Source organism: Roseinatronobacter domitianus (genome assembly GCF_023336755.1).
GTDB classification, from domain to species: Bacteria; Pseudomonadota; Alphaproteobacteria; order Rhodobacterales; family Rhodobacteraceae; genus Roseinatronobacter; species Roseinatronobacter domitianus.
The window spans coordinates 1-55,815 of the sequence record NZ_JALZWP010000010.1 but is presented as its reverse complement, the minus strand read 5'-3'; the positions used below and the strand labels follow the sequence as shown (position 1 = coordinate 55,815).

At 61.8% G+C, this 55,815-nt stretch carries 57 protein-coding genes, 1 tRNA gene and 1 pseudogene (1 of these 59 only partly in view); 23 read left to right on the top strand and 36 right to left on the bottom strand.

Features of this window, described 5'->3' with window-relative positions; genetic code table 11:
- A protein-coding gene (locus M3N55_RS11095; RefSeq protein WP_249058868.1) for a peptidoglycan -binding protein crosses the window boundary here: on the top strand, positions 1–1,417 show its 3' portion. Its footprint begins 671 nt before the window's first position; the window shows 1,417 of its 2,088 coding nt (coding positions 672–2,088); its start codon lies off the left edge, out of view; it ends in the stop codon at positions 1,415–1,417.
- A gap of 100 nt (positions 1,418–1,517) precedes the next feature.
- Here M3N55_RS11095 and M3N55_RS11090 read toward each other — a convergent pair whose 3' ends face one another.
- The gene (locus tag M3N55_RS11090; protein WP_249058865.1) at positions 1,518–2,585 is read right to left on the bottom strand and encodes a FliG C-terminal domain-containing protein; all 1,068 of its coding nucleotides are present in this window, start codon (positions 2,583–2,585) and stop codon (positions 1,518–1,520) included.
- A 336-nt stretch (positions 2,586–2,921) separates the two neighbouring features.
- Positions 2,922–4,226: an adenylosuccinate lyase gene (purB, locus tag M3N55_RS11085; protein ID WP_249058863.1), complete on the bottom strand. Its 1,305-nt coding sequence runs from the start codon at positions 4,224–4,226 to the stop codon at positions 2,922–2,924.
- A 226-nt stretch (positions 4,227–4,452) separates the two neighbouring features.
- Here purB and M3N55_RS11080 point away from each other — a divergent pair, with 226 nt between their 5' ends.
- The 4 genes from M3N55_RS11080 (at position 4,453) to M3N55_RS11065 (ending at position 8,587) form a co-directional block, all read left to right on the top strand.
- Positions 4,453–5,349: a glycosyltransferase family 2 protein gene (locus M3N55_RS11080; protein WP_249058861.1), complete on the top strand. Its 897-nt coding sequence runs from the start codon at positions 4,453–4,455 to the stop codon at positions 5,347–5,349.
- Complete coding sequence (locus tag M3N55_RS11075) at positions 5,342–6,109, top strand: polysaccharide deacetylase family protein (RefSeq protein ID WP_249058858.1); 768 nt, start codon at positions 5,342–5,344, stop codon at positions 6,107–6,109. The genes M3N55_RS11080 and M3N55_RS11075 overlap by 8 nt, the downstream gene beginning before the upstream one ends.
- A gap of 108 nt (positions 6,110–6,217) precedes the next feature.
- Positions 6,218–7,978, top strand: coding sequence for a SulP family inorganic anion transporter (locus M3N55_RS11070; protein WP_249058849.1), 1,761 nt, complete (start codon positions 6,218–6,220; stop codon positions 7,976–7,978).
- 75 nt (positions 7,979–8,053) lie between these two features.
- Positions 8,054–8,587: a cytochrome b gene (locus tag M3N55_RS11065; RefSeq protein ID WP_249058847.1), complete on the top strand. Its 534-nt coding sequence runs from the start codon at positions 8,054–8,056 to the stop codon at positions 8,585–8,587.
- A gap of 79 nt (positions 8,588–8,666) precedes the next feature.
- On the opposite strand, the gene M3N55_RS11060 is transcribed toward M3N55_RS11065, so the two are convergent.
- Entirely contained in the window at positions 8,667–8,900 is a 234-nt protein-coding gene (locus M3N55_RS11060; protein WP_249058845.1) for an acyl carrier protein, read from the bottom strand.
- A 125-nt stretch (positions 8,901–9,025) separates the two neighbouring features.
- A complete protein-coding gene (fabG, locus tag M3N55_RS11055) occupies positions 9,026–9,763 on the bottom strand; it encodes a 3-oxoacyl-[acyl-carrier-protein] reductase (RefSeq protein ID WP_249058842.1) in 738 nt (245 codons plus the stop codon).
- Between the two features lie 91 nt (positions 9,764–9,854).
- Here fabG and M3N55_RS11050 point away from each other — a divergent pair, with 91 nt between their 5' ends.
- A complete protein-coding gene (locus M3N55_RS11050; RefSeq protein WP_249058839.1) occupies positions 9,855–11,087 on the top strand; it encodes a glycerate kinase type-2 family protein in 1,233 nt (410 codons plus the stop codon).
- Between the two features lie 95 nt (positions 11,088–11,182).
- On the top strand, positions 11,183–12,742 hold the full coding sequence (gene guaA / locus M3N55_RS11045; RefSeq protein ID WP_249058830.1) for a glutamine-hydrolyzing GMP synthase: 1,560 nt from the start codon (positions 11,183–11,185) through the stop codon (positions 12,740–12,742).
- A gap of 12 nt (positions 12,743–12,754) precedes the next feature.
- Here guaA and M3N55_RS11040 read toward each other — a convergent pair whose 3' ends face one another.
- Positions 12,755–13,516 carry a glycosyl transferase family 90 gene (locus M3N55_RS11040; protein ID WP_249058828.1) on the bottom strand — a complete coding sequence of 254 codons (762 nt, stop codon included), beginning with the start codon at positions 13,514–13,516 and terminating at the stop codon, positions 12,755–12,757.
- 14 nt (positions 13,517–13,530) lie between these two features.
- Between M3N55_RS11040 and M3N55_RS11035 the strand changes: the two genes are divergently transcribed.
- From M3N55_RS11035 to M3N55_RS11010, 6 genes are all read left to right on the top strand, one after another.
- Positions 13,531–14,712, top strand: coding sequence for an ABC transporter substrate-binding protein (locus tag M3N55_RS11035; RefSeq protein WP_249058826.1), 1,182 nt, complete (start codon positions 13,531–13,533; stop codon positions 14,710–14,712).
- Positions 14,713–14,791: 79 nt separating this feature from the next.
- Entirely contained in the window at positions 14,792–15,577 is a 786-nt protein-coding gene (locus tag M3N55_RS11030; RefSeq protein WP_249059054.1) for an ABC transporter ATP-binding protein, read from the top strand.
- A gap of 69 nt (positions 15,578–15,646) precedes the next feature.
- Positions 15,647–16,357: an ABC transporter ATP-binding protein gene (locus M3N55_RS11025; protein ID WP_249058823.1), complete on the top strand. Its 711-nt coding sequence runs from the start codon at positions 15,647–15,649 to the stop codon at positions 16,355–16,357.
- A 5-nt stretch (positions 16,358–16,362) separates the two neighbouring features.
- A complete protein-coding gene (locus M3N55_RS11020) occupies positions 16,363–17,373 on the top strand; it encodes a branched-chain amino acid ABC transporter permease (RefSeq protein ID WP_249058821.1) in 1,011 nt (336 codons plus the stop codon).
- Positions 17,370–18,668: a branched-chain amino acid ABC transporter permease gene (locus M3N55_RS11015; RefSeq protein WP_249058809.1), complete on the top strand. Its 1,299-nt coding sequence runs from the start codon at positions 17,370–17,372 to the stop codon at positions 18,666–18,668. Before M3N55_RS11020 ends, M3N55_RS11015 begins: the two co-directional genes overlap by 4 nt.
- Positions 18,668–19,246 (top strand): nucleotidyltransferase family protein, encoded by a 579-nt coding sequence (locus tag M3N55_RS11010; RefSeq protein ID WP_249058806.1) that lies wholly within the window; start codon positions 18,668–18,670, stop codon positions 19,244–19,246. The genes M3N55_RS11015 and M3N55_RS11010 overlap by 1 nt, the downstream gene beginning before the upstream one ends.
- Here M3N55_RS11010 and M3N55_RS11005 read toward each other — a convergent pair.
- Positions 19,243–19,944: a glutathione S-transferase N-terminal domain-containing protein gene (locus M3N55_RS11005; RefSeq protein WP_249058802.1), complete on the bottom strand. Its 702-nt coding sequence runs from the start codon at positions 19,942–19,944 to the stop codon at positions 19,243–19,245. The genes M3N55_RS11010 and M3N55_RS11005 overlap by 4 nt on opposite strands.
- Before the next feature lie 158 nt (positions 19,945–20,102).
- On the opposite strand from M3N55_RS11005, the gene M3N55_RS11000 reads away from it, so the two are divergent.
- Together M3N55_RS11000 and M3N55_RS10995 are read left to right on the top strand one after the other, a co-directional pair.
- Positions 20,103–20,327: an AbrB/MazE/SpoVT family DNA-binding domain-containing protein gene (locus M3N55_RS11000; RefSeq protein WP_249058801.1), complete on the top strand. Its 225-nt coding sequence runs from the start codon at positions 20,103–20,105 to the stop codon at positions 20,325–20,327.
- Positions 20,324–20,710, top strand: coding sequence for a type II toxin-antitoxin system death-on-curing family toxin (locus M3N55_RS10995; RefSeq protein WP_249058798.1), 387 nt, complete (start codon positions 20,324–20,326; stop codon positions 20,708–20,710). The genes M3N55_RS11000 and M3N55_RS10995 overlap by 4 nt, the downstream gene beginning before the upstream one ends.
- A 41-nt stretch (positions 20,711–20,751) precedes the next feature.
- Here the strand turns inward: M3N55_RS10995 and M3N55_RS10990 are convergent, their stop codons facing one another.
- From M3N55_RS10990 to M3N55_RS10980, 3 genes are read right to left on the bottom strand one after another with little or no spacing between them, the layout of a single operon-like run.
- Positions 20,752–21,540 carry an FAD binding domain-containing protein gene (locus M3N55_RS10990; protein WP_249058796.1) on the bottom strand — a complete coding sequence of 263 codons (789 nt, stop codon included), beginning with the start codon at positions 21,538–21,540 and terminating at the stop codon, positions 20,752–20,754.
- A gap of 13 nt (positions 21,541–21,553) precedes the next feature.
- The gene (locus tag M3N55_RS10985) at positions 21,554–23,926 is read right to left on the bottom strand and encodes a xanthine dehydrogenase family protein molybdopterin-binding subunit (RefSeq protein WP_249058794.1); all 2,373 of its coding nucleotides are present in this window, start codon (positions 23,924–23,926) and stop codon (positions 21,554–21,556) included.
- Positions 23,927–23,954: 28 nt separating this feature from the next.
- Positions 23,955–24,440 carry a (2Fe-2S)-binding protein gene (locus M3N55_RS10980; protein ID WP_249058792.1) on the bottom strand — a complete coding sequence of 162 codons (486 nt, stop codon included), beginning with the start codon at positions 24,438–24,440 and terminating at the stop codon, positions 23,955–23,957.
- 147 nt (positions 24,441–24,587) lie between these two features.
- Here M3N55_RS10980 and M3N55_RS10975 point away from each other — a divergent pair, with 147 nt between their 5' ends.
- The gene (locus tag M3N55_RS10975) at positions 24,588–25,049 is read left to right on the top strand and encodes a universal stress protein (RefSeq protein WP_249058788.1); all 462 of its coding nucleotides are present in this window, start codon (positions 24,588–24,590) and stop codon (positions 25,047–25,049) included.
- 67 nt (positions 25,050–25,116) lie between these two features.
- The gene (locus M3N55_RS10970) at positions 25,117–25,959 is read left to right on the top strand and encodes a fumarylacetoacetate hydrolase family protein (protein WP_249058786.1); all 843 of its coding nucleotides are present in this window, start codon (positions 25,117–25,119) and stop codon (positions 25,957–25,959) included.
- A 22-nt stretch (positions 25,960–25,981) separates the two neighbouring features.
- Here the strand turns inward: M3N55_RS10970 and M3N55_RS10965 are convergent, their stop codons facing one another.
- The 4 genes from M3N55_RS10965 to M3N55_RS10950 form a co-directional block, all read right to left on the bottom strand.
- Positions 25,982–26,221, bottom strand: coding sequence for an HP1242/YdcH family protein (locus tag M3N55_RS10965; RefSeq protein ID WP_249058784.1), 240 nt, complete (start codon positions 26,219–26,221; stop codon positions 25,982–25,984).
- Between the two features lie 73 nt (positions 26,222–26,294).
- Positions 26,295–26,534: a GlsB/YeaQ/YmgE family stress response membrane protein gene (locus M3N55_RS10960; RefSeq protein ID WP_249058770.1), complete on the bottom strand. Its 240-nt coding sequence runs from the start codon at positions 26,532–26,534 to the stop codon at positions 26,295–26,297.
- A complete protein-coding gene (rlmN, locus tag M3N55_RS10955; protein WP_249058767.1) occupies positions 26,535–27,713 on the bottom strand; it encodes a dual-specificity RNA methyltransferase RlmN in 1,179 nt (392 codons plus the stop codon).
- A gap of 96 nt (positions 27,714–27,809) precedes the next feature.
- Entirely contained in the window at positions 27,810–28,349 is a 540-nt protein-coding gene (locus M3N55_RS10950; RefSeq protein ID WP_249058766.1) for an invasion associated locus B family protein, read from the bottom strand.
- A gap of 196 nt (positions 28,350–28,545) precedes the next feature.
- Here M3N55_RS10950 and M3N55_RS10945 point away from each other — a divergent pair, with 196 nt between their 5' ends.
- From M3N55_RS10945 to M3N55_RS10925, 5 genes are all read left to right on the top strand, one after another.
- Complete coding sequence (locus tag M3N55_RS10945) at positions 28,546–29,571, top strand: asparaginase (RefSeq protein ID WP_249058764.1); 1,026 nt, start codon at positions 28,546–28,548, stop codon at positions 29,569–29,571.
- Positions 29,572–29,660: 89 nt separating this feature from the next.
- Positions 29,661–29,891, top strand: coding sequence for a hypothetical protein (locus M3N55_RS10940; RefSeq protein WP_249058762.1), 231 nt, complete (start codon positions 29,661–29,663; stop codon positions 29,889–29,891).
- A gap of 69 nt (positions 29,892–29,960) precedes the next feature.
- Entirely contained in the window at positions 29,961–31,250 is a 1,290-nt protein-coding gene (locus tag M3N55_RS10935; protein ID WP_249058761.1) for an O-acetylhomoserine aminocarboxypropyltransferase/cysteine synthase family protein, read from the top strand.
- Between the two features lie 115 nt (positions 31,251–31,365).
- Positions 31,366–33,948: a hypothetical protein gene (locus M3N55_RS10930; RefSeq protein ID WP_249058759.1), complete on the top strand. Its 2,583-nt coding sequence runs from the start codon at positions 31,366–31,368 to the stop codon at positions 33,946–33,948.
- Positions 33,949–33,976: 28 nt separating this feature from the next.
- Complete coding sequence (locus tag M3N55_RS10925) at positions 33,977–34,573, top strand: inner membrane-spanning protein YciB (RefSeq protein ID WP_249058757.1); 597 nt, start codon at positions 33,977–33,979, stop codon at positions 34,571–34,573.
- Here M3N55_RS10925 and M3N55_RS10920 read toward each other — a convergent pair.
- The 18 genes from M3N55_RS10920 to M3N55_RS10835 form a co-directional block, all read right to left on the bottom strand.
- Complete coding sequence (locus tag M3N55_RS10920; RefSeq protein WP_249058754.1) at positions 34,570–35,682, bottom strand: NUDIX domain-containing protein; 1,113 nt, start codon at positions 35,680–35,682, stop codon at positions 34,570–34,572. The genes M3N55_RS10925 and M3N55_RS10920 overlap by 4 nt on opposite strands.
- On the bottom strand, positions 35,679–36,146 hold the full coding sequence (locus M3N55_RS10915; protein ID WP_249058751.1) for a TrgA family protein: 468 nt from the start codon (positions 36,144–36,146) through the stop codon (positions 35,679–35,681). Before M3N55_RS10915 ends, M3N55_RS10920 begins: the two co-directional genes overlap by 4 nt.
- 21 nt (positions 36,147–36,167) lie before the next feature.
- Positions 36,168–37,322: an endolytic transglycosylase MltG gene (gene mltG, locus M3N55_RS10910; RefSeq protein WP_249058741.1), complete on the bottom strand. Its 1,155-nt coding sequence runs from the start codon at positions 37,320–37,322 to the stop codon at positions 36,168–36,170.
- The gene (gene fabF, locus M3N55_RS10905; protein WP_249058740.1) at positions 37,322–38,584 is read right to left on the bottom strand and encodes a beta-ketoacyl-ACP synthase II; all 1,263 of its coding nucleotides are present in this window, start codon (positions 38,582–38,584) and stop codon (positions 37,322–37,324) included. Before fabF ends, mltG begins: the two co-directional genes overlap by 1 nt.
- A 196-nt stretch (positions 38,585–38,780) precedes the next feature.
- On the bottom strand, positions 38,781–40,469 hold the full coding sequence (gene ade, locus M3N55_RS10900) for an adenine deaminase (RefSeq protein WP_249058737.1): 1,689 nt from the start codon (positions 40,467–40,469) through the stop codon (positions 38,781–38,783).
- A gap of 53 nt (positions 40,470–40,522) precedes the next feature.
- Positions 40,523–41,167 (bottom strand): gamma-glutamyl kinase, encoded by a 645-nt coding sequence (locus M3N55_RS10895; RefSeq protein WP_249058735.1) that lies wholly within the window; start codon positions 41,165–41,167, stop codon positions 40,523–40,525.
- A 101-nt stretch (positions 41,168–41,268) separates the two neighbouring features.
- A complete protein-coding gene (locus M3N55_RS10890) occupies positions 41,269–43,176 on the bottom strand; it encodes a glycosyltransferase (RefSeq protein WP_249059051.1) in 1,908 nt (635 codons plus the stop codon).
- Positions 43,177–43,265: 89 nt separating this feature from the next.
- A complete protein-coding gene (recR, locus tag M3N55_RS10885) occupies positions 43,266–43,877 on the bottom strand; it encodes a recombination mediator RecR (protein WP_249058732.1) in 612 nt (203 codons plus the stop codon).
- Between the two features lie 6 nt (positions 43,878–43,883).
- The gene (locus tag M3N55_RS10880) at positions 43,884–44,228 is read right to left on the bottom strand and encodes a YbaB/EbfC family nucleoid-associated protein (protein ID WP_249058729.1); all 345 of its coding nucleotides are present in this window, start codon (positions 44,226–44,228) and stop codon (positions 43,884–43,886) included.
- A gap of 15 nt (positions 44,229–44,243) precedes the next feature.
- On the bottom strand, positions 44,244–45,977 hold the full coding sequence (locus M3N55_RS10875; RefSeq protein ID WP_249058726.1) for a DNA polymerase III subunit gamma/tau: 1,734 nt from the start codon (positions 45,975–45,977) through the stop codon (positions 44,244–44,246).
- Positions 45,978–46,037: 60 nt separating this feature from the next.
- Positions 46,038–46,883 carry a 3-oxoadipate enol-lactonase gene (gene pcaD, locus M3N55_RS10870; protein WP_249058723.1) on the bottom strand — a complete coding sequence of 282 codons (846 nt, stop codon included), beginning with the start codon at positions 46,881–46,883 and terminating at the stop codon, positions 46,038–46,040.
- Positions 46,864–47,871 carry a threonine ammonia-lyase gene (locus M3N55_RS10865; RefSeq protein WP_249058720.1) on the bottom strand — a complete coding sequence of 336 codons (1,008 nt, stop codon included), beginning with the start codon at positions 47,869–47,871 and terminating at the stop codon, positions 46,864–46,866. The genes pcaD and M3N55_RS10865 overlap by 20 nt, the downstream gene beginning before the upstream one ends.
- On the bottom strand, positions 47,850–48,668 hold the full coding sequence (locus M3N55_RS10860) for an alpha/beta fold hydrolase (protein ID WP_249058719.1): 819 nt from the start codon (positions 48,666–48,668) through the stop codon (positions 47,850–47,852). The genes M3N55_RS10865 and M3N55_RS10860 overlap by 22 nt, the downstream gene beginning before the upstream one ends.
- 1 nt (position 48,669) lies before the next feature.
- Positions 48,670–49,401 carry a haloacid dehalogenase type II gene (locus M3N55_RS10855; protein ID WP_346429267.1) on the bottom strand — a complete coding sequence of 244 codons (732 nt, stop codon included), beginning with the start codon at positions 49,399–49,401 and terminating at the stop codon, positions 48,670–48,672.
- A 66-nt stretch (positions 49,402–49,467) separates the two neighbouring features.
- Complete coding sequence (hisD, locus tag M3N55_RS10850; RefSeq protein WP_249058718.1) at positions 49,468–50,769, bottom strand: histidinol dehydrogenase; 1,302 nt, start codon at positions 50,767–50,769, stop codon at positions 49,468–49,470.
- Between the two features lie 8 nt (positions 50,770–50,777).
- Positions 50,778–51,257 carry a DUF2948 family protein gene (locus M3N55_RS10845; protein ID WP_249058716.1) on the bottom strand — a complete coding sequence of 160 codons (480 nt, stop codon included), beginning with the start codon at positions 51,255–51,257 and terminating at the stop codon, positions 50,778–50,780.
- Positions 51,254–52,522, bottom strand: coding sequence for a UDP-N-acetylglucosamine 1-carboxyvinyltransferase (gene murA, locus M3N55_RS10840; RefSeq protein WP_249058715.1), 1,269 nt, complete (start codon positions 52,520–52,522; stop codon positions 51,254–51,256). Before murA ends, M3N55_RS10845 begins: the two co-directional genes overlap by 4 nt.
- A gap of 15 nt (positions 52,523–52,537) precedes the next feature.
- The gene (locus M3N55_RS10835; RefSeq protein ID WP_249058713.1) at positions 52,538–52,705 is read right to left on the bottom strand and encodes a hypothetical protein; all 168 of its coding nucleotides are present in this window, start codon (positions 52,703–52,705) and stop codon (positions 52,538–52,540) included.
- Between the two features lie 85 nt (positions 52,706–52,790).
- On the opposite strand from M3N55_RS10835, the gene M3N55_RS10830 reads away from it, so the two are divergent.
- A tRNA-Thr gene (locus tag M3N55_RS10830) sits at positions 52,791–52,865 on the top strand.
- A 120-nt stretch (positions 52,866–52,985) separates the two neighbouring features.
- On the opposite strand, the gene M3N55_RS10825 is transcribed toward M3N55_RS10830, so the two are convergent.
- The 5 genes and pseudogenes from M3N55_RS10825 to M3N55_RS10805 form a co-directional block, all read right to left on the bottom strand.
- Positions 52,986–53,186, bottom strand: coding sequence for a hypothetical protein (locus M3N55_RS10825; RefSeq protein ID WP_249058711.1), 201 nt, complete (start codon positions 53,184–53,186; stop codon positions 52,986–52,988).
- Positions 53,170–53,484 (bottom strand): hypothetical protein, encoded by a 315-nt coding sequence (locus M3N55_RS10820; protein ID WP_249058710.1) that lies wholly within the window; start codon positions 53,482–53,484, stop codon positions 53,170–53,172. The genes M3N55_RS10825 and M3N55_RS10820 overlap by 17 nt, the downstream gene beginning before the upstream one ends.
- Positions 53,485–53,497: 13 nt before the next feature.
- Positions 53,498–53,953, bottom strand: a complete 456-nt coding sequence (locus tag M3N55_RS10815) for a phage terminase small subunit P27 family (RefSeq protein WP_249058708.1) — start codon at positions 53,951–53,953, stop codon at positions 53,498–53,500.
- A gap of 167 nt (positions 53,954–54,120) precedes the next feature.
- Entirely contained in the window at positions 54,121–55,374 is a 1,254-nt protein-coding gene (locus M3N55_RS10810; RefSeq protein WP_249058707.1) for a phage major capsid protein, read from the bottom strand.
- 308 nt (positions 55,375–55,682) lie between these two features.
- Positions 55,683–55,815, bottom strand: a pseudogene (locus M3N55_RS10805) (IS3 family transposase); the annotation flags it as partial.

The window sequence follows — 55,815 nt, the reverse complement described above, 5'->3', positions numbered from 1 at the left end:
ACAAAATGCAGAGGATGCGCGCACCAGCTTGACGGTGGAGCGCGCGCGTTTGCAGGATTTACTGGCGCAAACCTCTGAGAGCGAGGCCGAATTGCAGGCGCGTCTTGTGGCCACGCTTGACAGCCTTGCGCAGGCGGAAACCGAAGGCGCGGGCTTGCGCGCCGATCTGGACGCGGCTCAATCCGAGCTGTCGCTGGAAGAGGCCGCACGGATCGCCGCCTTGGCGCGCGCCGAGGATCTTGCGCGTGAGCTTGCCGCCAAAGAGAACAGGTTGAGCGAAGAAGAGGCGCTGCGCGTTGCGGCGCAAGCGCGGGCCGAAGCCTTGTCTGACGAACTGGAGGCCGGGCAAACGCAGATCAACACGCTTGAGGCAGAGTTGTCAGACGCGGAACGCGCACGTTTGGCAGAAGCGGCGGCGGCAGAGGCGTTGCGCGCGCGGCTGGCCGATGCCGAAGGCGCGTTGAACGAGGAAGAACGCACGCGGCTGGCCGAAGCCGCCGCCGCCGAGGCGCTGCGCGCCCGCCTGCAAGACGCCGATGCCGAGTTGACCGCCTTGACCTTGGCGCTGGAGCAAGAGCGCGCGCGGGCTGAAGAAACGCTGACGCTATTGGCCGCCGCGCGCCTTGCTCAAAGCGACCTGCAAGCCGATCTTGACCGCGAGATGACCGAGCGCGAGCGGGTCGGGGCACTTCTGGCGCTTGCACGCGATCGCGTGGCAGACCAAGACGCCGCAAGCACCGAAGATGCCCGCCGTCTGGAAGTGCTGAACCAGCAGGTCGCCGCCTTGCGCGGTCAGGTGGGCGGTTTGCAAGACCTGTTGGGTGAGGCCCGCGCCCGTGCCGATGCCAGCGACACCCAGATTGAAGCCCTTGGCGCAGAGTTGAACCTTGCGCTGGCGGAACTGGCCGCAGAGCAAAAGGCGCGCGCTGATCTGGAAGCAGCAGAACGCCGGCGGCTGGAGCGATTCCAATCGGAATTCTTCGGGCGGTTGCGTGACCTGCTGGAAGGGCGCGACGAAATACAAGTCGTGGGCGACCGTTTCGTGTTTTCATCCGAGGTGTTGTTCGAACTTGGATCTGCCGAACTGTCCGAAGCCGGGCAAGCCCAGATTGCCAATGTGGTGCGGATTCTGCGCGAAGTCTCTGACCGCATCCCCTCCGATATCGACTGGATATTGCGGGTCGATGGCCATACCGACAATCTGGCGCTGTCACCGGGCGCAGAATTTGCGGACAACTGGGAGCTAAGCCAGGCAAGGGCGCTCTCTGTCGTGCGTTTTATGACGGATCAGTTGGGTTTTCCACCTGAACGCCTGGCTGCAACGGGGTTTGGCGAATACCGACCTGTAAACCGCGCCAACACGCCCGAAGCGCGGGCGCAGAACCGCCGGATTGAGCTGAAACTGACGGAACGCTAGAGTGTGCCGCGCAAATTCGGGAACCGGTTTCACGCTTCCCAGTCGCGCGTTATCAATAGGTTAGAGCGTATCGCGTGACTGCAAATGAACGCGACACGTTCTAGGTCGCGCCAGCCGCCGATACCAGTTGCAGATCACCCGCATCGGCCATGGCGCGGATTGCGGCCGAAACGCGGCTTTGGGCCGCATCAAGGTCTTCGGCTGAGGGGCGGGGCAGGGTGGCCGCGTCTTCGCGCAGTCCTTCCGCAAGGCGTTTGCTGGTGTTTTCCAGCATGAAATCCATCGTGGCGCGACTGCCGGGGTCATCGGCGGCAAGGATCACGTGCAGATCCTCATCCGCGAGATTGCGCAGGATCGCTGCCACATCGCGCGCGCCGACACGATTCGGAATATCCTGAAAGGTGAAGATTGACCGACGCACGCCGCTTGCAAAGGTTTGGTCCGACTGCTCCAGCCCGGATAACAGCCGGTCGCGCAGGGCCGAGGACGAGGAATTCAGAATATCGCCAATCCGTTGAGCTGAAGGGCTGGCGAACGCGCGCGGCGGCTTGTCGCGCAACTGGTCTGCCAGCGACAGGCCAATGCGTGACACCGCGTCCGGGGAAATGCTGTCGGTGCGCGCGACCGCAAGAGCAAGGGTTTGCGCCAGATCACCGGGCAGGGCGGTTAGCAGGGCAGCCGCTTTTTCGGTGCTGAGCTTGGACAAGACAACGGCCCCGACAACCGTGCTTTCGCGTTGCAGAACAGCCGTCAGGGCAGGCAGGTCTGCAAGTTCGATCGCCGTCCACGGGTCGTCGCCCGGCCCGCCGCGTGCAATTGCCCGCAGTTTGGTGCTGACCCGGGCATCCAGCTTGCCATCGAGCAAGGCCAGCGCTTCCTCCATACTCTCTGGGAAGGACATGCCGACCTGTTCCAGCATTTCGACAAATTCTTCAACCACGGCCCACATGGTGGGGCGGTCGATGAGCCGCAAAGAGGCCAGCGCGCGGGTCAGCGCCGTCTGCTCGTGTTCGGGCAGGCTGGAGAGCGGCAAATCCACCCCTTCGGCCAACAGAACCCGCAAGATTATAGCCGCTTTCTGAGTGCCGCTAAGATGATCGGTGCGCGCCCGCGGCGCAGCAATGGTCGCGGCGCGCGCGCCAGCAACTGCGGTGTTCGTTTTGGTCATGGCAAGCCGGTTGCGTTCTGAAAAGACATGCTCGCAGCTTGGCCGATAAACCGTCAATAAAGCGTGTAGGTGTGAAAAAACGCTCCTGCAAGAGGGGCGTTTGCGTCAGCTTGTGGCTGGTGTGATACAGCTTTCTGTCGCTGTATCGTATGTTTGTCCTTCGGCGCAGGCATTTGCCGTCTGATCCTGGTGCCAATTGCACGCGGCTGCGGCCATCCCCGGAAGAAAGCCGAGAACGAGTGCTGCGAGAGTCATCTTCAGTTTCATGCGTCACCTTTCATCTTGGGTGTCTGAAAGGGTAGCATGAATATTGCGTTTTCAATACATGTTTTGAAATTACGCACCAAAGACGCGGGCGAAGATCGTGTCGACATGCTTGGTGTGGTAATCAAGGTCGAATTTTGCGCGGATTGCCTCTTCGCTGAGCGCTGCGCGAACCTCTGCGTCGGCCAGCAGTTCATCGAGGAAATCTGCGCCGTGTTCCCAGACCTTCATCGCATTGCGCTGCACCAGCGTGTAGGCGGTCTCTCGGCTGACACCGGCTTGCGTCAGGGCCAATAGAACACGCTGGCTGTGGATCAGGCCGCGGAACTTGTTCATGTTGGCGATCATGTTGTCGGGGTAGACCACCAGCTTGTCGATCACGGCAGTCAAACGGGCGAGGGCGAAATCCAGTGTGACGGTCGCGTCCGGGCCGATCATGCGTTCGACAGAGGAATGCGAAATGTCGCGTTCATGCCAGAGCGCCACGTTTTCCATAGCCGGGACCACCGCCATACGCACCAGCCGGGCCAGACCGGTCAGGTTTTCAGTCAGCACCGGGTTGCGCTTATGTGGCATGGCCGAGGAACCCTTTTGGCCCTTGCTGAAAAACTCTTCCGCTTCCAGCACTTCGGTGCGCTGCATGTGGCGAATTTCAATGGCCACGTTTTCAATGCTGCTGGCGATCACGCCCAGCGTGGCAAAGAACATCGCATGGCGGTCGCGCGGAATGACCTGCGTGCTGATCGGTTCGGGGGCCAAGCCCATCTGCGCGCAGACATGTTCTTCGACCGCAGGGTCGATATTGGCAAAGGTGCCGACCGCGCCGGAAATCGCGCCTGTTGCCACTTCGGCGCGCGCAGCCACCAGCCGGTCGCGGTTGCGGGCCATTTCGGCATAAAACCGGGCCAGCGTCAGGCCCATGGTGGTCGGTTCGGCATGAATGCCGTGGCTGCGGCCCATGCGGATGGTGAATTTATGCTCATGGGCGCGACGCCTCAAAGCATCCAGCAGGGCATCCATATCGGCCAGAAGCAGATCGGCGGCGCGCACAAGCTGCACGTTGAAGGTGGTGTCCAGAACGTCGGAACTTGTCATACCCTGATGCACGAAGCGCGCTTCGTCATTGCCGATGATCTCTGCCAGATGCGTCAGGAACGCGATCACGTCATGCTTGGTGACGGCTTCGATCTCATCAATGCGGGCGACATCGAATTCTACATCTTTGGCTTTCCAGACCGCAGCGGCACTTTCCGCCGGGATCACACCCAATTTTGCTTGCGCATCACAGGCATGGGCCTCAATCTCATACCAAATGCGGAACTTTGTTTCCGGCGACCAGATGGCAACCATTTCGGGGCGGGAATAACGCGGGATCATGCGACAGGGCCTTTTCGTGGAACGCGGTTGCGTGCCTGATAGCCGCTTGCTGCGGGTGCTGCAAGGCAGCGGTCTTTTGCATACTATAAATTTAACATAATACTGATTATGGGCAAAATAGATCGGTCGCCATGGTTCCGCTCTTTTGCTACCCTATCTTTGGATTAAGTATCAAAGGGGTTTCATTATTTTACCCATTGTCTCCAGACAGGACTGGCGCGACACGATGTCAGCGAGCGTGGATGTCTGCATCCCGTTTTTCAAGGATGACCCTGTCCCCCTTGTCATGGAGCTGGCCTGCCAGAATGGCGCAGATCGCTACCGCCTGCTGCTATGCGATGACGGGTCGGATTTGCCGGATTTGTCGCGCCGTCTGGCCAAGGCGCTGGCAGAACATCCCGGCCCGGCCACTCTGTTCACGCTGCCCGCCAATTCTGGTCGCGCGCAGGCCCGCAATGTGATGTTGCAGGAGATCCGGTCGGACTGGGTGCTGATGCTCGATGCAGATATGTCTCTGGACCGGCCCGATTTCATCGAAACGTATCGTGCGGCGGCGCAGCGCCATGGCGATGCCTGTTGCGTTGTTGGCGGATTTCGGATCGACGCGTCCGACATCACCCCCGCAAATCGTCTGCACGCCGCGCAATCTGTGAAATCCGAATGTAAACCCGCCCGTCACCGCGCCCGCGATCCCGGTCGCTATGTCTATAGCTCGTCGGTTTTCGTTCACCGCACCATCGTCGAGCGCCACCTCTTTGACCCGCAATTTCAGGCTTGGGGATGGGAAGATGTGGAATGGGGATGGCGCATTGTGCGCGACAGCCCGGTGCATCATATCGACAATCCTGCGCGCCATCGTGGGCTGGAACCCGATGCAGTGCTGATTACGAAATATGCCGAATCCGTCGAGAATTTTCGGCGTATTCGCCGCTTGTATCCCGATAATGTGCGGCGTATGCCGATTGCGCGCGTGTCGTATCTGCTGTCTTTTCTGCCCTTTCAGCAGGTTCTGGGACGCGGCTTCAAACGGCTTGCCCTATTCGCCGGCTTGCCCATTGCGGTGCGGTTATACGCGTTGAAATTCTACCGCGCGTCCAAATATGCTTGGGTGTATCATGAATGACAGCGACCACGAACAGCGGCGGACTTTTTCGCGCCGGGTGGCGCGGCGCCTGACCGGCATGGTGCGCGTCGCGCCGTTTTTGCGGTCGGATACGCGGTTCCATCTGTCTTTCGCGTTTGATGATTGCCCCGACAGTGCCTGCACACGCGGAATAGAAATTCTTGAAGAACGGTCGCTACAGGCAACCTTTTTCATTGCGACCGGGCTGCTGGGGCAAGATGGCGTGTCCGGGCCGATCACCACGCCAAGCCGCTTGCGCGAGCTTGCCGCGCGGGGGCATGAGATCGCGCTGCACACCCATGCACATGGCGATCTGACACATGTGCCAATGGCCGAAGCGATTTCCGATATCGAGCGCAATATCAAAGCGTTGCAGGATATTCTTGGAGAGCCTCCAAGCCCGCATTTCGCCTATCCCTATGGCGAGACAACGCTGACGCTGAAACGGGCGCTTGTGCCGCATGTGACGACGGCGCGTGGCGTGCGGAGCGGTGTCAACAGAGCTTTTGCAGACCGGATGCAACTATTTGCCTGCGACCTTGGCAGCCATCGTCCCGACTATGTCGCCGCAGCTCGGCGCATGATGAAACATGCTGCAACTACAGGTGGTTGGCTGGTTATGTTCACCCATGATGTGCGTCCACACCCCAGCCCCTACGGCGTGACCCCAGAGATACTGGAAAGCCTGCTGGATGACGCGACCGCTTTGGGTGCCGAATTGCTCCCGGTGCGCGATGTCTGGGCGCGGTTATCGGGCTGAAAGTTATATTCATAACTTGCAATATATTATCTGACAAATATATAGGGGCCATGTAATGCCGCCCGCCCTGCTTCGGACACGGGCCGCCTGAACCAACGGGACCCTGCTATGCTGAAGCGTTATTTTCCGATCCTGTCATGGCTTCCCGGTTACTCTCGCGCCGATCTGACCAATGACGCGATCGCCGCCGCGGTTGTGACGATCATGCTGATCCCGCAAGGCATGGCCTATGCAATGCTGGCGGGCCTGCCGCCGCAAGCGGGGCTTTACGCGGCAATCCTGCCGTTGTTGCTTTATGCACTGTTTGGCACGTCGCGCAGTCTTGCGGTCGGGCCAGCGGCGGTGATTGCGCTTATGACAGCCGCAGCGGCAGGTGTCGTTGCCGAAACAGGCAGCGCAGAATTTCACTTCGCCGCGTTGTGGCTGGCGCTGATGTCTGGCGCCATGATGCTGTTGATGGGCCTGTTCCGTCTGGGCTTTATTGCAAGTTTTCTGTCGCATCCGGTGATGTCGGGGTTCATCACGGCCTCTGGCATCCTGATCGCAGCCAGCCAGTTGCGCCATTTGCTGGGCGCACCAATCAGCGGCAAGACATTGCCGCAAGTGGTGCCTTCTATTGTCGGAAATCTTGGCAACATGACCCCGGCCACGGTGATCCTGTCATCGGTCTTGCTGGTGTTTTTGTTCTGGTCGCGAAAGGGTGCCGCCCCGGTCCTGATGCGTCTGGGCCTGTCGGCACCAAGCGCGCGGCTTCTGGCCAAGGCAGCACTTCTGGTGGCGGTCGTCGTCTCTACCCTGCTGGTATGGGTCTTTGGGCTGGAACGCTTCGGCGTCGCGATATTGGGAGAGATCCCGCGCGGATTGCCCGATTTTGGCTTGCCGACGGTCGATCTGGACCTGATGCAACTGCTAATTGTGCCCGCCATCATGATTTCGATCGTGGGCTATGTGGAAAGCATTTCCATCGGGCAAACGCTGGCCGCCAAGAAACGCGAATCGGTCAACCCGGATAACGAGTTGATCGCGCTCGGACTGGCCAATATCGGCGCAGGCGTGTCGAATGCCATGCCGGTCACGGGTGGTTTGGCGCGCACCATCGTCAACCATGATGCGGGGGCCACGACCCCGGCGGCGGGCGCCATGACGGCATTGTCAATCGCGGCGGCGATCATGGTGTTGACGCCGCTGATGTATTTCCTGCCGCGCGCCACGCTGGCCGCGATCATCATTGTGGCGGTGCTGTCGCTGCTGGATTTCCGCGCCCTGCCCCGAACCTGGTCCTATTCCCGCGCCGATGGGGCTGCGATGGCGGCAACCATGCTGTTCACGCTGCTGGTCGGCGTAGAGCAAGGCTTGTTGGCAGGTGTTGGCCTGTCGCTGGGGCTGTTCCTGTTCCGCACCTCGCGCCCGCATATGGCGGTCGTGGGCCAAGTGGCCGGGACCGAGCATTTCCGCAATGTCGCGCGCCACAAGGTTGCCACCGACCCTACGGTTTTCGCGATCCGGGTGGACGAGTCGCTCTATTTCCCCAATGCCCGCGCGTTAGAGGATCGGATTGTGCAAGCGCTGTCCGACCAGCCGGGGCTGCGTCATGTTGTGCTGCAATGCACGGCTGTAAACTATATAGACGCCTCGGCGCTGGAAAGTCTGGAAGCGATCAACACCCGGCTGAAAGATGGTGGTGTGCAGTTTCACCTGTCGGAAGTGAAAGGCCCGGTCATGGACCAGCTAGAACGTGGCCATTTCATGGATGACCTAACGGGAGAGGTCTTTTTGACCCAGTTCGACGCAATGGTGAAGCTGTCGCCGGACCTGACAAGCGCCTGCGCCAATGAAGAACGCTGCGACACGTTGTTGCGCTCTGCATAAGGGCGCGACGGAAACCCGGTCCTGCCGCGTTTGCAGGGAACACGCGCGCACCCGTTAAACCAAAGGACCAATCCGATGTCGCTGAAAAGCACAGCTTCCCGATATGGCAGCGTTGCCATGATGTTTCACTGGCTGACCGCCTTGGCCATTCTGGCGCTGATGGTCACGGGCCAGATGATGGACGGGCTACAAGACGACGCCCGCCAGATCGCTATTTTGCAATGGCATGTGCCGATGGGGCTGGCGGTGCTTTTGCTGACGCTGGCGCGCATAGCGTGGTGGATCTTTGCTGACCGCCACCCCGCGCCCTTGGCCAGCGGCTGGCAGGGTCTGGCCGCCAAGGCGGGCCATGCCGCACTTTATGCGCTGCTATTGGTGATGACGCTGTCGGGCGTGGCCCTGATGGCGCTGTCCGGTGGCGGAGAGGTCGTGTTCTTCGGCAGCACCGCGCCCCTGCCCGAGTTCGGCGATTATCTGCCGCGCATTCCGCATGGGCTGGGCGCAAGACTGATGATCGCCCTCGTGGTGCTGCATGTGGCCGCCGCGATCTGGCACCAACGCATCAAGCGCGATGGCGCGATGACCCGCATTTTGCCCGCACGCAAGTAACACGTGCCAGAACGAAAAACGCCACCCCAAAAGGGGTGGCGTTTTCAATGGCTTGCGCCAACATCTTAAACTAAGCCTTTTAAGAGGCTTCGGTGATGAACTTCACTGCATCGCCAAAGGTCTGGATGTTTTCGGCGGCGTCATCGGGGATCTCGATCCCGAATTCCTCTTCAAAGGCCATGACCAGCTCGACCGTGTCCAGGCTGTCCGCGCCCAAATCATCGATGAAGGACGCGCCTTCTGTGATCTTGGCTTCGTCGACGCCCAAATGCTCGACAACGATCTTCTTCACCCGATCCGAGATATCGCTCATGATAGTCCTCATGTTGTTATGGCCAGCCTTGGCCCGAAAATGTCCCTCGCCCGCCCCGGCGGGCATGCGTTGCGCGCCCAATAGGGTTATTGCGCGCTTGCGTCAAGCCCCGCGTGCGCGCAGGCTTAGACCATCGCCATACCGCCATTCACATGCAGCACGGCGCCTGTGCTGTATCCTGCCTCTGGGCTGGCCAGATATAGCACCGCGCTTGCAATCTCTTCGGGGGTGCCCATGCGGCCTGCGGGAATGCGCGTGTTGATCGCGGCTTTCTGGTCATCGGTCAGCGCGTCGGTCATCGGTGTGGCAATGAAACCGGGCGCCACGCAATTGACTGTAATCCCGCGCGAGGCGACTTCCTGCGCCAGCGCCTTGGACGCGCCCACAAGCCCGGCTTTGGCCGCAGCATAGTTCATCTGGCCGGGATTGCCGGTTGCACCCACCACAGAGGTAATGTTCACCACCCTGCCCCAGCGCGCCTTCATCATGCCGCGCATGGCCGCGCGCATCAGCTTGGAGGACGCGCTGAGGTTAACGTCGATCACGTCCTGCCATTCGGCGTGGGACATGCGCATGGCAAGGTTGTCGCGGGTGATGCCGGCGTTATTCACCAGAATGTCGACGCCGCCCATTGCATCGGTGGCGGCCTTTATCAGCCCGGCCACAGCCTCTGGGTCCGACAGGTTACACGGCACAACATGCGCGCGTTCGCCTAGCTCTGCGGCCAAGGCGCTTAGCGGTGCCTCGCGTGTGCCCGACAGCGCGACCGTGGCCCCTGCCCCATGCAGCGCGCGCGCGATCGCCGCGCCAATCCCGCCCGAAGCCCCGGTAATAAGTGCGCGTTTTCCTGTCAGATCAAACATGGCGGGCCTTTCGAGCAAAAGTTGAGAGTTCATCTTGTCCTTGGCCCCTATAACAAGCACCTAGAGGGCAGGCCAAGACGAAAGCACCTTTATGACCAACCAAACTCTACTTTCCGTTTCGCAAATGCAGGCAGCATTTCAGGCCGCAGTCGCGGCAGCCGACCCCGCGGGCGGTGTTGCGCGGGCCTTTGCAGACGCGGCCTTCACCATGCCCAAGGGGCGTGTTTTCGTGCTGTCTGTTGGCAAGGCCGCAGGCGCGATGATGGATGCGGCATTAGCTGCTTTGCCCAAGCCTCATGCCGCGCTTGTGGTCACGAATTATGAGAATGCCGGCCGGGTTGACGGCGCGCGCGTGATGGCGGCAGGGCATCCTGTGCCGGATGAGAACGGGCTTCAGGCCGGGCTTGCGGTGCAAAAGATGCTGGCGCGCACCACGCGGGACGATGCGGTTCTGGTGCTGGTTTCGGGCGGTGGCTCGGCGCTTTTGCCTGCGCCCGTGTCAGGCGTGACGCTGGAGGAAAAGGCAGAGGTGAACCGCCTGCTGCTGGGCGCCGGGCTGGACATTACACAGATGAACATGGTCCGGCAGCACCTGTCGCGGCTGAAAGGCGGCGGGCTGTTGCAGACCGCAAGCCCCGCCCCTGTAACCGCCCTTATCCTGTCCGATGTGGTGGGCGACGATCTGCACGTGATCGCCTCTGGCCCGACCGTTGCGCCAATTGGCACGCGGGCCGACGCGATGCGACTGCTGGAAGATCACGGGCTTTGGGCGCGCGTGCCAGAATCGGTGCGCACGGTTCTGCGCCGTGATGACGCGCCGCACAGCTTGCCAGAGGCGGCGAATTATCTGGTCGGGTCCAACGCGCAATCGGTGGCGGCTGCGGCGCGCGCCCTGCCCGGTGCGCTGGCCGACCCGGTGCCGCTGGTGGGCGATGTGGCCGAAGCCGCCGCGCGGATCGTGGCCTTGGCCGACCGCCCCGGCGTGACCGTGCTGGGCGGGGAAACAACCGTAACCCTGCGCGGCACCGGCGCGGGCGGTCGCAATCAGGAACTGGCCCTGCGCGTCGCTCTGGCGTTGCACGGGCGGCCCGGCTGGCGCTTATTGTCCGGCGGCACGGACGGGCGCGACGGGCCAACCGATGCCGCAGGCGCCGTGGTCGATGGCGAGACGATTGCGCGCATCCAAGCCGCCGGGGGCGATGCCGACGCATTGCTGGCCAATAATGACAGCTATGCCGCCTTGGCACTTGCAAACGACCTGCTGATAACGGGTGGAACCGGCACCAATGTTGCCGATGTGCAGATTTTGGCCGTGCAGGGCTGAGCTCTGGATGCAACGGCAGATGGTGCATAGGGTGGGTGTTTGCACGCACCCTACCCTCTTGCCGAGCTGCGGGCTTTGCCCTATGCGCTTTGCCCATGACACAGCATGATTTCTGCCTCATCATCGACTTCGGCTCTCAGGTCACACAGCTGATTGCGCGGCGCCTGCGCGAGTGGAATGTCTATTGCGAAATTCACCCGTTCAACACGGTGGATGATGCGTTTTTGACCGCCCGTGCGCCGAAAGCGATCATCCTGTCGGGCGGTCCCGGTTCTGTGCCCGCACCGGGCAGCCCGCGCGCGCCGCAAATGGTGTTCGACATGGGTGTGCCCGTCTTTGGCATTTGCTATGGCCAGCAGGTGATGATGCAGCAGTTGGGTGGACAGGTCGAATCCGGCCACCACGCCGAATTTGGCCGCGCCTATATCGAACCCGCGTCGGGCCATGCGCAGGACAGCATCTTTAAGGGTCTGTTTGACCAAGGCCGCGAACAGGTCTGGATGAGCCATGGTGACCGCGTCACCGCCCTTGCGCCGGGGTTCGAGGTGATCTCTACCTCGCCCAACGCGCCCTTTGCCATTGTCGGCAACCATGACCGCCGCTTTTATGCCGTGCAGTTCCACCCCGAAGTTCACCACACGCCGAAAGGCGCGCAGATGCTGGGCAATTTCCTGACGCTTGCGGGCTTTACCGGTGATTGGACCATGGGCGCTTACCGCACTGAGGCGATTGCCAAAATCCGCGAACAAGTGGGCGACAAGCAAGTCATCTGCGGGCTGTCGGGGGGCGTGGATTCGTCTGTCGCCGCCGTGCTGATCCATGAGGCGATTGGCGACCAGCTAACCTGCGTGTTCGTGGACCACGGCTTGCTGCGGCAGAACGAGGCCGACGAGGTCGTGACCATGTTCCGCGACAATTACAACATTCCGCTTATCCATGCCGACGAATCCGACCTGTTCCTTGGCGAGCTAGAGGGCGTCAGCGACCCCGAAACCAAGCGCAAGATCATCGGGCGGCTGTTCATCGACGTGTTCCAGAAATACGCCAGCCAGATCGATGGCGCAGAGTTTCTGGCCCAGGGCACGCTCTATCCCGATGTGATCGAATCGGTGTCGTTCAGCGGTGGCCCCTCTGTCACGATCAAATCGCACCATAATGTGGGCGGTTTGCCCGAAAAGATGGGGCTGAAACTGGTTGAACCCTTGCGTGAGCTGTTCAAGGATGAAGTGCGCGCCTTGGGCCGCGAGTTGGGCCTGCCCGCCAGCTTCATTGGCCGCCACCCCTTCCCCGGTCCGGGTCTGGCCATCCGCTGCCCCGGAGAGATCACGCGCGAGAAGCTGGATATCCTGCGCCGCGCCGATGCGGTCTATATCGACCAGATCCGCAAACATGGCCTGTATGATGAGATCTGGCAGGCCTTTGCCGCCATTTTGCCCATGCGCACCGTGGGCGTGATGGGCGATGGGCGGACCTATGATTTCGCGCTGGCGCTGCGGGCGGTCACAAGTGTCGATGGCATGACGGCGGATTACTACCCGTTCACGCATGAATTCCTTGGGGAAACCTCGACCCGCATTATCAATGAAGTGCGCGGCATTAACCGGGTCTTCTACGATTGCACCAGCAAACCGCCGGGCACAATCGAACTGGAATGATCGCCACCGCGCTTAGGCTGCGTCCATAGTCTGGCGATATCGATCCAGCACAGCCCGGCGCAGCGTTGTTTCCAGCGCGGGGTCTGCCAATTCGGTCGCGCGGGCGTTGGCCTGCGCGATGGTCGCCTTGCAACTGACAGGGTTCGCGCGGGCCCATGCCAGCTTGTCGCTCAGGTCCGACAGATCATTGGCCAGCGGCACATAATGTTCCCAGGCCGTAAGCGCGCCACAAAAGCAGACAAGGCAGTCCAACTCCTGCGACACTACAAGGCAGTTGGAATGCAACAGCCATGGCAAGTTCGAGGCATAATCCTTGCCGCCGATGGCAAGTTGGTAACGCAAGCGGGTCATATCGGCCCGCGTCATCTTGCGGCACAGCTTGTAGCCGAAGGCCGCCACCGAGGGTTGTCCGGACGGTTGCACGAAGCCCCGCAAGGTAATCCAGCCCTGCGCGTCTTGCTTCAGCCCATTCGAAATGCGCGAATTGAACAGGATGCGCTTTTCGCGCTGGAGCATCTTGGCAATACCGGCCCGGTCCCAATGCAGGGAACGTGCCCATGCGGACGGAAACCGATGCTCCAGAAAAAGATCGCGCAACACATCATGGTTCGGCGTCGATTCGCCCTGATCTTGCGATTTTATCGGGGGCATGTGCTGTTTCAAAAGCTCTTTCGCGGCTTTTGCGGCCATGCTACAGTTTTCGACAAGGCAGTTGAAGCTGCCGAGAAAAATCAGGTTCGGCCAATCGGAGTGACCGATTGAAACCGAATTCATCTAGGGAGAACATTATGAAGAATTTGCTTCTCGCCAGCACCGCGCTGGTCTTGTCCGCTGGCATAGCCTCGGCCCAAGAGGTCAAAATGGGCGTGCTTCTGGGCTATACTGGCCCGATCGAAGACATCACGCCTTACATGGCTGACAGCGCCGAACTGGCCATGAAGGAAATCAGCGACAGCGGCCTGTTTCTGGGCGGGGCAACCATCACGCCCGTGCGCGCCGATTCGACCTGTGTCGACAGCTCTGCCGCGCAAGCCGCAGCCGAGCGTCTGATCTCTTCCGATGGCATTGTCGCCATGGTGGGGGCTGATTGTTCCGGCGTAACCATGGCCGTGTTGCAAAACGTGGCGATGTCGGCGGGTGTGCCGATGATCTCGCCCTCTGCGACCTCGCCTGCGTTCACCACGACAGACTCGAACGGTCTGTTCTTCCGGACTGCACCGTCCGATGCGCGCCAAGGGGTGATCCTGGCCAATATCGTGCTGGAGCGTGGCTTTGACACCGTGGCGCTGACGCATACCAACAACGATTACGGCTCTGGTTTTGCGACGGCCTTTGCCGAAGCCTACACCGCTGCGGGTGGCACCATCACCACCACCGTCCCGCATGAAGAAGCCAAGGGCGACTATTCCGCCGAAGTTGGCACGCTGGCTGCCGCTGGTGGCGATGCGCTAGTCATCTTGGGCTACACTGATGGCGGCGGCTCGACCCTGCGCACGGCTTACGAGCTGGGCGCGTTCGAGCAGTTCTTCATGGGTGACGGGATGTATGGCGATGCGCTTATCGCCAATACCGGCGAAGCGCTGGAAGGCACCGTGGGCACCATTCCGTGGGCGCAGGGTGATGGCGCAGAAGCATTTGCCGCCTTGGCCGAAGCCGCAGGCGTCCGCGGCGACAGCAGCTACACCCGCGAAAGCTACGACGCTGCCGCGATTCTTGCGCTGGCTGCGCAGGCCGCAGGCGAAGCCACACCTGCCGGTATTGCCGCCAATGTGCTGGCTGTTGCCAACGCACCGGGCGAGCCAATCCTGCCCGGCGAATTGGCCAAGGGTCTGGAAATCTTGGCCAATGGCGGCGAGATCGACTATGTCGGCGCGACCAATGTCGAGCTGGTCGGCCCCGGCGAAGCCTCTGGCAGCTTCCGTGAATACATCGTAGAAGGTGGCGAATACACCACGGTCAAGTTCCACTAAGCAATTGGTATAAAATCGTTTTGCGGCCTAAGGGCATACCCTTGGGCCGCAAGCCATATTGGGGGCCAGCCACATGTCCATGATCCGGGTGGAAAACCTGCACAAGCATTTCGGCGGGTTTCATGCTGTCGATGGCGCCACATTGGAAATTGCCGAAGGGTCCATAACCGGGCTGATCGGCCCGAACGGCGCGGGCAAGACGACGCTGTTCAACGTGATTGCGGGCGTGCTGCCGCCGACATCGGGCAAGGTCATCATGAAGGGTGAGGACATTACCGGCCTGCCCCCGCATGAATTGTTTCACAAAGGGCTGTTGCGCACCTTTCAGATCGCGCATGAATTTCATTCCATGACGGTGCGCGAGAACCTGATGATGGTGCCGCCGCGCCAGTCGGGCGAAAACCTGTGGGATGCTTGGTTTAAGGGTGCAAAGGTCGCGCAGGAAGAAGAGGCCATTCGGCGGCGCGCCAATGAAGTGCTGGAATTTCTGACCATCGACCACATTGCCGATGAGAAAGCGGGCCAGATTTCGGGCGGGCAGAAAAAGCTGCTGGAACTGGGTCGCACCATGATGACCGACGCCAAGATCGTCTTTCTGGACGAGGTCGGCGCCGGCGTGAACCGCACGCTTCTGAACACCATTGCCGATGCCATTGTGCGGTTGAACAAGGAACAGGGCTACACCTTCGTCGTGATTGAACATGACATGGATTTCATCGGCCGCATTTGCGACCCGGTGATCTGTATGGCCGAAGGCAAGGTCTTGGCCGAAGGCACGCTGGACCAGATCAAGGCCAATGAGCAGGTGATCGAGGCTTATTTGGGCACCGGGTTGAAGAATAAGGTCAAGGATGGCGCGGCATGAGCGCGGTCGCTTGTGGTTGTTCGGCGGATTTGAGTATTTTTGGCAAGATGAAGTGGCTGGGGTTAGAACATGGCTGAGCCTTTCCTGATCGGTGACGCCATGACCGGCGGTTATGGCGGCGCGGATATTCTGCATGATTGCACAATTGCCGTGGAAAAAGGCCAGATCGCAGTCATCGTTGGCCCAAATGGCGCGGGCAAATCAACCGCCATGAAGGCCGTGTTCGGCATGCTGAAGCTGCGGATGGGCGCGGTGCGGCTGGAGGGCGAGGATATTACCGCCCTGACCCCACAAGCACGCGTGGCCAAGGGCATGGGCTTTGTGCCGCAAACAAGCAATATCTTTCCGTCCATGACGGTCGAGGAAAACCTTGAGATGGGCGCGTTCATCCGCCGCGACGATATCGCCGCCACGATGGAGCAGGTTTACACGTTGTTCCCCATCCTGCGCGACAAGCGCGGACAGGCTGCGGGCGAACTCAGCGGCGGTCAGCGCCAACAGGTCGCCGTGGGCCGCGCGCTGATGACCCAGCCAAAGGTGTTGATGCTGGACGAGCCAACCGCAGGCGTCAGCCCCATCGTGATGGATGAGTTGTTTGACCGCATTATCGAGATCGCGCGCACCGGAATTTCCATTCTGATGGTCGAACAGAACGCCCGCCAAGCGCTGGAGATTGCCGATAAGGGCTATGTTCTGGTGCAAGGTGCCAACCGCTACACCGACACCGGGCAGGCCCTGTTGGCCGACCCGGATGTGCGCAAATCCTTCTTGGGGGGCTGACGGCCATGGAATTTCTGAACGCGCTCGTCAGCCTGTCGAATTTCATGCTGATCCCGGCTTTGGCCTATGGCAGCCAGTTGGCGCTTGGCGCTTTGGGGATTACGCTGATCTATTCCATCCTGCGCTTTGCCCATTTTGCCCATGGCGACACGATGGCGCTTGGCACGGCGGCTGTGATCGGTGGCACCTTCGCGCTGCAAGGCGCGGGTGTCAGCATTGCGCCATTACCGACGGCGCTTTTGGCCGTGCCCATCGGGGTTGTGGCGATGGTGCTGTATCTGCTGGCCGCCGACCGCTTGGTGTATCGCTACTACCGCCGGGTGCGCGCGAAGCCGATGATCTTCGTCATGGCCTCGCTTGGCGTTATGTTCGTGACCAACGGTATCACCCGCCTGTTCATGGGCGTGGGCGAAACCCGCTTCGAGGATGGCGCGCGCTTTGTGTTCAGCGTGCGCGATTTCCGCGCCTTCACCGGGCTCTCAGAGGGTCTGGCCTTGCGCAATGCCCAAGCCATTACCATCGTCACCGCGCTGATCGTGATGGTTGCGCTGTTCTGGTTCCTGAACCGCACCCGCGCCGGAAAATCCATGCGCGCCTATTCCGATAACGAGGATCTGGCGCTTCTGTCGGGCATAAACCCCGAACGGGTGGTCACGATCACATGGGTGATTACCGGCATTCTGCTGGTGCTGGCCGGCACGCTTTACGGGTTGGACAAGGGCTTTCGCGCTTTCAACTATTTCCAGCTTCTGCTGCCGATGTTCGCGGCCGCCATTCTGGGCGGGCTGGGCAACCCCTTGGGCGCGATTGTCGGTGCCTATGTGGTCGCGTTTGCCGAAATGGGCGTGACCTTCGCGTGGCGGCGCGTGGCAAGTTACCTGCTGCCGGACGGTTTTGAGCCTTCGGGCATGGTTCAGCTTTTGCCGGTGGATTACAAATTCGCCGTAACCTTCATGATCCTTGTTATCGTGTTGCTGTTCCGGCCCACGGGTATCTTCAAGGGGAAAGTTCTATGACGGCGCGCGGATATATTTTGTTCGCTCTGATGGCGCTGGCATTGGCCGGTGTGGGTGCGTTCCAAAGCTGGCAACTGGCCATCACGATCCTGAATATGAGCCTGATTTCCGCCATCATGGCCTTGGGCGTGAACATGCAATGGGGCTATGCGGGCCTGTTCAACGTGGGCATCATGGGCTTTACCGCCGTGGGCGGCTTGGCCGTGGTGCTGGTCGCGCAACCCCCGGTGCCAGAGGCATGGGCCGCAGGCGGTCTGGGCGCGCTTCTGGGGCTGCTTTTGGGTGTGGCCAGTATTCTGGCCGCCGTGGTCGTGTATCAGCGCTTGCCCAAGGGGCGGTTGCGGGGCTTGGCCGTGTTCGCTGTGCTGGTGGTGGGATATTTCATAACCTCTGCCGTGTTCGGCCCGGCCACGCAAGCGATCGAGGCGGTGAACCCCGCGTCCGAGGGCTACTTGGGCGGGCTGGGCCTGCCGGTGGTTCTGGCTTGGCCCGTGGGCGCGCTGTTTGCCGCCGGTGTCGCGTGGCTGGTGGGCAAGGTCAGCCTGGGCCTGCGGTCCGACTATCTGGCCATTGCCACGCTTGGCATTTCCGAAATCGTCATCGCCGTGCTGAAGTTTGAGGGCTGGATGTCGCGCGGCGTCAATAACGTGACCGGCATTGACCGCCCCGTCACCCGCCCGGTGGACCTGCAAGCCGCGCCTTGGGTGCAATCGCTGGCCGAAACGCTGGGCTGGGGCGTGGGCCAGACCGCCTCTGTCGTGTCTGGTCTTGGCTATGCCGGGCTGTTCATTCTGGTGCTGGGCGTGCTGATCTGGCTGTCGGAACGCGCGTGGAATTCGCCCTGGGGCCGGATGATGCGCGCGATCCGCGACAATGAAGTGTCGGCCCGCGCGATGGGCAAGGACGTGAAACAGCGCCATCTTGCCATTTTCGTGCTTGGCTCTGCCGTGTGCGGGCTGGCAGGTGCGATGATGGTGTCTATGGACGGCCAGCTTACACCGGGCAGCTATGAACCTTTGCGCTTCACCTTCCTGATCTGGGTCATGGTCATTGTCGGAGGGTCTGGCAACAACTGGGGCGCGGTGCTGGGCGGGTTTGTGATCTGGTTCTTGTGGGTGCAGGTCGAACCCGCCGGGCGCTGGTTCATGGAACTGGTCACATCGGGCATGGCGGACGGGTCGGACCTGAAGGCGCATTTGCTTGGCTCTGCCAGCTATATGCGGCTTCTGACCATGGGCGTGGCGCTTCTGCTGATGCTGCGCTTTGCCCCGCGCGGGTTGATCCCGGAACGCTGATGCATGCGATCCTGCTTCCGGCGGCGGGCGCGTCCTCGCGGATGCGGGGGCGCGACAAGCTGCTGGAGCAGGTGGACGGTGTGTCGCTGCTGCGCCGGTCTGCGTTGCGGGCAAAGGCCACGGGGGTGGCGGTGGCCGTCACGTTGCCCCTTGGTAGCCCGCGCCGTGATGCGTTGGACGGGCTGGACCTGACATTGTTAGAACTTGACGCAACCGAAGGCATGGCCGCCAGCCTGCGTGCGGGGGCGGCTTGGGCGTTGCAGACAGGCGCGCAGGCGCTGATGATCGCCCTGCCCGACATGCCCGACATCACGACACAAGACATGCAGGCGCTGTTCGACAGGCAGACCGAGATCCCCGACACCCCGTTGCGCGCGGCGACGGATGATGGACAGCCCGGCCACCCTGTTATTCTGCCGCGCAAAGTGTTGGCCAAATTAAGCGGCCTGCAAGGGGACGAAGGCGCGCGGGCAATCCTGAAAGACCACCCGCCGCAGCTGCACCCCCTGCCCGGTCAGCGCGCCCTGACCGATCTGGACACGCCAGAGGCCTGGGCGGCTTGGAGAGCAGAAAACTAGTCGCGCTTGCCGAACAGCACTTTCTGCGCGTCCTTGTCGGTTGTCACATCGCTGCGCTGATCGGCGGCCAAGGCGCGCCCCTTTTGCACCGCCGGGCGTGCGCCGACCTCCTCCAACCATCGGTTCAGATGCGGCTTGTCGTCGAGCGTTTGCTCTTGCCCTTCCCACAGCGTGGCCCAGGGCCAGATCGCCATATCGGCAATCGAGTAAAAATCACCGGCAACATAGCGGTTCTCGGCAAGTTGCTTGTTCAGCACGCCCAACAGGCGCCCGGTTTCATTGCGGTAGCGGTCCTTGGCATAGGGCAGATCATTGGGCGGGTCCATCGCGGGGGCGTATTTCAGGAAATGATGCGCTTGCCCCGCCATCGGGCCAAGCCCGCCCATTTGCCACATCAACCATTGGTCCACCGCAATGCGGTCGCGTTCGGTCGGGCCACCGAACTGGCCGGTCTTGCGCGCCAGATATTGCAGGATCGCACCCGACTCGAAGATCGAAATCGGCGCGCCATCCGGCCCGTCCGGGTCCACAATGGCAGGCATCCGATTGTTCGGCGCGATCTTCAGAAACTCTGGCTTGAACTGGTCGCCTGCGCCGATATTGACGAAATGCACATCATAGGGCAGCCCCATTTCTTCCAGCGCGATAGAGATTTTCCAGCCATTCGGCGTGGGCCAATAGTGCAGATCAATGGTCATGATGCGTCCTTTGCGTGTGCGTTGCTTCACAAGCTAAGGGGTCTAGGCGCGCTGTCCAAGGGCTGCGCGAAAAAAGATATCATGCGGCGATATTTTCCCACCCTTGAATTTCAGTGGCCCTTTCGTATATACGAACATGTATCCAGATGGTGGGCGACATGATCGAAACAAAAATCCGTAAAGTTGGCAATTCGGCGGTCATGACATTGACCACAGAAATGCTGACACTCCTTGATGCCAAGGAAGGCGACACGCTGTTTGTTCTGCGCGGGGATGATGGCAGTTTAAAGATTACGCTGCATGACCCGGCACTGGCGGAGGCCTTGGCCGCCGCAGAAATCGTGATGGATGAAAATCGCGACCTGCTTCAGGCGCTTGCGTGACGGGGCCTGTCTGGGTTCCTCTTGCCGCCATAATCGCTATTCATGACCGACAAATCGCCCGCCATGGCGGGGCCGCTGGTTTGCGGGACCGTGCTTTGCTGGAAGCGGGCTGCGCGCGGGCGATGAATCGCGCTGCCTATTCCGATGCGACGCAGGCGCAGATTGCAGCCGCTTACGCGTTCGGGATCAGCAAGGCGCATGCGTTTGTTGATGGCAACAAGCGCAGCGCCTTTGTGACCGCGCTGACATTTCTGCGCCTGAACGGGCATGCGTTTCAGACAAACCCGGTATTGGGTGTGCGGATGATGGAAGACTTGGCCGCGAGTGCAATCGATGAGGCGCGTTTCGCAGAGTGGCTCTGTCAAGGGATGACTGCGATCTGACAGCACGCCCCGGCCTTGCGGTCGGGGCGTGCTGCATGGCGTTATCCGGCGGCTGTGACCGCGCGGCGTGTCATCACCCCCACCAGATGCGCGCGGTATGCCGCCGTGCCGTGCAGGTCCGCGATCATTTCATGCGGTGAACAACCCAGCGATGCGAGCGCGTCGGCGCTGAAATTGGATGACAGCGCCGCCTCTGCCTCTGCCCAGCGGAAGACGCCGTTTTCCGACGCGCCCGTAATCGCCACACGCACGCCGCTGGCGTAGCGCGCCACGAACGCTGCGGTCAGCGCGAAGCGCGAGGCGGGTTGCACGAATTTCGCATAGGCCGACGCTTGCGGGATGGGGAAGCGCACCGAGGTGATGATCTCGCCTTCCTCCAGGGCGGTCGCGAACATGCCCTGAAAGTAGTCATCTGCGCCAATCTCGCGTCGGTCGGTCACGATGGTCGCGCCCGTGCCAAGGGCCGCCGCCGGGTAGCAGGCGGACGGGTCGTTATTGGCAAGGCTGCCGCCGATGGTGCCGCGATTGCGCACAGCGGGGTCTCCGATCTGGCCAGCCAAGGCCGCTAGACCGGGGAAGTCGCCCGCTGCATCGCGCGCAACCTGCGCATGGGTCGTGGCGGCCCCGATCACCAGCGTATCGCTTTCACGGCAGACGCCGACAAGGTCGGGAATGCCCGTCAGGCTGACCAAAGTGCCAGGCGCGTTCAGCCGCGCCTTCATCGACGGGATCAGGGTTTGCCCGCCCGACAGCGGCTGTGCGTCGTCATCCGCCAGCACCGCGACCGCATCTGCGACCGATCCGGGTTTCACGAAGTCGAAATTATACATGGGTTTCCCTCCTTTACCCTTGCATCGCGGCCCAGACGCGCGATGGCGTCAGCGGCATGTCGATATGGGTGATCTGCGTGTGGCCTGCGCGGTGCAGCGCATCAATGGCGGCATTGACCACCGCGGGGGGTGAGCCAATCGCCCCGGCCTCGCCACAGCCTTTCACCCCCAGCGGGTTGTGCGTGCAAGGCGTGACGCAGCTATGATCGACCGTGAAGCCGCGCATGTCATCGGCGCGTGGCATGGTGTAATCCATGTAGCTGCCCGACAAAAGCTGACCTTGGTCATCATAGACACAGTTTTCCAGCAACGCCTGCCCGATGCCTTGGGCAAGCCCCCCATGCACCTGCCCCTCAACGATCATCGGGTTCACGATATTGCCGAAATCATCAGCGGCGATGAAGCGCAGGATGTCGATCTTGCCGGTGTCCGGGTCCAGCTCAATCTCGCAGCCGTAAGCGCCCGAGGGGTAGGTGAAGTTCGACGGGTCGTAGAAGGCCGTTTCCTCAAGCCCCGGCTCCAGTTCCTCCAGCGGGTAGTTATGCGGCACATAGGCCGCAAGCGTGACACCCGACCAATCCACGGATTTGTCGGTGCCCGCCACGCTGAATTTGCCGTCCTTCAACTCGATATCCTCGGGCGCGGCTTCCAGCAGATGGGCGGCGATCTTCTTGGCCTTGTCGATGATCTTGTTGGTGGCTTTGACAATAGCCGAACCACCAACGGCCAAGGAGCGAGAGCCATAGGTGCCCATGCCCATTGGTGTGTTGGACGTGTCGCCATGGTGAATTTCGATGCTGTTGGCATCCACCCCGATCATGTCTGCGACCACTTGGGCGAAGGTGGTTTCGTGCCCCTGCCCGTGACTGTGGCTGCCGGTATAGACGCTGATAGACCCGGTGGCATTCACCCGCACAGACGCCGATTCGTAAAGCCCCGCCCGCGCGCCCAACTGGCCCACAAGGTTCGAGGGCGCAATGCCGCAAGCCTCGATGTAATGCGCAATACCAAAGCCGCGCAGCTTGCCGTTCTTTGCGCTTTCGGCCCGGCGCGCTTCAAAGCCCGCGTAATCGGCAAGCTCCAGCATTTTATCCATCGTGGCGTGATAATTGCCGGTATCATAGACCACCGCGACCGGGGTCTGATACGGGAATTCTTCGGGCTTGATGAAGTTCTGGCGGCGCAATTCGATCGGGTCCACACCCAATTCGCGCGCGGCCTTGTCAACCAGCCGTTCCAGTTGGAACGTGGCCTCTGGCCGCCCGGCCCCGCGATAGGCATCGACGGGCACGGTGTTTGTGAAGACCGCTTTGACGTTGACGTAAATCAGCGGGGTTTTATAGTTCCCGGCCATCAGCGTGCCGTGCAACCATGTCGGGATTGATGGCGCGAAGGTGGACAGATACGCGCCCATATTGGCGTAGGTTTCCGTGCGCAGCGCGGTGAAGTTGTGATCCGCATCCAGCGCCAGTTCGATCTTTGTCTTGTGATCGCGCCCATGCGCGTCAGAAATGAAGGCTTCCGACCGCGACGAGGTCCATTTCACCGGGCGTTTCAAGACCTTGGCGGCATAGGTGCAGAACGCTTCTTCCGCGTAGTGATAGATTTTCGAGCCGAACCCGCCGCCCACATCAGGGGCCACGACCCGCAGCTTGTGTTCGGGAATGTTCAGCACGAACGCGCCCATCAGCAAGCGAATGACATGCGGGTTCTGGCTGGTGGTATAGAGCGTGTGATTGTCGCCCCACGGGTCGTAATCGCCCACGGCAACGCGCGGCTCCATGGGGTTGGCGACAAGGCGGTTATTGGTCAGTTCCAGACTGACCACATGCGCGGCGCTGTCAAAGGCCGCATTCACTGCATCCTTGTTTTCCTCGACAAAGCCCCAATCGTAGCAAAGGTTCGAGGTCAGGTCGTCATGCACCAATGGCGCACCGTCCGCCAGCGCGGCTTTCATGTCGACGACGGGGTCCAGCTCTTCGATATCCACCTCAATCGCCTCGGCGGCATCGCGGGCCTGCGCGTAGGTTTCGGCCACCACGGCGCAGATCGGGTCGCCCACATGGCGCACTTTGCCTTCGGCCAGAATGGGGTGTTTGGGTTCCTGCATCGGCTGGCCGTGCTTGTCGGTCACCTGCCAACCGCAGGGAATACCGCCCGCGCTGTCGAAATCGGCGGCGGTGAACACTTTCAGCACGCCATCCATCGCCTCGGCGGCGGAACTGTCGATCCCCTTTATGCGTCCATGCGCGATGTCAGAGCGCAGGAAATGCACATAGGTTTGCCCGCGCAGGTTGATATCGTCGGTGTATTTGCCGTTCCCGGTCAGGAAACGCGTATCTTCGCGCCGCTTCACGCTGGCGCCGATGCCGTCATCTTTTGGCATGTCAGTCCTCCCTGAAAATCTGCTGGTCTTATTCAGCCGCCAGCGCGCCTGCTTCCTGCCCTGATGCGGCCATCACGGCCCGCACAATGTTCTGATACCCGGTGCAACGGCAGATATTGCCTTCCAGATAATGGCGCACCTCCTCCTCTGAGGGCTTGGGGTTCTCGGCCAAGAGTGCCGCCGTGCTCATCACCATGCCCGGCGTGCAAAAGCCGCATTGTAGCCCATGATAATCCTTGAACGCTTGCTGGATGCGGCCAAGGCTGCCATCTGCGTTGGCCACGCCTTCGATGGTCGTGACCTCTGCGCCGTCCAGATCATGGGCAAACGCGGTGCAGGATTTGATCGCCTGCCCGTTCACCAACACCACGCAAGCGCCGCATTGACTGGTGTCACAGCCGACATGGGTGCCGGTCAGTTCCAACCCTTCGCGCAGAAAACCCGACAGCAGCGTGCGTCCTTCGACCTCTGCACTTCTTTCGCGGCCATTTACCGTCATTGTTACTTTGCTCATGTGGCTCCTCCCATCATTGGCTTTGACCAGAGTGAACCATGGAACCGCGCGCACGCCTATACGACCTTGGGTGTAGCCTGTTGCGGCGCTTTACAGTGCGGCACCGACACGCCAATATGCGCGGGTGACAACCAGACCGGAGGGCACATGCGCAAATTCCTTGTCATCCTTGATGACAGCCGCGAATGCCTGAACGCCATGCGCTTTGCCGCGATGCGCGCTTCGCATACCAAGGGGCAGGTGCAGATTCTGTCGATCATCTCTCCGGAAGAATTTCACGGCTTCATGGGCGTGGCGGATGTCATGCGTGCCGAGGCCCGCGAGCGCATAGAGGCGCATTACGAGGTGTTCGCCAAATGGATGCGCGACCGCCAAGGGGTGAACCCCGAGCTGGTCATCCGCGAGGGCGAGGCGGTGGCCGAAATTCTGGCGCAAATTCAGGATGATCCAGAGATTGGTATTCTGGTTCTGGGCGCCGGCACCGAAGGCAACAATCCCGGCCCGTTGGTGACGCAACTGACGCGATCTTCGGGCACGCTGCCGGTGCCGATTACCATCGTTCCCGGTGAGTTGACACGCGAACGGCTGGAAGCGATCTCCAAGGGTTGATCCATCGCGTCTGGCAGATGTCGTGTCGTGAGTATTTTTGGCAAGATGAAATGGAAAGGACGCACGGATGAAACTGGTGCGCTTTGGGGCTGTGGGGCAGGAAAAGCCTGGGTTTCTGGATGCAGAGGGGCGGTTGCGCGATCTGTCCGGGATGGTGCCGGATTTCGCGGGCAAGACGGTCGCACTTACCGCGCTGGCGGAGCTGGCCGCGCGCGATCTGACCGCGGCGCCCTTGGTTGAAGGGTTGGTGCGGCTGGGCGCGCCCTTGGCCTGGGTGCCGAATTTCTACTGCATCGGGTTGAACTATGCCGCCCATGCCGCAGAGACGGGTGCTACAAAGCCAAGCGAGCCGTTGGTGTTTTCCAAGGCCAGCTCGTCTTTGGCGGGGCCAGAAGATGACATCATCATCCCCCAAGGCGCGTCGCGCGTGGATTGGGAGGTGGAACTGGGCGTGGTGATCGGGGCCCCGGCGCTGAACATTCCCGAAGCCGAGGCACTGGACTATGTTGCGGGCTATGTTGCGGTGAATGACGTGTCGGAACGGACCTTCCAGAAGGACCGGGGCGGCCAGTGGATAAAGGGCAAATCCGCGCCATCCTTCGGCAAGATCGGGCCTTGGTTCGTGACCCGCGACGAGGTGCCGGACCCGCAGGCGCTGGATGTGTCGCTGGTGGTGAACGGGGACGCGCGGCAAGGCTCGAACACATCCGACATGATCTTTTCGGTCTCGGAAATCGTGGCTTACATGTCGACCTTCATGCGGTTGATGCCGGGTGACGTGATCGCCACGGGCACGCCTTCGGGGGTTGGCTTGGGCATGGTGCCGCCGCAATTTCTAACCGCTGGCGACACGGTCGTGCTGGAGGTGGACGGGCTTGGACGGCAAGTGTCGAAGGTGGTGGCGGCCTGAACAGACCGCCACGCGCGCGCGCTCAGCCCCCGTTCAGCATATGCGCGATTTCGTCTTTGAGCGCCAACCGCTCGCGACGCATACGGGATTCTTCGTCTTCGGAGACAGGTTCAACATGTGTCTCGGCGCGGTGAATGGCACGGTTCACGTTGTGGTAGCTGTCAAAGAGCTTGGCGAAATGGGCGTTTTCCTGCTTCAGGCGATGCAATTCCTCTACCTGCTGCGGAAATTCCTCGGCCAGTTCATGTGGGGTGTGGGACATGTTCGCTCTCCTGTCATTGCTTACGAGAAGAGTGTAAGGGATTGCGCCGCAACCGCCTTGATCTGGCGCAATATCAGCGGCGGCCTTGCCAAAGTTGATAGAGCCACAGCAGCGCCAGCGACCCCAGAAGCGCCAGCACGAACCCGCCGACCCACCCCGCTGACGCCATCATGAACCGAAACCCAAGGCCGCCGACGACCGCGCCCAAGACCCCGATAACCATCGCGGTTGGCAGGTCGGTATTCATCCGCATCAGCCGTGTGGCGATGACACCGGCAAGTGCACCGACCACGATGAGGAGGACGACGGGCATCTAGGCCCCCGTCTGTGCCGCGATTTCCGCGCGCGATTGCCGCCCGCGTTCGGTCGCGGATTTAAGCTGCCCACAGGCGGCCATGATATCTTCGCCACGCGGGGTGCGGATGGGGCTGGCATAGCCTGCCTTATGGACGATATCGGCGAAACTTTCGATCCGCGCCCAGTCCGACCGTTGGTAGGGCGCGCCGGGCCATTCATTGAATGGGATCAGGTTAATCTTGGCCGGAATCCCCGCGATCAGCCGCACAAGACGGCGCGCATCGGCATCGCTGTCGTTTACGTCTTTCAGCATGACATATTCAAAGGTGATCCGCTCGGAATTCGATATGCGCGGGTAATCGCGCAAAACGTCCAGCAAGGTCTTGATATTCCAACGCTTGTTGATGGGCACCAGTTTGTCGCGCACCTCATCTGTGGTGGCGTGAAAGCTGATCGCCAGAAGGCAGCCGATTTCTTCTGCCGTGCGCGCAATTTCAGGCACCACGCCCGACGTGGACAGCGTGATCCGACGGCGCGAAATGGACAGCCCTTCGCCATCCATCACGACTTTCATCGCGTCACGCACATTGTCGAAATTGTAAAGCGGCTCTCCCATGCCCATCAGCACGACATTGCTGACAAGGCGGGTTTCGTTCTTGGGGGCGCCGGGTTCAGGCCATTCGCCCAAGTCATCGCGGGCAACCAGCACCTGCCCGACAATTTCCGCCGCTGTCAGGTTGCGCACCAGTTTCTGGGTGCCGGTATGGCAAAAGGAACAGGTCAGCGTGCAACCCACCTGGCTGGAAACACACAAGGTGCCGCGGTTTTCTTCGGGGATATAGACGGCCTCAACCTCGTGCCCGCCAGCAATGCGCAGCAGGTATTTGCGCGTGCCGTCCTCGGACACCTGCCGCGAAACAATTTCCGGTCGGTCCAGAGTAAAGGCCGCGTCCAGCTGGTCGCGGTAGCCCTTGGCAAGGTTGGTCATAGAGGCGAAATCCTGCACGCCCCAATGGTAGACCCATTGCCAGATCTGGCCCACGCGCATCTTGGCTTGGCGTTCGGGGGTGCCGATTTGCGCCAACGCCTCTGCCATTTGCGCGCGGGTCAGACCGACAAGAGAGCGTTTCCCACCCTCTGGCAGCTTGCGCGGCAGGGTCAGCACGTCTTGGGTGATGGGGGCATTGGCGGTCATGGGGCGGGCTTTCGTTTCGGACTTGGCCTAGTATATAATAAAGCCGCCCGGAAAAGACAGTCCGGGCGGCCATTGCAGCGGGCAAAACCCGTGAAATCAGTTAGCGCATTGGCGCAGTGCTTCTTCGGTTGCGGCGGTAAAGCCGAACAGCGAGAATGTGTCGCGCGTGTCGGTCCCGCGCGAGGACCGGGCGGTCAGCACGGCCTCTGCCCCGGCGCGCAATGTGGCGAGGATGCGCGCGTCTTCCTCTTCAGAGCCCGACCACGCCCATTCGCCATTCACGAAAAGCTGGTATTGAGTGTCGCCCACGGTCAGGCCCACGGTCGAATCGGGGGCGAAAGGGTAGCCGCCGGTAAAGGAAATGACGGGCATTGTGTTGCCAGAGCGGTAGGTGGCAAACAACAGGATATCGCCGCGCCGCACCTGAACCGGGCTGCCGCCGCGCGTGTTGACGGTTTCGCGCGGGGCAGACACGGCCCAGCATTCTTTGGGGTCTTCTGCGACAAACACGCTCCAGGCGGTGTCCGCTGCCACGCGATTTGTCGACACCTGCGCCTGCACCGCGCCGCCTGCAAGTGAAAGGGCGAGTGCTGCGCCCAGTGCCATCCCGGCTTGGTTTCGTGCGTGGAACACCATCTGCTAGCTTGCCTCCGAGCTGTTCGATCCGTTAGATCGGGCCTGTTCGCGCCCGTTTCACACGCAAGTGCGATTTGGGCTGTCACCTTTTCATTGGTTTTCATAACCTTTCGATAGTCGAAGTTCAAAGCCCTAGCGTTAAAAAATCGCGCAAGCGTGAATCGATCTGCGCAATTAGGACAGGATAAGCAAGATCATGCCGAAGCAAGACAGCCCCGGACCCGCCATAATCGCACAGGGCGCGGTGCCCATGGTTGAACTGTGGCGCGGCGACAGGCTGGAATCGGTCCATCAGGGCCATGCGGTTGTCATGCGTGCGGATGGCAAGATTGTAGAGTCGTGGGGGCGGCCCGATGTGGTGATCTACCCGCGCTCCAGTTGCAAGATGGTGCAGGCGCTGCCGCTGGTCGAATCGGGCGCGGCCAAGGGGCTGAGCACAGCGCAATTGGCGCTGGCCTGCGCGTCGCATCAGGCAAGCGCGCTGCATGTCGGGATGGTCACGCGCTGGTTGGACGATCTGGGCCTGTCGGATGACGACCTGCGCTGCGGCAGCGCCCCTCCGGGCGACATTGCAGAGCGCGACCGGCTGATCTGCACCCATGCCGAACCTTGCCAAAGCCACCATGAATGTTCGGGCAAACATGCAGGCTTTCTGACGCTGAACCACCATTTGCGCGGCGGGTCCGAATATGTCGACCCCGATCACCCCGTGCAACGCGCCGTGCGGGATGCGTTCGAGGATGTGACCGGTCAACGCTCTCCGGGATATGGCATTGACGGGTGTTCGGCGCCGAATTTTGCCACCGAATTGCAAGGTCTGGGGCTGGCGATGGCGCGATATGCTGCTGCCCGTGAGGGCGTGGGCGACTTGCGCGCGCAGGCCTTGGCACAGTTGCGCAACGCGATGATGGCGCATCCAGAGATGGTCGCAGGAGAGGCCAAAGCCTGCACCAACCTGATGCGCGCCACCAAGGGCCGCGCCGCAGTCAAGACCGGCGCAGAGGCGGTGTTCGTGGCGATGTTGCCGGAACAGGGTTTGGGCATTGCGCTGAAAATCGCGGATGGCGGCATACGCGCATCAGAGGCCGCGATGACCGGACTGCTTTTGCGGTATGGCGTGCTGGATGCTGCGGACCCGGTGGTTACGCAATATATTGGCCCGCTACACAACCGTCGCAACATGATGGTGGGCGACACGCGGCTTGCTGCAGGCTTTGCCTGAGCAGGGTTTCGCCGCAGCGCGGCAAAGCGGCTTTCCCCCATGCGGCCTTTCGGCTAGACACAGCCAACCGTTGCCAGAGGAGATTCCAGATGTTCAAATTTTTGTTCGGAAACAAGGCCGAAACGCCGCAAGTCAAGCGCGAGACGCAACGTGAGACGATAGAGCGCGCTCAATCTGAAATAAATGAGATCCTCGCCACGCTCAGCCCCAAGCCGCGCATCACAATCTACCCCGAGGAAGGCAGCTTCACCATTGACCTGCCCGAACAGATGCCGGACGAGGCCAAGGCCCTGCCCGCGCCCGCAGCGTCCAAGGACTGATCCTGCCGCTTGCCCATTGCGCGCCTGTGTCGTAGCGTCACACCCGAACCAATGGGAGGATGACCGCCAATGAGCGATAAACCGCAAGCCTTCGAAACGTTGCAGGTCCATGCCGGGGCGAATGCAGACCCGGCCACCGGCGCGCGGCAGGTGCCGATCTATCAGACCACGGCCTATGTGTTTCGCGATGCCGACCACGCGGCGGCGCTGTTCAACCTGCAAGAGGTGGGCTTCATTTATTCGCGGCTGACGAACCCGACGGTGTTCGCGCTGCAAGACCGGATGGCCGCCCTTGAAGGCGGCGCAGGCGCGGTGGCCTGTTCCTCTGGCCACGCGGCGCAGATTCTGGCGCTGTTTACCATTATGGGGCCGGGGCTGAACATCGTGGCGTCAAACCGGCTTTATGGCGGGACGGTCACGCAGTTTTCCCAGACGATCAAGCGTTTCGGTTGGTCGGCCACTTTTGTCGATATCGACGATGCCGCCGCTGTCGAAGCCGCAATCGACGAGAATACGCGCGCGGTGTTCTGCGAATCCATCGCCAATCCCGGCGGCCATATTGCCGATCTGCCGGCACTGGCGGCGATTGCCGACAAGCACGGCATTCCGCTGATTGTAGATAATACGACCGCCACGCCCTATCTGTGCCGCCCGATCGAACATGGCGCGACTTTGGTTATCCATTCCTTGACCAAATACCTGACCGGCAACGGCACCGTCACCGGCGGCTGTATTGTCGATTCGGGCAAGTTCGACTGGTCCGCCAACGACAAGTTCCCCGCGCTCTCGCAGCCGGAACCAGCCTATCACGGGCTGAAATTCCACGAAGCGCTTGGACCGCTGGCCTTCATGTTCAATGCGATTGCCGTGGGCATGCGCGACCTGGGCATGACGCTGAATCCGCAAGCCGCGCATTATACGCTGATGGGGATTGAAACCCTGTCCTTGCGGATGGAGCGCCATTGCGAAAACGCGATCAAGGTTGCGGAATGGTTGGAAAACCACCCGGCGGTCGATCATGTGACCTATGCCGGGCTGAAATCCTCGCCCTATTACGACCGTGTGGCCAAGATATGCCCCAGGGGCGCGTCCTCGTTGTTCACCTTCGCGCTGAAGGGTGGCTATGAAACCTGCGTAAAGCTGATCGATTCCGTGGACCTGTTCAGCCATGTTGCCAATCTTGGTGACACGCGTTCGCTGATTATCCACTCGGCGTCGACCACGCACCGGCAATTGACCGAAGAACAGCAGATCGCCGCCGGGGCTGCCCCGAACGTGGTGCGCGTGTCCATCGGCACCGAAAACGCAGATGATATCATCGCCGATCTGGAACAGGCTTTGGCCAAGGCAACGGCCTGATATATTGGCCGCGCGCCTTACGCCGGGCGCGCGGCCAAGCAATTTTTCGCTATACCGGCCCTCGGCACGGGTTTTCCGACTCCCGATACTGTCTGGAATTTGTTAAGGCCAAGCCATGAAACCAAATTTTGCTCTTGGTCTGACAGAGGATGGCATCACGCTATGGCAGCGGGATGACGCCGGATGGTTGCGCGTCGGCGCGGTGCCGATGGACGCGGGCGACATTGATGCGCAGATGCAGGCGCTTGTGGCCAAAGCCCGCGCGCTAGCGCCCGATGGGATCGCGACCAAGCTGGTCATTCCCGATGACCAGATCTTGTATACCGACATGCCCACGCAGCAGGATGACCACGCCATCCGCGCAGCACTGGAGGGCAGGACACCCTATCCTGTCGAAGAGCTGGAGTTCGACTGGCAGAAAAGTGACGGCACCCTGAGCGTGGCCGTGGTCGCACGAGAGACGCTGGTAGAGGCCGAGGAATTTGCGCGCGCGCAGGGTCTGAACCCGGTGTGTTTCGTGGCCGCGCCGCAGTCGGGCAGGTTTGACACAGAACCGTTTTTTGGCCGTGTGGACGGGGTGTCCGACAACCCAGAGGATTTGGGCCGCGGCGGCCCCATCCTGCGCGAAACGGGCCTGGCCAAGCTGGAAAAGCCCACGCCGACACCCGGCGTCAAGACTGGCCCTGCACCCGCCGCCACGCCGGAGAAGAAAACGCCCTCGCCCAAGGCTGAAACCGCGCCGTCCCCTTTGGCCAAAGACAAGCCTGCGGAGACGCCGGAAAAGGCTGCCAAAACGGCAACAAAGCCGGAACCGGACAAGTTCGATTTCGGCAAGCGGACTGTGTCCAGCGAAACGCCCAAGCCCGCCAAAGCCGATGCGGCGAAACCGCCAACAGCGCCTGCGAAAGCCCTGACAACAGAGGCGACCAAAGAGAAAGACGTTGCGGCACCGGCGGCGTTCCGGTCACGGCGGGCTGTGCCCGGCGCGTCTTCCGCGCCCGCAACGCCGCCCTCGCCCAAAGCCGCCCCTGTCAACAAAGCCCTGACCGCCTTGGCGAAATCGCGCAGCCTGTCGCTGGGCAGTCTGGGTGGGGCCGTCTTGGCAGAACGGTTGCGCGCCTCTGTCGCCACGCCGGTTAGCCGCGCCACCAGCAGTTTGCGCGGCGCAACAGGCCTTTTGAAAAGTAGAACGGCGTCAGACTCGAAAGCTGCGACGCCGGCCCAAGCGGCATTGGCGCGTGTGGATGCGTCAAAGTCTGCTCCGAAAGCGCCTGCCAAATCGGCGCCACCCGCCAAACCAGCCAGCTCCGCGGCGCCTCGTAAAGCTGCGGCAGACACAGAGGCAGATCGTCTGACAGTTTTCGGCGCACGCCGCCATGAAACGCTAAGCGAACCAAGGCTTCCACGGCGCGCGCTTGCCATCAGCGGCGCGGCACTTCTTCTGGTGCTGGCGGTGGTTGTCTGGGTGTTCTACTTTACAAGTAACCAGGAACCAGAGCTGGCGCAGCCAGTCCTGCCCGAAGACGCGGCCAGCGACATCGCCGCTCCGGACGCGTTGGCCCTGCCCGGCACGGAGGAAGAAGACCCGGTCGAAGCGGCCCTTGGTGTGACCGATGCCGCGCAACAACAAGGCGGCACCGAATCGGTCGAGAGCGCGGCACCGGAGAGCATCGCTTCGGACGGCACGGCCCCGGCCATCGACGCCCCGGCGCAAACTGCGGGCAGGCTCGCCGCGTTGCGGTCGGTTCGGGCCATAGCCCCCAATGCGCCGGGGGAGTTGCCCTCTGTTCAGGCTGCGCCTGCCCCCTTCGGCACAACACCGTTACCACCTTTGCGCGGCGCAGAGCTGCCGCAGGTGATAGACGAGGCTGACGTGGCCGCAGCCGAGCCAACCCTGCCACCGGGAGAGGACTTGCTGGAGATCAGCGTCACCCAAAGCCGCCCGGCCGTTGTGCCGCCCGCGCGTCCCGAAGGGCTTGCGCCAGAACCAGAGCCCGCCCCGGAACCACCGGCTGAGGAGGTCGCGCCACAAGATGAAAGCGCGGTGGAAGTTGGTGTCACCGAAGGCACGCCGCCCATCGTGCCGCCCACCCGACCAGAGGATATTGCGCCCGAACCGCCCGCCAATGTGGAAACCGGGCCGGATGCTGCGCCCGATGCAGAGACATCTGACGATCAGGCTAGCCTGACGCCGCCTCCGGGCGGCGTTGCGCTTACCCTGCTTGCGCCCCGATCACGCCCTGCCGAGATTGTCGAACGCGCCGTGGCGCAGGCAGAGCAGTTTGCCAGCGCGACACCGCAGGCGGTTGCCGCATCTTTGCGCCCTTCGGCACGGCCCGGCGAATTCTCGGAGATCGTGCAGCGCACGCTGGCCACGGCCCGCATCCGCGCGGTTGCCGAACCGCAGGCCGAAATCGTTCAGGCATCCGCTGCATCCGCTGCACCGCGCATCCCCAGCTCTGCCTCTGTTACGCGCGCTGCGACCCAGACACGCGCCATAAACCTGCGCCAGATCAACCTGTTGGGGGTGATGGGCACGCCCTCTGCCCGGCGCGCCTTGGTGCGGCTGGACAATGGGCGCGTCGTAACCGTAGAGGTGGGCGAGCGACTGGATGGCGGCGAAGTTACCGCCATCGGCGAAAGCGAATTGCGATATAACAAGCGTGGGCGCGATGTCGTGCTGCGCATTGCGTCCTGAGGGACGCGCCAACAAGATCGAGCCAGACATGCAAGAAAAAACCGTTTCTCCCGCCGTCAAGATCGGGCTGGAGCTTGGCCCCGTCTTTCTGTTCTTCGTGGGCTATGTCCTGACCCGCGGGCAAAGCTATACGATCGGCGGCACCGAATATGCCGCCTTCATCCTTCTGACCGCCGCTTTCATCCCGGTGATGGCGCTGGCGACCTTCCTGCTGTGGCGCTTGTCGGGACGGCTAAGCAAGATGCAGCTTGTCACGCTGGTCATGGTGGTGGTGTTCGGCGGGCTGACGGTCTGGCTGAATGATGACCGGTTCTTCAAAACCAAGCCGACGGCCATTTATGGCATTTTCGCCCTGTTGCTGGGGATCGGGCTGCTGCGCGGGCAAAGCTGGCTGGAACTGGTGATGGAAGGCGCGCTGCCGCTGACGCATGAGGGCTGGATTTTGCTGACCAAGCGATTGGCGCTGATGTTCTTTGCCATGGCCTGCGCAAATGAACTGGTCTGGCGCAATTTCTCGACCGATATGTGGGTGAATTTCCGCACATTCGGGCTTCCGGTCGCGCTATTCGGGTTCTTCCTGCTGCAAGCGCGGTTGTTCGAGCGCTACAAATCCGACCCAAGCTAAACTGCACGCAGCCGGTCGCGGTTGAGCGCCAGCCAATAGGCGGTTGTCAGCAACGGGCCGTTCTGGATTTCGCCGCTTTCCACAAGCTGCATCAACCGCGCAAAGCTGATGACGTGGCGGCGGATGTCCTCGTGCTCTGACTCTAGCCCGCCGATGGCGCGGTCGTCTTCCGGCAATTTGCAGAGCGCGACATATTGGAACAGACATTCGCTGATCGAACCGGGCGATGGGTAGGATTGCCCGACAAACCGCAGGGCGCCGGCGGACAGTTTCAGAGAGGCCTCTTCCTGCGCCTCACGCAGGGCGGCGCCTTCGGGCCGTTCCCCGGCATCGATGCGACCGGCAATCGCTTCGAGCGACCAGCAATTCGCAACGTCGCGCAGATACAGGCCATAGCGGAACTGTTCCACCAGCAGCACGCAATCGCGCACCGGGTCATAGGGCAGCACCGTGACCGCATCGGTCATCACGAAACCCGCGCGGCGCACAACCGGGCTAAGCGTGCCATCAAAGCGGCGAAAGCGCAGATCATCGGACTGCACCCCGAAGAAATAGGCATAGGGCTGCGCAGTCGATACGCTGTCCACATCGTCGCGCTGCGCGGCGCGGCGCAAATTATGCGGTGCGGGTTCAGAGCGTCCGCGCAGCCGCGCACAGGCATGTGCCAGCAGCATTGGATACCGCACAGACAGCGCCTCTGTGCTGTGCACGCGGGCAAGCGCCATGATCTCTGTGCTGGCCAGAATAGCAGCCTCGCCCATCTGCGCAACCCAATCCGCCAGCACCCAGGGCGCCGCGTCGATCAGTGTGAGCGCTTGCGCCGGGCGATAGAGCCAGACATGGCCGCCCTGCCCGTCTGGCACAGAGTGTCGTGTGTAGTCGAAGAGCGATTCATAGAGGTCCAGCCGGGCAAGCTGTGTGGCATTGGGACGCAACAGACTACCGAAGGCAGACGCACCGTCCCGCGCCACAAGCACCGGATAGCCCGCGTGTTCCAGAACGATATATCCCGGCAATTGCCCGACCTGCGCCGGAGCATCCCCACCCAACACGGCTGCGCGTAAGGGGGCATGGCGCAGCGTTCCGAACAGAAAGACCGGATCGCTCATCGCGCGTTGCGCCGCGCTTCGAACATGCGGAACAGAAGTGACAGGATCACACCGCCGACCACGCAGAATATACCAATGGCGGGCAGAATATCGGGGGTTGCAAGCTGTTGCGCGCCCTCTGCGACATAGCCGAAAAAGCCCTGCATCGCTTCGCCCAGATCATCATACCGGATCTTGTAGCCAAGGCGAAAGGTTTCGACCGTGGCCCCTGCGGCCAAGGCCAGAAAGGCCGCAGCAATAACGCCTTGCACCATGGCAAAGACAGATTTGACAAGCCGCGTTTCGATCCGCGGCCCCGCCACCATCCACCCCGACAGCGCCGCCATGACGGCGGCCACGGTGTTGAACATGCCCGACACGCGTGCCCCCTCTTGCAGCAGTTGGACATTGGTGGCGATATGCACAGCGAATCCCGCGAAGGCGATCATGGCAAACAAGCGCGTTAGCGTTGGTTGGGCGGACATCACAAAACCCCTTACAAATGCTCAGTTTTCGCGCGCGCGCTCCGCTTCGATTTCGCGCCAGCGGGCCACGGCGCGATTATGATCCGCTAAATTTGTGCTAAAACTATGACCACCCGTGCCGTCGGCGACAAAATAAAGGTAGGGCGTGTCATCCGGGTTCAGCGCCGCCGCAATCGCTTGCCGGCCGGGGTTGGCAATCGGCGTGGGCGGCAGCCCGTCAATGCGGTATGTGTTATAGGGCGTGACCGCGTCAAGTTCCGAACGCCGCAGCCCCCTGCCCAAGATACCCTGCCCCAAGGTGATGCCGTAGATCACGGTCGGGTCGGTCTGAAGCCGCATCGGCGTGTTCAGGCGGTTGACGAACACACCCGCCACTTGTGGGCGCTCTTCCGGGTCGGCGGTTTCCTTTTCCACAATAGAGGCCATGATGAGCGCCTCATATGGCGTCTCATAGGGCAGGTCATCGGCGCGGGTTTCCCACAAGTCTGCTAGGATCGCTTCCTGCCGCGCGCGCATCTCGGTCAACAACTCTGCCCGGTCCTGACCACGCGTCACGGCATAGCTATCGGGGGCCAGCCAGCCTTCGTCCGGTTGCGCGCCCATGTCGCCCGACAGGAATTCGGCCTGCCGCAAGCCATCCCATATCTGCCAGCTTGTCACGCCCTCGGCCACGGTGATGCGCAGGCTGATATCGGGCATGGCAATGAAGCGCGCATAATCATCGGGCGGGGTTTCGCCCGCGTCGAACTGCACAACCGTTTCAAAACGCTGCGTTGCCGGGTCCAATTCGCGCACCAGCGTGTCGATGCGTGTGACCCCGATGCGATACTGAATTTCCGAGCCGCAGGTGGACGCGCCACCACGGGTCAGGATATCCATGATCTCATCCATAGAGGCCGCTTCGGGCACCAGATAAGACCCAAAGCGCAACTGGTCGGCGCGTTCGGTATAGCGCGCGCCAATGCGGAACACTTGCGGCGAGCCGATCGCCCCCATTTCCGCCAGTTGGCCAGAGACCTGTTGCAGGTTGGCCCCCGGTGCAACCCGGTAGCAGATCGCCTGCGTCAGCGGGCCTGGCCCGGTAAAGTGACGCTGGCCAGCCGCAATGACGACAGCAAGCGCGATCAAACCCACGATCATCAGGGTGAATGCATTGGCGACGATATGACGGATCATCAGCTTTCCAGTTTGCGCAGGATCAGGCTGGCATTGGTGCCGCCAAAGCCGAAGCTATTGGACAATGCGACGTCGATTTTGCGTTTATGGGCCGCATTCGCGGCCAGGTTCAGCGGAGTTTCCACTGCGGGGTTGTCCAGATTCAGCGTTGGCGGGGCAATCTGGTCACGGATGGCGAGGATAGAGAAGATCGCCTCCACCGCGCCGGCCGCCCCCAGCAAATGCCCGATAGCCGATTTGGTCGAAGACATGGTCGCCGTGCCCGCCGCATCCCCCAGCAAGCGTTCGACCGCGCCCAGTTCGATCGTATCGGCCATGGTAGAGGTGCCATGCGCGTTGATGTAGTCTATTTCCGATGCGTCGATCCCGGCACGCTTGACCGCCGCCTGCATGGACCGCAGCGCGCCATCGCCGTCTTCGGCGGGTGCCGTGATGTGATAGGCGTCGCCCGACATGCCATAGCCGATGATTTCGGCGTAAATCTTCGCGCCACGCGCTTTGGCGTGCTCGTAATCCTCCAGCACCACAACGCCCGCGCCTTCGCCCATCACAAACCCGTCCCGGTCAATGTCATAGGGGCGCGAGGCCGCTTTCGGGTCATCGCCACGCTTGGTGGACAACGCTTTGCAAGCGTTGAACCCGGCAATGCCAATTTCGCAAATCGGGCTTTCCGCACCGCCAGCGACCATCACATCTGCATCGCCCCACTGGATGAGCCGCGCCGCATCGCCAATGGCATGCGCGCCGGTGGAACAGGCTGTCACAACCGCATGGTTCGGCCCTTTGAACCCGTGACGAATGCTGACCTGCCCCGACACAAGGTTAATCAGCGCGGAAGGAATGAAAAACGGCGACACCCGGCGTGGCCCACGGTCGCGCAACAGAATGGATGTATCGGCAATGGATTGCAGCCCGCCAATGCCGGACCCGATCATCACGCCGGTGCGGCAACGCGATTCTTCATCCTGTGGCATCCAGCCGGAATCGTGGATTGCCTGTTCGGCGGCGGCGACGCCATACAGAATAAATTCATCAACCTTGCGGGCTTCTTTCGCTTCCATCCAGTCATCGGGGTTGAAAGTGCCATCCGACCCGTCGCCCCGTGGCACTTCGCAAGCATAGGTGGTCGCCAGGCGGCTGGCATCGAACCGGGTGATCGGCCCGGCGCCGGATTGCCCCTCCAACAAACGCTGCCAAGACGCCTCGACCCCGCAGGCCAGTGGCGTGACCATTCCCAACCCTGTTACGACTACCCTGCGCATCTGGCCCCTCAATTCGTGATACGGTCCCTATATTGTGTCTGATACCCAGAATTCCAATACAGGGGAAGGGGCGCAAGCGTGCCAATGGCGCGGTTTTGCCCCTAGAATGCGGTCGTTTTACGCGGAACACGGCCAAACCCCGCTGCGGTTGTCGCGTGCGGCGTCCACAGACACGCGGCCGGGTCTGTCGCGGTGGTTAGATCACCTCGAACTTATCGACATCGACCATCCCGTAATCCGTGATCTTCAGGTGCGGAATAACCGGCAATGCGATGAAGGCCAATTGCAGGAACGGCTCTTCCAGAGTAACGCCCAGCGATTTTGCCGCCGCGCGCAACGCTACCAGCCGCCTGTGGACCTCTTCGTAGCTGTCGAGCGCCATCAGCCCTGCGACCGGCAGCGGCAATTCCGCTATAATCTTGCCGCCTTGCGCCACAACGAAACCGCCTTCGATCTCTGCCAAACGGTTGGCGGCCAGCGCAAGATCGTCATACTCTATTCCAACGGCCACAATATTGTGGTGGTCATGCGCGACGGTCGCCGCAATCGCGCCCTGCCTCAGGCCAAAGCCGCGCACGAAACCGGTGGCAATATTGCCGTTCTTGCCATGCCGTTCAATGACGGCCACACGCGCCAGATCGCGCGCCGGGTCGGGGCGTTTGTCGCCACCGTCTGGCGCAATGTCGAGCCGCAGATGCTCTGTAATGATCTTGCCCTCTATAATGCCGATCACGGGCGTCTCTGGCGCATTCCCGGCATGGCGAAAATCCTGTGCGCTGACCTTCGGCGCGCGCACAGACTCGCGCGCAACCGGGTCAATCACCTGCCGCCCGGCAAAAGCCGCGTCATCGACCACCTGCCCGCCACAGATGACCATCGCCGCCCGACATGTTGCAAGATCGGGCAGCGCCACGATATCCGCGCGCTTGCCCGGCGCAATCTGGCCGCGATCCTTCAGCCCAAAGGCTTCTGCGGCCGACAGGGTCGCCGCGCGATACACCGCCAGCATATCGCACCCCATGGCGATCAGGCTGCGGATGATGTGGTCAATATGGCCGTGTTCGGCAATATCCAACGGGTTACGGTCATCGGTGCACAGACACATATAAGGCGCGGTCGTGGGCGACAGCAACGGCGCAAGTGCAACCATGTCCTTGCTGACGGACCCTTCGCGGATCAGCACGCGCAAACCCTTTTGCAGCTTCTCGCGGGCTTCTTCGGCAGAGGTGGCCTCATGCTCGGTGCGGATACCGGCTGCGCAATAGGCGTTCAGATCACGCCCCGACAGAAGCGGCGCGTGCCCGTCGATATGGCCGCCCGCAAAGGCATGCAGTTTGGCCATGCAACCGGGGTCGCGGTGAATGACGCCGGGGAAGTTCATGAACTCTGCCAGCCCGATGACAGACGGGTGATCGCGCAAGGCCAGAAGCGCGTCGGCATCCAGCGAAGCCCCAGAGGTTTCCATATGGGTAGAGGGCACGCAAGAGGACAGGTTTACGCGAATATCCATAACCGTGTGTTCCGAGGCGCGCTGGAAATACCGAATACCCTCTGCCCCCGCGACATTGGCAATCTCATGCGGGTCACATATGGCGGTCGTGACCCCGCGCGGGGCCACACAGCGGTCAAATTCATAGGGCGTAACAAGCGAGGATTCGATATGCAGATGTGTGTCGATGAAACCCGGCACCAGAACATGGCCGCTCAGGTCTATGACGCGCGCGCCCTCATAGGCTTCGCCCACGCCCACGATCTGCCCGTCATGGATGGCGACATCACCGCCAAGCCGCGCGCCCGTGACCATACATAGCGTCTGCGCCCCCCGCAGCACCAGATCGGCCACACCCTCGCCCCGCGCAACCGCGATCCGTTCTTCCAACCCCATGTTCTGCCCTTTCCTGCTGCGTCAGCCTATGGCCAGACTGACCCCGAAACCGGTCAGCTTGCAAGGGATTGGAACAGCGCGCGCATACGGCTTTTGGGTTTGGGGGCATAGGCGGTTTCATACAAGGCAAAATCAGCCGCATAGGCCGCTTCCAACCGTCGCGCCAAAGACGGCGACAGCGTCAGTTGCAATTCGGTCGAGGTATTGACACGGTCCAGCGCAAAGCTCTGGCCCAGACGATCCTCCAGAAACGCCTGAAACCCGTCAAACGCGTCATAACAATACAGATGATCCACTGTTTCGCCAGTTTTCGGATGGGTCAGAAAACGCGCCTGCGACCCAACGGCGGCAAAGGCGGGCTGCGTCTCTGCCAGATACCCTTCGACAAACTCATCAAAACTCAGCCCCTTTGTGCTTTGTGGCGTGCCATCCAACCAGGACCCGTGCCGATACCGATACCAGCTGCCCAGCCAATCTTGCGGGTGGCGGATCAGCGCGGCGGTGGTCATAGGGGTTTGGTCGAATATCTGAAGGAATTTCTCAAAACGCCATTTGTAGCGATGAAATGTGCAATGCTTGATGCGCGGATCGCCCTGCAACACAATGTCTGACGCGGGCGCCAAAGCCTGTTCCAAAGCGGTGCTGCCACATTTGGGCGTAGAGAACACCACAAGGCGATGCTTCAAAAATACCAGCAAGCCGTGCGCTCCTGCGTTGTATTGCCCTTCACGGTTGAAAGTAGCAAAGTTTTTGGCCCCGGTCCACCACCCAGAGCAGATTGCGTCTATAATTACACACCCTAAGCCTGAACGACTGACGCTTCTTGCGCCCCGGCATATTTTCCATGGGCGGTCTTGTCCCAATAGAACGGGGCAGAGATAAGCTCCCAAAGAGCCTTGTAGACGGCCAGAACTGCGAGCGGGAAATAGACATGCAGCGCCGGCAACCAACGCCACAGCCCGGAATGATGCCGCGACCGCAACGCCACCGCCCCAAGCCCGAGCGTTGTGGCTTCTGCCAGCAAAAACACCGCAGCCAGCGCCCCAAACGCTTGCCGTGGCAGGCTGTCTTGTAGCGGATGGCCCAGCCCGAAGATCATCAGCCAGAAGCTCCATAACAGGGGTGCCAGAAGGAACTGAACCAGCGTGCCCAGGAACAACACCTGCACCCCAAAGAAGCGCCATGCCCCAAGTTGCGCCCATAACAGCTTGGGTTGGCGCATATGAACCAGCCAGGTAATCGCATACCCTTTCAGCCAGCGCGACCGCTGCTTGATCCAGGGCAGAACATGGCAATTCGCCTCCTCATAGGTGACAGTGGGCAGCAGATGCGTGACAAACCCGTGCCGGGCCAGACGAATGCCCAGATCGGCATCTTCGGTCACGTTATGGGCGTCCCAACCGCCCAAATCCTCCAACACATCACGGCGAAAGAACAGGGTCGTACCACCCAAGGGCACGGCCAGCCCAAGCCGCTGCATTCCGGGCAGAATGACGCGAAACCATGTCGCATATTCGATGGTAAAACAACGTGACAGCCAGTTCACCTCGGGATTGTAGAAATCCAGAACTCCCTGAACGCAGGCAAGGTTTTCAGGCCCTGTCGTAAACGCCGCGACAACACGGTGAATCTGGTCCGGCTCTGGCGCATCCTCTGCGTCATAGACCCCGACAATACTGCCCCGCGCGAAGGTCATCGCGTAATTCAGCGCGCGAGGTTTGGTTTTCAGCTTGGCATCGGGCACCGGAATAATGCGGACCCACGCGGGCAAAACCTGCGCGGCCAGCGCGTCGCGGGTCAGATGGTCGTTTTCCTCGACCACCAAAAGAATATCGGTCAATTCACGCGGCCATGTCAGCCGCGCCAACCGGTTGACAAGGCGTGGCACCACGTCTGGCTCCCGATAGAGCGGCACCATGATCGACACGATCGGGTCTGGCACCCAGTTATGCGGCGGGGTCGCAGGGTCTGGCACGCGCCGCAAGGCGGCGAAAGCCGCAGCCAGCTTCAGCAGGGTCGACACAGTCAGGGCCAGCACAACCAGCCCGGTCAGCGCCACCAGCACCCCCATCGGCCACAGCACAGCCAGAACCACGATTACGGCAAGCAGAACCGCAAGCGTGCGGCTGAACCAGCGGTTTTGCAACATGCGGCAGCTTTCGTCATCGGCGACGCAGCTTTCGGCCCAAAGCCGCAAGCGGTTCCGGCGCAGGTTCAGAACACGCTCGTGCAAATGGGTTTCCGAAATCAGCACCATGACCACAGGGCCGAACACCGCTTCCAGTTCCGGGCGTTGGCGTTCAAATTCCGCCGGCCGCGCAGTGGCCACCACGGTTAGGCCACCGGCAGCGCGCCATGGCAGGCATTTGAGCGACAAGGCCCGGACAACGCCGAGCCTGTCCAACAGGCGCGGGTCCGGGGGCAAGGACGCATCGGTCATGAACCGCGCCCCGTATTGTCGCGACAAAGCCTGCGTCAGCTGTGCCTCTGTTATCCAACGGCGCGCACGCAATATCTCTCCAAGCAGGGCCGAGCGCCCGTCTTGCTGGCGCGTGGCCTGCATCAGTTGCGTTGCGCTCAGAACGCCCATGTCGCGCAGAATTTCACCAAGCGGCTGGCGTGGCGGGCCGTTGCCGGATAGCACACGCAATGCGGTGCTGCGCAGGGGCGGCACTGTCGTCTGTTGCTGAACCGCAAGATTTCCCATCACCAACCACATCCTCCGCGCGCCAGTCGGACAAGGCGATCACGGAAACATGGTTTTGGTTAAGGAATGCTTAACGCCCCTGCCGGGCGTCAAAGTGCGTGTAAGAATGCGCGGCGCGACCGCAGCGCGGCCCCAATGGTGCCATCATCCAGAAAATCCAGCTCGCCCCCGACCGGAACACCTTGCGCCAATGCGCTGAGCGTAACGCCGGTCTGCTCGACCGCTTCGGCGATATAATGCGCCGTGGTCTGGCCATCGACCGTCGCCCCAAGCGCCAGGATCACCTCGCGGATATTCTCGGATGCAATGCGGTCCACCAGTTGCGGAATGCTCAGATCCTCCGGCCCGACGGAATCGAGCGCCGAAAGCGTGCCGCCCAGCACATGGTAGCGCCCGGAAAACGCCTGCCCGCGCTCCATGGCCCAAAGATCGGCGACATCCTCGACCACGCAAATCTCGCCGGTGGCGCGTTTTGGGTCGGCGCAAATGTCGCAAATCGGGGCGGTGGCGATATTGCCGCACTGCGTGCAGAGTTGCGCCGTCTGCGCCACACGGTCCAACGCGACAACCAAGGGGCGCAACGTTGTGTCGCGGCGCTGCAACAGGTGCAACACCATACGCCGCGCCGACCGCGGCCCAAGCCCCGGCAACCGCGCGAACTGGCTGATTAACGCGTCAATTTCGTCCCGAGCATCGGCCATGCGAAGTTACATCGGCAGGTTCATGTCGCGTGGCAGACCCATGCTTTCCGCGATCTTGCCCATTTCCTCGCGTGAGCGGTCTTCGGCCTTGGCCTGTGCGTCTTTTATTGCAGCCAGAATAAGGTCTTCGACCACTTCCTTGTCATCCGAGTTGAAGATTGACGGGTCGATATCCAGCGCCGTCAACTCGCCCTTGGCGGTGGCCGTGGCCTTGACCAACCCGGCCCCGGATTCGCCGGTGACAGTGATCGCCTTCAGGTCCTCCTGAAGCTGCGCCATCTTGCCCTGCATGTCTTGCGCGGCCTTCATCATCTTGGCCATGTCGCCCATGCCGCCTAAACCTTTGAACATCTTAGCGTCCTTTCTTCATGCATCGTCAAACGGGTCCCAATCGGGATCGAATTCGTCTTCCACCTCTGGCAAAGCGGCGCTCGCGGCCTCTTCCTCTGGCGTGGCAAGCGGGCGGATTTCTGTAATCTTGGCCTTGGGAAACACTTCAAGAACCGCCGCTACAAGGCTGTTCTGCAAGGCGTCTTCTTCTTGAGCGCTATGCTGCGCCTGCTTTGCTTCCGCAAGTGTCGCGCCGCCGCCCTGATTGGCGACCGACACAGCCCACCTTGCGCCAGTCCAGCCTTGCAGCCGCGCGCCAAGGCGTTGCGCAAGATCGACGGGCGCACTCTCTGTCGGCTGAAACTCTATCCGGCCGGGGCTATAGCGCACCAGCCGCAGGTTCGTTTCAACTTCCACCAGCAAAGTCATATCGCGCCGCGCGCGGATCAGCGCTACGACGCTGTCGAAATCGGGATAATCCGACAGCGCAGGCGCGGCCCCGGCAAGCGCCGCTTGAGGGCCGTGGCTTGGTCCACCCGAAGACAACGCCCGAGGCGCGGCGCCGCCGCTTGCGGGCGCGCGCGGCGCAGGCGCACCACCGCCCCCTGTGGGCGGTATCTGATCGTGCCATTTGCGCAAGATTTCTTCCGGGCTGGGCAGATCGGCAATATGGGTCAGCCGGATGATCGCCATTTCAGCCGCCATCATGGCGTTGGGCGCAGCTGCCACCTCTTCCAGCGCCTTCAGGAGCATTTGCCATGTCCGCGTCAGCACCCGCATGGGCAGTGCGCCCGCCATCGTGGCACCCCGGTCGCGTTCTTCGGGGCTGATGGTCGGGTCATTGCCGGCGTCCGGCGTGATCTGCGTGACGCTTAACCAATGCGTGATCTCTGCCAGATCGCGCAGCACCGCCATCGGGTCCGCCCCGTCGGCATATTGCGCGGCCAGTTCCGACAGCGCCGCCGCCGCATCGCCGCGCATGATATGGTCGAACAGGTCCAGCACCCGCGCGCGGTCCGCCAGCCCCAGCATGGCGCGCACCTGGTCGGCGGTAGTTTCCCCCGCACCGTGGCTGATGGCTTGGTCCAGAAGGGACATGGCATCGCGCACTGAACCTTCGGCGGCACGCGTAATCAGCGCCAAGGCATCTTCGGCCACCTGCCCGCCTTCGGCTTTCGCCACACGGTCCAGATGGGTAATCATCACTTCGGGTTCGATCCGGCGCAGATCGAACCGTTGGCAGCGCGACAACACGGTGACCGGCACTTTGCGAATCTCGGTCGTCGCAAAGATGAATTTCACATGCGCGGGTGGTTCTTCCAGCGTTTTCAGCAGCGCGTTGAACGCGTTGTTCGACAGCATGTGAACTTCGTCGATGATGTAAATCTTGTAGCGCGCAGAGGCCGCGCGATAGGCCACGCTGTCGATGATCTCGCGAATATCGCCCACGCCCGTGCGCGACGCGGCGTCCATCTCCATCACATCGACATGGCGGCCTTCGATGATGGCGCGGCAATGCTCGCACACGCCGCAAGGTTCGGTGGTGGGCCCGCCCTGCCCGTCCGGCCCGATGCAGTTCAGCCCCTTGGCAATGATCCGCGCGGTCGTGGTTTTGCCAGTGCCGCGAATGCCGGTCATGATGAAGGCATGGTGAATGCGGTCGGCGGCAAAGGCGTTGCGCAAAGTGCGCACCATCGCGTCTTGCCCGATCAGATCGGCAAAACTTTCGGGGCGGTATTTGCGCGCCAGAACCTGATACTGTTCGCTCATGCCTGTTCCGTTGTGTTTCGCGGCAGTCTAGCGCGGCGGGCGCATAAGGGAAACGGCGTTTTACGCTTGCGACCCGTGATCTGCGTGGCCGGTGCCGCAACAGTGAGTATTTTTGGCAAGATGAAGTTGGTGACGGGTCAAGAAATCCACGATCAGCGCTGCATATTCCGCCGGTTTTTCGACATGTGGCAGATGACCAGCACGGCGCAACAGCGCGAAGTCTGCACCGGGGATCAGCTTGATCGTTTCACGCACAAGGTCGGGTGGGGTCGAGCCGTCGCGGTCGCCGGCAATGCCCAGCGTGGGCAGGCGCAGCGCGGCTGTTGTGGTGTAGAAATCTGTGCCTGCGATAGCCTGCGCGCAGCCGATCCAGCCGTCAAGCGGGGTGGATAGGAACATCTCGCGCCATGGGGCAAACTCTGGCGTGGCGCGGAATTGGGCGGTGAACCAGCGTTCCATCGTCGCATCGGCCAGCGCGCCCAGCCCTTGGGCGCGTGCGGTGGCGGCGCGCTCCTGCCAGATTTCGGCGGTCGCAATGCGCGCGGCGGTGTTCGACAGGATCAACGCGCGCAGCAGGTCGGGACGTTTTACCGCCAGCCCTTGCGCCACCATGCCGCCAATGCTGAGGCCAAGAAAGACACACGGCCCAAGCGCCAGATGGTCAAGAAGTTGTTCTGTGTCGCGCACAAGCTGGCCCATGGAATAGGGCGGTTGCGGCACCGAAGACAACCCATGCCCGCGCCGGTCATAGCGCAAAACGCGCAAACCGTCGGGCAGATGCGGCAAGAGCGGGTCCCACATGTTCAGCGTGCAGCCCAGCGAGTTCGACAGCACCAAGGGCAGCCCGTCCTCTGGGCCGGTCAACTCGTAATAGCGCTCAACACCCTCAAGACGGGCGATGGGCATCGGTCTCTCCTTCCTGAAGGGCGCGGATGAACAGATTACGGTCGACATTGCCGCCAGTGGCGACGGCAATCACCGTGTCGCCCGTGACAGCTTCGGGCAGGAACAAGGCCGCGGCCAGCGCCACCGCGCCGCCCGGTTCCAGCACCAGTTTCAGGCGGTCCTGCGCCAGTGCCATTGCGGCCAGAACCTGCGCATCCGACACAACCAGACCGGGGCCGCACAGGCGCTGCATGATCGGAAAGGTCAGCTTGCCGGGCGCTTGCGTCAGGATCGCGTCGCACAGCCCTGCGTTCGGCGGGTGCCGGATGATCCGGCCTGCCGCAAGTGATTTTGCGGTGTCGTCAAAGCCCTCTGGCTCGACAGGCCGCACGCGCAGGCCCGGCGCGCGGGCGTCCAACGCCAGCGCGATCCCCGCGGTCAGCCCACCGCCGCCGCAGCAGACCAGCACATCCGCCCGTGCCACCCCAGCTTGCGCTGCGATTTCCAGCCCGACTGTTCCTTGACCCGCGATCACTTCGGCGTTGTCGAAGGGCAGGATCAGCTCCAAACCGCGCTTTTGCGCCAGTTCCGCCGCCAAGGCGTCGCGGTCAGTTGTGGCGCGATCATAGGTCACGACCTCTGCCCCGAGCGCGCGCGTATTCTCCAGCTTCACCCGTGGCGCATCGGCGGGCATAATAATTACGGCCTCCAGCCCCAGTTCCCCTGCCGCACGCGCAACCCCTTGCGCGTGGTTGCCCGACGAACAGGCCAGCACACCCAGAGTGCCCGCAGGCAAGGCCGACAGCGCCGCCCGTGCCCCGCGATATTTGAAGCTGCCGGTATGTTGCAGACATTCCGCCTTGACCAGCACGCGCCGCCCCGCGACCGCATCCAGAAACGGCGAGGACAGGAGCAGCGTTACCAGCGCATGGCCCTTGATGCGCGCCGCAGCCGCGTCGATCATGTCGATAGTCACAGGCGTATCGGTCACAGGCACATCCCCAGCCATGTGTGGATCGCCCGCAATGATTCGGGTTCGTCCAGAAACGGCACATGGCCGCGCCCCGGCACATCTGCGACCACCATGTCAGGGCGCAGGCGCGCCATTTCAGCGACGGTCGCAGCACTCAGCAACGGCGATTCTGCGCCACGAAGGACCGCCAAGGGCAGCCCTTCGCAGGCCGCGAACATTGGCCACAGATCGCCCGCCCCACCCGCGCGGGCCGCCAGATAGGCATCGCGCAACGCCGGGTCGTAATTGATCTGCAAGCCTTGGTCCGATGGCGCGAAATGCTTGCGCGCTTCTTGCGCCCAACGGCTGGCGGGCACATCGAATTCCGGAAAAGCGCGGGCCAGCGCCAAGGCCGCCTCGCCAAAGCTGCGCGCCGAGGGGTTTCGTCCAATATAGGCATCAATCCGGTCCAGACCTTCCGGCTCTATCACCGGGCCGATATCGTTCAGGCACAGCCCCCGCAGCCGGTCTTTGGCAATAGCGGCCAGATACATCCCGATCAGCCCGCCGCGCGAGGTGCCAAGCACCGCCGCCTGCTCCAACCCCAGATGGTCCAGCAGCGACAGCACATCGGCGCCTTCCCGCATGACCGTATATGTGTCCGCCCCGGTCCATTGCGAGCGCCCACGCCCGCGATAATCCAGCCGGATCAGGCGCAAGGGCGGCAGATGCGGGGCCAGATAGTCAAAGTCGGTCCCGTTGCGTGTCAGCCCCGCCAGGCACAAAAGCGGGCGGCCATGGCCTTCGTCGGTATAATGCAGCTCTGCGCCATCGGGTGCGGTGAAAAACGGCATGTCACAGGCCCCCAATCAGGTCAGGCAGCGCGCGCAGATCGCGTGCGACATGCTCTGGCGCACCATGCAATCGGTCTTGCGGCGCGCTTGCGCGGTTCACCCACAATGTGCGAAACCCATAAGCCGCACCAGAACAGATGTCCCATCCGTTCGAGGACACGAAGAGCACCTCCTTCGGCGCGATCCCGAACCGCGCGCCAACCATGTCATAAACCGCAGGCGCAGGCTTGTAGATGCCCACCTCATCGACCGACAGAACCGCGTCGAACACGCCGTCCAACCCGGCGGAGGTGACGGCCTCTGACAGCATCCCCGAACTGCCATTCGACAGAATCGCCAGCCTGACGCCCTGCTCTTGCAAAGCGTTCAAAACCTGCGGCACCTCCTCGAACGGGTCCAGCCGCAGATACAGGTCCAACAGGCGCGCGCGCAGACCGGGGTCATCCAGACCCGCCGCGTCCAGCGCCCAGTCCAACGCATCTTGCGTGACCTGCCAGAAATCGACATACGCGCCAGCCAAGGACCGCAACCATGTATATTCCAATTGCTTGCGCCGCCAGTCAGTCGAAAGGGTCGGCCAATGCGCCGCCAAAGCGCCAGCGCCCGGTTCAGACGCCGCCCGCCGCGCGGCAGCATCAACATCGAACAAAGTGCCATAAGCGTCGAAAACACACAGCGCGACCATGACAGCCTCCCAGTCTACGCCCGGAACCTTGCACGCGGGGCATTCCAAGAAAAGCCCCTGCCCTTCATCTTGCCAAAAATACTCAAAATCCGGCAGTTGCCACGGGCGCGAACCTTAGCGGTTCAGGCGGTCCAGTCGGGCGCGCACGCTCAGCCCGTGCGCCTCCAGGCTTTCGCTGATCGCCAAGCGTTCGGCGGCAGGGCCAACCGCTCGCAGCGCTTCGGGGGTCATTTTCGCCAGCGTGGTGCGTTTCATGAAATCCAGAACCGAAAGCCCGCTGGAAAACCGCGCCGAGCGTGCGGTGGGCAGAACATGGTTCGGCCCGCCAATGTAATCGCCAATGGCTTCTGGTGTCCAATGGCTAAGGAATACCGCGCCTGCGTGCTTGATCTGGGTCAAAAGCGCGTCAGGGTCGGCGACGCACAGCTCCAGATGTTCGGGGGCTATGCGGTCCGACAGGGCGGCGGCTTGCGCAAGGTCTTGCACCACGATCACCGCGCCATAATCGCGCCAGCTTGGTCCTGCAATGGCACGGCGTTCCAGCGTTTCCAGCCGCTTCTCAACCGCCGCCGCCACAGCGCGCCCAAACTCTGCATCCGTGGTAATCAGGATGGATTGCGCGCTTTCGTCGTGTTCGGCCTGAGACAGCAGGTCCAGCGCGATCCAGTCGGGATCATTATCGGCATCCGCGATGACCAGAATTTCCGACGGTCCTGCGATCATGTCTATGCCAACGCGCCCGAAGACCCGCCGTTTTGCCGCCGCTACAAAGGCATTGCCGGGGCCGGTGATCTTATCCACCGGCGCGATCGTGTCGGTCCCATAGGCCATGGCGGCCACGGCCTGCGCGCCGCCAATGCGGTAAACCGTGTCTACGCCTGCAATCTGGGCTGCCAGCAATACCAGCGGGTTGACCACACCGCCCGGTGTGGGCGCGCAGATCACCAAGCGCTCCACGCCTGCGACCTGCGCAGGAATGGCGTTCATCAGCACAGAGGACGGGTAGCTTGCCAAGCCGCCGGGCACATACAGCCCCGCCGCCGCGACCGGCCCCCAACGCCAGCCCAGCTCTGCACCGGTTGCGTCCGTCCAGCGCGCATCTTCAGGGCGTTGGCGGGTGTGATAAGCGCGAATGCGCTCGGCAGCCAGTTCCAGTGCCGCGCGCTCGTCGTTTGGCACTTTGGCGATTTCGGCGGCAATTTCCTTGGAGCTGAACGCCAGAGTTTCGGGCGTCAGTTCCAGCTTGTCGAATTTCGCAGTCAGCTCGATCACGCTCACATCGCCGCGCGCGCGCACATCGGCAATGATGGCCGCGACCGTGTCATCGACATCTACCGCGTCTTCGCGTTTGGCCGATAGCAGCGCGGCAAAGGACGCCTCGAAATCGGGCGCGGCGGCATTCAGAAAAACCGGCATGTCTGGTCCTATTCGGTCTTGTGGTCGGGCGCGCGGCGCGCAGGCGCGCGGTAGGGGCGCGTGACGTCAGATAGCACGACATCCACACATTCAACCGACAGTTTCACCGCTCCGTCGCCTGCGAAAACCAGCGTGATCTCGCCGGTGCCATCGGGGCCGGGCGCGAAATCTGCCGCCAGAAGCGACAGCACAGCGTCGCGGTCTGTCGGGTCGATCCCCTGTCGCGCAACCGACAGCACGTCATGTATCACCAGCAGGCTGCGCACGCGCTCATAATCGCCCGCCTTCTCAGCACGGGCGCGGTCCTCCCACCGGAAGCGATTGAGCAGCAATGCGAAGCGGCGGCGCGGGGCATCGAATGTCATATCGGTCCCGGTCAGGACCGCATCCTGCACCAGCGCCGAAATCACGCGCAGATCCTCGGCATCGAGTGCGGCGAGCCGCACCGGGCGTTCGGCCCCATCCTCAAAGCGCGCATCTTCGGTCATTTGCCGTAAACCCGTTCAATCATAGCGCCACAGGCACCCAGCTTTTCTTCCACCCGTTCATAGCCACGGTCCAGATGATACACGCGGGCGACCGTGGTTTCCCCCTCGGCGGCCAAAGCAGCCAGAATAAGCGAGACAGAAGCCCGCAGATCGGTCGCCATAACCGGCGCACCGCGCAGTTTTTCGACGCCTGTCACCTTGGCAGTGCCGCCATGCACATCAATCTGTGCACCCATCCGCGTCAGTTCGGGGGCATGCATGAACCGGTTTTCGAAAATGCGTTCATCCAGCACCGACACGCCATCGGCCGTGCACATCGCGGCCATGAATTGCGCTTGCAGGTCGGTGGGGAAACCGGGGAAGGGTTCGGTCGTCACATCGACCGCATGCAAACGGTCCACCTGCCGCGTCACGGTCAGACCGCGCGCGGTCTCGACCACCTCGACCCCGGCCTGTTCCAGCTTGTCGACAAAAGCCTGCACAAGGTTCAGCCGTCCACCAAGGCATTCGACCGACCCGCCGGCAATGGCGGGGGCCAGCATATAGGTGCCCAGCTCTATGCGGTCGGTGACAACCGGGTGGGTGGCGCCGGCAAGGCTGTTCACCCCTTCGATGGTGATGGTCGATGTGCCCTCGCCCGTGATCTGCGCGCCCATGCGTTGCAGGCAATGCGCCAGATCCACGATCTCTGGCTCTCGCGCCGCGTTTTCCAGAATTGTTGTGCCGCGGGCCAGCGTTGCGGCCATCAACGCGTTTTCCGTCGCCCCGACCGACACGATGGGAAATTCGAACCGCGCGCCGCGCAATCCGCCCGGTGCCTTGGCATGCACATAGCCGTCGCGCAGGTCCAACTCGGCCCCAAGCGCTTCGAGCGCGCGCAGATGCAGGTCCACCGGCCGCGCGCCAATGGCACAGCCGCCGGGCAGTGACACAATGGCATGACCGTCGCGTGCCAGCATTGGCCCCAGCACAAGGATGGAGGCGCGCATCTTGCGCACAATGTCATAATCGGCGCGGTGGCTGGTCAGATCATGGCTGGACAGCGCCAGAACCTGCCCGCCTTGCAAGCTGGCCACTTCCGCGCCCAGCGATTCCAGCAACTCGGCCATGGTGCGGATATCCGACAGGCGCGGGGCGTTGGTGAGGGTCAAAGGCTGATCGGTCAGCAACGTGGCCGGCATGAGCGTCAGACACGCATTCTTAGCCCCCGCAATCGGGATTTGCCCTTTTAGTGGGCCATTGCCCCGGATGACGATTGAATCCATTCACTCTGCCCTTTGTCACATGTTCTTCGCGTCATCCGCTTCCGCGACGCATTGCTCGTCGCGGGCGCGCGCTTGCGCCTTGCGCTTGGCGATATTCGCTTTCAGCGCAGCTTTCAACCGCGCTGCGCGCGGGTCTGGCTTGGGGGCTGGCTTGGGTGGCGTGCGCGGCGTGGATTTGGTCATGCCCCGAGTGTTAGCCCAAGTTTGAAAATGGGTCCAGATAGGGGTTGCACGCCCGGAAATTTCGGACTACTCAGCGCGCCATGTTGCTGCTGTAGCTCAGTGGTAGAGCACTCCCTTGGTAAGGGAGAGGTCGACAGTTCAATCCTGTCCAGCAGCACCATAAAATCAATAGGTTAGACAGTATATCGCCACCCTACCGGCCCCGATGGTTCAAATTTGGTTCAATCGGGTCAGGTTCGGCTCAAAAGCCGCTTGGCGCGCTCGAATCGACCGCTGCAACCTATGCCGCGCGCTTGCGCTGTAGCCTGCCCTGCGGTGGCAATCCGGCCCGATATGCGCGCATGACGCCCTCGTGATCCAGCCCGGCCAAGCTGCAAACGGTCTCGGCGTCTTGTGTGTGTATCCATGCAGGCGCGTCCTTATCGCGCAACGCCTGCACCAGAACGGCACGCCATAGCACGGTATTAGCGCAGATCGCCACCAGACCCCCTTATAGCCTCGGCAAACGATGCCAGCAGGGCAAGCGCCGCTCCTGTGGATAGCGTCACGCGGCCAGCTTCCAGCCCGGCACGCCATAGGTGCAAAACAGGGCCGGGTCGGACTGTCACCAGATCACATGACACGCCTGCAACGTCCAGCAGATCGCCCGCCAATGCCTTGGCCTGTGAAGGTGACAAGGTGCATATGGCAGGGCGCAAGCTGGCAACCGTCAAAGCTACATGATGCCCAGCAGGCGCAACCGTGACGCGGGTTTGCGGTGGCGTTATGCAGTCAACCATTGCCCGCCCCCGGTCATGCCATGCGGTCTAGGGCTGCAAACGGGTTTTCCTCAGCTGGCGCAGATTCCGTAACCTTGGCGCGGGTGCTTGGCGAAAGGCCGAATTCTCCTAGCAGCGATTGCGTATGCCTCAGCGCCTCGTTTCGCATTGCGACCTCGGGCACGGCACGGCGCATTCCGTTTTCCGTTTCATAGCTGCGCCCGCCATCCTCTAAAACGGCGGTCAAGATTTCGATTTCCTCTAAGCGGCTGGCCAGCATTGCCAGCATGTCGCCATCATCCGGCGATGCAATGCCCAGCCCATGCAGAATATGACCTAGCCGGGTAAAGTGATCTGCGGCCCGCTCTGATAGCCATGCAGGCGCATCGGCGATGCCAGATCGCGCTTGCGGCTCATTCGGGTTTGCACGGTCACGGCGCAAAGTGCCCGCAACAGCCTTAAGGTGTGTAGGTGTTTTGCGTCTCGGCATTTTCTTCTCCGTTTTGACCGTGCAAAAAAGTGGCTACCCGCCCGGTTTCTGTCTGGTCCGGGTAGACCTTTGACTACCCCCTGCCCCTTGTGGTTTGCAGGCAAGCCCGCCCTGCGAGTAGCAGGCTTGCCCTAAGACGCGCTGTATCCCTTCAACGCGCCTATCTCTTATGCTGCGCGGCCTACGCCTGTGAGCGTGTAGAACGCCCCCGGATGGGTCACGGCCACGTCAGCGCGCATATGTGCCAACAGGCAGTATTGCAGGTTGCTTGCGTAGGTGGACGTTTTCAGGATTTCGATACGCACATCGGAACGAATGCCCAGCAGCAGGCGGGTGAAGTCGCCCGCGATAATGGTGCTTTCATCATCGCCCGTGCCCCCGTCGATGGGCAGGCTAGTCGTGGTCAGCATGGGAATATCTGCCACGGCACGCGGGGCCATTAGCGGTTGCCCGTCACCGTCTGTTAGGTCAGTAAAGTTGCCCTCATCGCGCGGGTGCATCACATATGCAGTCGGCATATGGTTTGCCGATAGAATACCCGTGCGCGCGCGGCTCAGGTTGGCATAGCTGGCAATCGTTGCATCCTGCGCAAAGGTGCCGATGCCCGATGTAGCTGCAATGCCGCGCGGATCAGGTGCGACACCAGAACCGATAAGCGCCACGCGGTCCAATTCAACCGCCATAGCAGCGGCCATCACGCGGGGGAGTTCAACCGCAAGATTGAGCGTATCTTCTAGCAGTTCCGCACTGATTAGCGTTTGCACGGCCAAGCTGCGCGGGGTCAGGTCAACCGGCGCAAAGGTCGGATCGGACTCCGCAACCGCGCCGCCCTCGTTACGCCATGCCGGGACAGGATCGGTCAGCAGTTTTGCAATCCGGTTCTGGTCACTGGACAAGGGCACGGTTTGCGCACCAGCCGCGATGCAAACGCTACGGGCGCGGGCAAGGTCGATCAACTGTGCAGACAGAACATCGGGCACGGTATAGCCCCCGGCGCTGTCGGAACCTTCGGACAGGGCGCGGCGTTCCAGATCCGACTTACCACCTACGACCATGCTGCGAAGGTATTGCCCCAAGCCCAAGCCGCGCAATTCGTCTGCGCCGTGGTGCCGCGCTTGTGCCCACGCGGTCATGCGTTGTTCGGGCTTCAATGCGGGGTTTTGTTCGGTTGCTGTGGTTTCGGACGTATCAGCAGCGTCAAAGCCGGGACGGTTTGCGATACGTTGCGATGCACTGTCGCGCGCCTCTTTCGCGGTTTCGATCTGGTCTGCCAGTTCGTCAACCTCGGCCATCAGCGTATCAAATTCGCGTTCGATTTCGCGGGCGCGCTTTTCCGGCGTCTTGTCGTTAATAGACCGAGACAATTCCCGCGCGGTTTTCAATTTCGCGCGGCGTTCTTCTTGCAGTTCGATTGGTGTCATTTTTTTCGCCTATATCCTTGGGGCGCGAATTATGGAAAGCCGCCCCGGTTTTGGGGGGTGTGCTTTCTCCTTGCGCTAAGGCGAAGGGTGAACCGGGATTTACCGGTTGGGGCGCATCAGTATTTGCGCAATCATACTGGTAATATAATACCCCATTTTGCGCGGCTCTCGCAAGCCTTAGTTTACGGCGCAACCGTGCTGCGCGAAAGTTTTGACGGCGTTTTGATTTACTCATGCGCGGCAAGCCTTTCCCCCGCGGGTGAGTTCTTTGAATCGCCCCGGTTTCACCGGAGACCTATAGCTTCATTTCACGCGACCATATCGAGCACGTCGTGCTGTGCATAGAAGTTCTCTTCAGCCTCTGCTGGCGGGATGTTTCCGATGGGGCCAAGCAGGCGCCGGTTGTTGAACCAGTCGACCCAGCCGAGGGTAGCCATTTCC

Coding starts and splice junctions, on each gene's coding strand:
- M3N55_RS10890 (WP_249059051.1), bottom strand. CDS start 43,176: ATGGGAAATCTTGCGGTTCAGCAACAGACGACAGTGCCGCCCCTGCGC.
- M3N55_RS11000 (WP_249058801.1), top strand. CDS start 20,103: ATGATCGAAACAAAAATCCGTAAAGTTGGCAATTCGGCGGTCATGACA.
- M3N55_RS10875 (WP_249058726.1), bottom strand. CDS start 45,977: ATGAGCGAACAGTATCAGGTTCTGGCGCGCAAATACCGCCCCGAAAGT.
- M3N55_RS11080 (WP_249058861.1), top strand. CDS start 4,453: ATGTCAGCGAGCGTGGATGTCTGCATCCCGTTTTTCAAGGATGACCCT.
- M3N55_RS10940 (WP_249058762.1), top strand. CDS start 29,661: ATGTTCAAATTTTTGTTCGGAAACAAGGCCGAAACGCCGCAAGTCAAG.
- M3N55_RS10845 (WP_249058716.1), bottom strand. CDS start 51,257: ATGACCGAAGATGCGCGCTTTGAGGATGGGGCCGAACGCCCGGTGCGG.
- M3N55_RS11070 (WP_249058849.1), top strand. CDS start 6,218: ATGCTGAAGCGTTATTTTCCGATCCTGTCATGGCTTCCCGGTTACTCT.
- rlmN (WP_249058767.1), bottom strand. CDS start 27,713: ATGACCGCCAATGCCCCCATCACCCAAGACGTGCTGACCCTGCCGCGC.
- M3N55_RS11025 (WP_249058823.1), top strand. CDS start 15,647: ATGGCTGAGCCTTTCCTGATCGGTGACGCCATGACCGGCGGTTATGGC.
- M3N55_RS10990 (WP_249058796.1), bottom strand. CDS start 21,540: ATGTATAATTTCGACTTCGTGAAACCCGGATCGGTCGCAGATGCGGTC.
- M3N55_RS10985 (WP_249058794.1), bottom strand. CDS start 23,926: ATGCCAAAAGATGACGGCATCGGCGCCAGCGTGAAGCGGCGCGAAGAT.
- M3N55_RS10965 (WP_249058784.1), bottom strand. CDS start 26,221: ATGTCCCACACCCCACATGAACTGGCCGAGGAATTTCCGCAGCAGGTA.
- M3N55_RS10815 (WP_249058708.1), bottom strand. CDS start 53,953: ATGCCGAGACGCAAAACACCTACACACCTTAAGGCTGTTGCGGGCACT.
- M3N55_RS10950 (WP_249058766.1), bottom strand. CDS start 28,349: ATGGTGTTCCACGCACGAAACCAAGCCGGGATGGCACTGGGCGCAGCA.
- M3N55_RS11060 (WP_249058845.1), bottom strand. CDS start 8,900: ATGAGCGATATCTCGGATCGGGTGAAGAAGATCGTTGTCGAGCATTTG.
- M3N55_RS10970 (WP_249058786.1), top strand. CDS start 25,117: ATGAAACTGGTGCGCTTTGGGGCTGTGGGGCAGGAAAAGCCTGGGTTT.
- M3N55_RS11020 (WP_249058821.1), top strand. CDS start 16,363: ATGGAATTTCTGAACGCGCTCGTCAGCCTGTCGAATTTCATGCTGATC.
- M3N55_RS11015 (WP_249058809.1), top strand. CDS start 17,370: ATGACGGCGCGCGGATATATTTTGTTCGCTCTGATGGCGCTGGCATTG.
- M3N55_RS11005 (WP_249058802.1), bottom strand. CDS start 19,944: ATGACCATTGATCTGCACTATTGGCCCACGCCGAATGGCTGGAAAATC.
- M3N55_RS11090 (WP_249058865.1), bottom strand. CDS start 2,585: ATGACCAAAACGAACACCGCAGTTGCTGGCGCGCGCGCCGCGACCATT.
- M3N55_RS10820 (WP_249058710.1), bottom strand. CDS start 53,484: ATGGTTGACTGCATAACGCCACCGCAAACCCGCGTCACGGTTGCGCCT.
- M3N55_RS11075 (WP_249058858.1), top strand. CDS start 5,342: ATGAATGACAGCGACCACGAACAGCGGCGGACTTTTTCGCGCCGGGTG.
- pcaD (WP_249058723.1), bottom strand. CDS start 46,883: ATGCCCATCGCCCGTCTTGAGGGTGTTGAGCGCTATTACGAGTTGACC.
- guaA (WP_249058830.1), top strand. CDS start 11,183: ATGACACAGCATGATTTCTGCCTCATCATCGACTTCGGCTCTCAGGTC.
- M3N55_RS10810 (WP_249058707.1), bottom strand. CDS start 55,374: ATGACACCAATCGAACTGCAAGAAGAACGCCGCGCGAAATTGAAAACC.
- M3N55_RS10945 (WP_249058764.1), top strand. CDS start 28,546: ATGCCGAAGCAAGACAGCCCCGGACCCGCCATAATCGCACAGGGCGCG.
- mltG (WP_249058741.1), bottom strand. CDS start 37,322: ATGATCCGTCATATCGTCGCCAATGCATTCACCCTGATGATCGTGGGT.
- fabG (WP_249058842.1), bottom strand. CDS start 9,763: ATGTTTGATCTGACAGGAAAACGCGCACTTATTACCGGGGCTTCGGGC.
- M3N55_RS10980 (WP_249058792.1), bottom strand. CDS start 24,440: ATGAGCAAAGTAACAATGACGGTAAATGGCCGCGAAAGAAGTGCAGAG.
- M3N55_RS10925 (WP_249058757.1), top strand. CDS start 33,977: ATGCAAGAAAAAACCGTTTCTCCCGCCGTCAAGATCGGGCTGGAGCTT.
- M3N55_RS10865 (WP_249058720.1), bottom strand. CDS start 47,871: ATGGCTGGGGATGTGCCTGTGACCGATACGCCTGTGACTATCGACATG.
- M3N55_RS10935 (WP_249058761.1), top strand. CDS start 29,961: ATGAGCGATAAACCGCAAGCCTTCGAAACGTTGCAGGTCCATGCCGGG.
- M3N55_RS11035 (WP_249058826.1), top strand. CDS start 13,531: ATGAAGAATTTGCTTCTCGCCAGCACCGCGCTGGTCTTGTCCGCTGGC.
- hisD (WP_249058718.1), bottom strand. CDS start 50,769: ATGCCGGTTTTTCTGAATGCCGCCGCGCCCGATTTCGAGGCGTCCTTT.
- M3N55_RS10860 (WP_249058719.1), bottom strand. CDS start 48,668: ATGCCGTTTTTCACCGCACCCGATGGCGCAGAGCTGCATTATACCGAC.
- M3N55_RS11010 (WP_249058806.1), top strand. CDS start 18,668: ATGCATGCGATCCTGCTTCCGGCGGCGGGCGCGTCCTCGCGGATGCGG.
- M3N55_RS11030 (WP_249059054.1), top strand. CDS start 14,792: ATGATCCGGGTGGAAAACCTGCACAAGCATTTCGGCGGGTTTCATGCT.
- M3N55_RS10960 (WP_249058770.1), bottom strand. CDS start 26,534: ATGCCCGTCGTCCTCCTCATCGTGGTCGGTGCACTTGCCGGTGTCATC.
- M3N55_RS11065 (WP_249058847.1), top strand. CDS start 8,054: ATGTCGCTGAAAAGCACAGCTTCCCGATATGGCAGCGTTGCCATGATG.
- M3N55_RS11040 (WP_249058828.1), bottom strand. CDS start 13,516: ATGAATTCGGTTTCAATCGGTCACTCCGATTGGCCGAACCTGATTTTT.
- M3N55_RS10915 (WP_249058751.1), bottom strand. CDS start 36,146: ATGTCCGCCCAACCAACGCTAACGCGCTTGTTTGCCATGATCGCCTTC.
- M3N55_RS10880 (WP_249058729.1), bottom strand. CDS start 44,228: ATGTTCAAAGGTTTAGGCGGCATGGGCGACATGGCCAAGATGATGAAG.
- purB (WP_249058863.1), bottom strand. CDS start 4,226: ATGATCCCGCGTTATTCCCGCCCCGAAATGGTTGCCATCTGGTCGCCG.
- fabF (WP_249058740.1), bottom strand. CDS start 38,584: ATGCGCAGGGTAGTCGTAACAGGGTTGGGAATGGTCACGCCACTGGCC.
- M3N55_RS10835 (WP_249058713.1), bottom strand. CDS start 52,705: ATGACCAAATCCACGCCGCGCACGCCACCCAAGCCAGCCCCCAAGCCA.
- murA (WP_249058715.1), bottom strand. CDS start 52,522: ATGGATTCAATCGTCATCCGGGGCAATGGCCCACTAAAAGGGCAAATC.
- M3N55_RS10920 (WP_249058754.1), bottom strand. CDS start 35,682: ATGAGCGATCCGGTCTTTCTGTTCGGAACGCTGCGCCATGCCCCCTTA.
- M3N55_RS10930 (WP_249058759.1), top strand. CDS start 31,366: ATGAAACCAAATTTTGCTCTTGGTCTGACAGAGGATGGCATCACGCTA.
- recR (WP_249058732.1), bottom strand. CDS start 43,877: ATGGCCGATGCTCGGGACGAAATTGACGCGTTAATCAGCCAGTTCGCG.
- ade (WP_249058737.1), bottom strand. CDS start 40,469: ATGGGGTTGGAAGAACGGATCGCGGTTGCGCGGGGCGAGGGTGTGGCC.
- M3N55_RS10975 (WP_249058788.1), top strand. CDS start 24,588: ATGCGCAAATTCCTTGTCATCCTTGATGACAGCCGCGAATGCCTGAAC.
- M3N55_RS11050 (WP_249058839.1), top strand. CDS start 9,855: ATGACCAACCAAACTCTACTTTCCGTTTCGCAAATGCAGGCAGCATTT.